At 70.4% G+C, this 57,671-nt stretch carries 36 protein-coding genes, 1 tRNA gene and 1 pseudogene (1 of these 38 cut by a window edge); 17 read left to right on the top strand and 21 right to left on the bottom strand.

The window, feature by feature from the left end; genetic code table 11:
* From BQ9890_RS11050 to BQ9890_RS11025, 6 genes are all read right to left on the bottom strand, one after another.
* Positions 1–64, bottom strand: partial view of a TfoX/Sxy family DNA transformation protein gene (locus BQ9890_RS11050; protein ID WP_230297910.1) — the start only. It extends 203 nt beyond the left edge of the window; only the first 64 of its 267 coding nucleotides appear in the window; it begins with the start codon at positions 62–64; its stop codon lies off the left edge, out of view.
* Positions 48–371 carry a carboxymuconolactone decarboxylase family protein gene (locus tag BQ9890_RS11045; protein WP_075891524.1) on the bottom strand — a complete coding sequence of 108 codons (324 nt, stop codon included), beginning with the start codon at positions 369–371 and terminating at the stop codon, positions 48–50. Before BQ9890_RS11045 ends, BQ9890_RS11050 begins: the two co-directional genes overlap by 17 nt.
* Positions 372–795: 424 nt before the next feature.
* Complete coding sequence (locus BQ9890_RS11040; RefSeq protein WP_075891522.1) at positions 796–4,308, bottom strand: ATP-binding cassette domain-containing protein; 3,513 nt, start codon at positions 4,306–4,308, stop codon at positions 796–798.
* Positions 4,309–4,480: 172 nt separating this feature from the next.
* Positions 4,481–4,855 (bottom strand): PH domain-containing protein, encoded by a 375-nt coding sequence (locus BQ9890_RS11035; RefSeq protein WP_075891520.1) that lies wholly within the window; start codon positions 4,853–4,855, stop codon positions 4,481–4,483.
* 1,490 nt (positions 4,856–6,345) lie between these two features.
* On the bottom strand, positions 6,346–6,903 hold the full coding sequence (locus tag BQ9890_RS15460) for a hypothetical protein (RefSeq protein WP_075891518.1): 558 nt from the start codon (positions 6,901–6,903) through the stop codon (positions 6,346–6,348).
* A gap of 11 nt (positions 6,904–6,914) precedes the next feature.
* Positions 6,915–7,277 carry a hypothetical protein gene (locus BQ9890_RS11025; protein WP_230297909.1) on the bottom strand — a complete coding sequence of 121 codons (363 nt, stop codon included), beginning with the start codon at positions 7,275–7,277 and terminating at the stop codon, positions 6,915–6,917.
* A 484-nt stretch (positions 7,278–7,761) separates the two neighbouring features.
* Between BQ9890_RS11025 and BQ9890_RS11020 the strand changes: the two genes are divergently transcribed.
* Genes BQ9890_RS11020 through BQ9890_RS11005 form a run of 4 tightly spaced genes read left to right on the top strand, consistent with a single transcriptional unit; the run spans position 7,762 to position 24,432 of the window.
* Positions 7,762–10,668 (top strand): DEAD/DEAH box helicase, encoded by a 2,907-nt coding sequence (locus tag BQ9890_RS11020; RefSeq protein ID WP_075891514.1) that lies wholly within the window; start codon positions 7,762–7,764, stop codon positions 10,666–10,668.
* Positions 10,668–15,572, top strand: coding sequence for an Eco57I restriction-modification methylase domain-containing protein (locus tag BQ9890_RS11015; protein WP_075891512.1), 4,905 nt, complete (start codon positions 10,668–10,670; stop codon positions 15,570–15,572). Before BQ9890_RS11020 ends, BQ9890_RS11015 begins: the two co-directional genes overlap by 1 nt.
* On the top strand, positions 15,572–22,129 hold the full coding sequence (locus BQ9890_RS11010; RefSeq protein ID WP_075891510.1) for a DEAD/DEAH box helicase: 6,558 nt from the start codon (positions 15,572–15,574) through the stop codon (positions 22,127–22,129). The genes BQ9890_RS11015 and BQ9890_RS11010 overlap by 1 nt, the downstream gene beginning before the upstream one ends.
* Positions 22,126–24,432 (top strand): UvrD-helicase domain-containing protein, encoded by a 2,307-nt coding sequence (locus BQ9890_RS11005; RefSeq protein WP_075891508.1) that lies wholly within the window; start codon positions 22,126–22,128, stop codon positions 24,430–24,432. Before BQ9890_RS11010 ends, BQ9890_RS11005 begins: the two co-directional genes overlap by 4 nt.
* Positions 24,433–24,629: 197 nt before the next feature.
* On the opposite strand, the gene BQ9890_RS16355 is transcribed toward BQ9890_RS11005, so the two are convergent.
* The 3 genes from BQ9890_RS16355 to BQ9890_RS10990 form a co-directional block, all read right to left on the bottom strand.
* Entirely contained in the window at positions 24,630–27,419 is a 2,790-nt protein-coding gene (locus BQ9890_RS16355) for an HAD-IC family P-type ATPase (protein WP_075891506.1), read from the bottom strand.
* 223 nt (positions 27,420–27,642) lie between these two features.
* A complete protein-coding gene (locus BQ9890_RS10995; RefSeq protein WP_075891504.1) occupies positions 27,643–27,897 on the bottom strand; it encodes a heavy-metal-associated domain-containing protein in 255 nt (84 codons plus the stop codon).
* Positions 27,898–28,020: 123 nt separating this feature from the next.
* Positions 28,021–28,302 carry a metal-sensitive transcriptional regulator gene (locus BQ9890_RS10990; RefSeq protein ID WP_230298026.1) on the bottom strand — a complete coding sequence of 94 codons (282 nt, stop codon included), beginning with the start codon at positions 28,300–28,302 and terminating at the stop codon, positions 28,021–28,023.
* A gap of 268 nt (positions 28,303–28,570) precedes the next feature.
* On the opposite strand from BQ9890_RS10990, the gene BQ9890_RS10985 reads away from it, so the two are divergent.
* Positions 28,571–30,586: a hypothetical protein gene (locus BQ9890_RS10985; RefSeq protein ID WP_075891500.1), complete on the top strand. Its 2,016-nt coding sequence runs from the start codon at positions 28,571–28,573 to the stop codon at positions 30,584–30,586.
* Positions 30,573–31,409, top strand: a complete 837-nt coding sequence (locus BQ9890_RS10980; RefSeq protein ID WP_143226319.1) for a hypothetical protein — start codon at positions 30,573–30,575, stop codon at positions 31,407–31,409. The genes BQ9890_RS10985 and BQ9890_RS10980 overlap by 14 nt, the downstream gene beginning before the upstream one ends.
* A 595-nt stretch (positions 31,410–32,004) precedes the next feature.
* Here the strand turns inward: BQ9890_RS10980 and purB are convergent.
* Positions 32,005–33,465 carry an adenylosuccinate lyase gene (gene purB / locus BQ9890_RS10970; protein WP_075893090.1) on the bottom strand — a complete coding sequence of 487 codons (1,461 nt, stop codon included), beginning with the start codon at positions 33,463–33,465 and terminating at the stop codon, positions 32,005–32,007.
* 249 nt (positions 33,466–33,714) lie between these two features.
* Positions 33,715–34,497: a fructosamine kinase family protein gene (locus BQ9890_RS10965; RefSeq protein WP_075893088.1), complete on the bottom strand. Its 783-nt coding sequence runs from the start codon at positions 34,495–34,497 to the stop codon at positions 33,715–33,717.
* Positions 34,498–34,758: 261 nt separating this feature from the next.
* On the opposite strand from BQ9890_RS10965, the gene BQ9890_RS10960 reads away from it, so the two are divergent.
* Positions 34,759–35,100 (top strand): hypothetical protein, encoded by a 342-nt coding sequence (locus BQ9890_RS10960; protein WP_075891492.1) that lies wholly within the window; start codon positions 34,759–34,761, stop codon positions 35,098–35,100.
* A gap of 903 nt (positions 35,101–36,003) precedes the next feature.
* Here BQ9890_RS10960 and BQ9890_RS10950 read toward each other — a convergent pair.
* On the bottom strand, positions 36,004–36,786 hold the full coding sequence (locus tag BQ9890_RS10950; protein WP_075893088.1) for a fructosamine kinase family protein: 783 nt from the start codon (positions 36,784–36,786) through the stop codon (positions 36,004–36,006).
* A 261-nt stretch (positions 36,787–37,047) separates the two neighbouring features.
* Here BQ9890_RS10950 and BQ9890_RS10945 point away from each other — a divergent pair, with 261 nt between their 5' ends.
* Together BQ9890_RS10945 and BQ9890_RS10940 are read left to right on the top strand one after the other, a co-directional pair.
* A complete protein-coding gene (locus BQ9890_RS10945; RefSeq protein ID WP_075891492.1) occupies positions 37,048–37,389 on the top strand; it encodes a hypothetical protein in 342 nt (113 codons plus the stop codon).
* Entirely contained in the window at positions 37,389–39,257 is a 1,869-nt protein-coding gene (locus tag BQ9890_RS10940) for an alpha/beta hydrolase family protein (protein WP_075891490.1), read from the top strand. The genes BQ9890_RS10945 and BQ9890_RS10940 overlap by 1 nt, the downstream gene beginning before the upstream one ends.
* A gap of 164 nt (positions 39,258–39,421) precedes the next feature.
* On the opposite strand, the gene BQ9890_RS10935 is transcribed toward BQ9890_RS10940, so the two are convergent.
* Complete coding sequence (locus BQ9890_RS10935) at positions 39,422–39,805, bottom strand: phage holin family protein (RefSeq protein ID WP_075891488.1); 384 nt, start codon at positions 39,803–39,805, stop codon at positions 39,422–39,424.
* 137 nt (positions 39,806–39,942) lie between these two features.
* Here BQ9890_RS10935 and hisC point away from each other — a divergent pair, with 137 nt between their 5' ends.
* The gene (gene hisC / locus BQ9890_RS10930; protein WP_230297908.1) at positions 39,943–41,037 is read left to right on the top strand and encodes a histidinol-phosphate transaminase; all 1,095 of its coding nucleotides are present in this window, start codon (positions 39,943–39,945) and stop codon (positions 41,035–41,037) included.
* Positions 41,038–41,354: 317 nt separating this feature from the next.
* Here the strand turns inward: hisC and BQ9890_RS10925 are convergent, their stop codons facing one another.
* Positions 41,355–42,239 carry a YwiC-like family protein gene (locus tag BQ9890_RS10925; protein WP_078062400.1) on the bottom strand — a complete coding sequence of 295 codons (885 nt, stop codon included), beginning with the start codon at positions 42,237–42,239 and terminating at the stop codon, positions 41,355–41,357.
* A gap of 178 nt (positions 42,240–42,417) precedes the next feature.
* Here BQ9890_RS10925 and rocD point away from each other — a divergent pair, with 178 nt between their 5' ends.
* The 3 genes from rocD (at position 42,418) to BQ9890_RS10910 (ending at position 47,022) form a co-directional block, all read left to right on the top strand.
* Complete coding sequence (rocD, locus tag BQ9890_RS10920) at positions 42,418–43,725, top strand: ornithine--oxo-acid transaminase (protein WP_078062399.1); 1,308 nt, start codon at positions 42,418–42,420, stop codon at positions 43,723–43,725.
* Positions 43,726–43,838: 113 nt separating this feature from the next.
* Positions 43,839–45,053: a glycerate kinase gene (locus BQ9890_RS10915; protein WP_230297907.1), complete on the top strand. Its 1,215-nt coding sequence runs from the start codon at positions 43,839–43,841 to the stop codon at positions 45,051–45,053.
* A 115-nt stretch (positions 45,054–45,168) separates the two neighbouring features.
* Positions 45,169–47,022, top strand: a complete 1,854-nt coding sequence (locus BQ9890_RS10910) for a potassium transporter Kup (protein WP_075893080.1) — start codon at positions 45,169–45,171, stop codon at positions 47,020–47,022.
* A 112-nt stretch (positions 47,023–47,134) separates the two neighbouring features.
* Here BQ9890_RS10910 and BQ9890_RS10905 read toward each other — a convergent pair.
* The 3 genes from BQ9890_RS10905 to BQ9890_RS10895 form a co-directional block, all read right to left on the bottom strand.
* Positions 47,135–47,208, bottom strand: a tRNA-Pro gene (locus BQ9890_RS10905).
* Positions 47,209–47,619: 411 nt separating this feature from the next.
* Positions 47,620–48,747 carry a metallophosphoesterase gene (locus tag BQ9890_RS10900; protein WP_230297906.1) on the bottom strand — a complete coding sequence of 376 codons (1,128 nt, stop codon included), beginning with the start codon at positions 48,745–48,747 and terminating at the stop codon, positions 47,620–47,622.
* 35 nt (positions 48,748–48,782) lie between these two features.
* Positions 48,783–50,990, bottom strand: a complete 2,208-nt coding sequence (locus BQ9890_RS10895; RefSeq protein WP_075891484.1) for a transglycosylase domain-containing protein — start codon at positions 50,988–50,990, stop codon at positions 48,783–48,785.
* 157 nt (positions 50,991–51,147) lie between these two features.
* Between BQ9890_RS10895 and BQ9890_RS10890 the strand changes: the two genes are divergently transcribed.
* Together BQ9890_RS10890 and BQ9890_RS15455 are read left to right on the top strand one after the other, a co-directional pair.
* Positions 51,148–51,483, top strand: coding sequence for a WhiB family transcriptional regulator (locus BQ9890_RS10890; protein WP_075891482.1), 336 nt, complete (start codon positions 51,148–51,150; stop codon positions 51,481–51,483).
* Between the two features lie 64 nt (positions 51,484–51,547).
* Positions 51,548–51,706: a Sp36 family protein gene (locus BQ9890_RS15455; RefSeq protein WP_075891480.1), complete on the top strand. Its 159-nt coding sequence runs from the start codon at positions 51,548–51,550 to the stop codon at positions 51,704–51,706.
* A gap of 173 nt (positions 51,707–51,879) precedes the next feature.
* Here BQ9890_RS15455 and BQ9890_RS10880 read toward each other — a convergent pair whose 3' ends face one another.
* Complete coding sequence (locus BQ9890_RS10880) at positions 51,880–52,563, bottom strand: Crp/Fnr family transcriptional regulator (RefSeq protein WP_075891478.1); 684 nt, start codon at positions 52,561–52,563, stop codon at positions 51,880–51,882.
* Positions 52,564–52,708: 145 nt separating this feature from the next.
* Here BQ9890_RS10880 and nth point away from each other — a divergent pair, with 145 nt between their 5' ends.
* On the top strand, positions 52,709–53,353 hold the full coding sequence (nth, locus tag BQ9890_RS10875) for an endonuclease III (RefSeq protein ID WP_075891476.1): 645 nt from the start codon (positions 52,709–52,711) through the stop codon (positions 53,351–53,353).
* Positions 53,354–53,468: 115 nt separating this feature from the next.
* Here nth and BQ9890_RS10870 read toward each other — a convergent pair whose 3' ends face one another.
* From BQ9890_RS10870 to BQ9890_RS14910, 3 genes are all read right to left on the bottom strand, one after another.
* Complete coding sequence (locus BQ9890_RS10870) at positions 53,469–54,326, bottom strand: alpha/beta fold hydrolase (protein WP_230297905.1); 858 nt, start codon at positions 54,324–54,326, stop codon at positions 53,469–53,471.
* 71 nt (positions 54,327–54,397) lie between these two features.
* Complete coding sequence (locus BQ9890_RS10865; protein ID WP_075891472.1) at positions 54,398–56,092, bottom strand: hypothetical protein; 1,695 nt, start codon at positions 56,090–56,092, stop codon at positions 54,398–54,400.
* 70 nt (positions 56,093–56,162) lie between these two features.
* Entirely contained in the window at positions 56,163–57,179 is a 1,017-nt protein-coding gene (locus BQ9890_RS14910; RefSeq protein WP_143226318.1) for a hypothetical protein, read from the bottom strand.
* A 185-nt stretch (positions 57,180–57,364) separates the two neighbouring features.
* Here BQ9890_RS14910 and BQ9890_RS15945 point away from each other — a divergent pair.
* Positions 57,365–57,671, top strand: a pseudogene (locus tag BQ9890_RS15945) (hypothetical protein); the annotation flags it as partial.

The raw sequence follows: 57,671 nt of genomic DNA, 5'->3' as shown, positions 1-57,671 counted from the left end.
CGACCGCGACCAGCTGGCTCGCGGTCACAGCGCCGATCTCCGGCAGGTCAGTGAGGCTGCTCAACGTCTGCCTCCAGGGCTGCGCAGACGGAGGCAAATCCATCGAGGACTCCCAGACCGACTGCTTGCATCCCCACCAACGCGGCGGATCGGATCTCGTCGTCAGAGGCACCGGCCTGTCTTGCCAGGCCGACGTGGAACTCCAGACCTCCGGACATTCCGGCTGCGCAGAGCACAGCCACATAGGCAAGGTGGTTCGTCTTGGAATCCAGCGCCGACTCGATGGCCTTGGCCCTGACGAATGCCATGTGCGCTTCGGCTGTCTGGGGAAACCGCTGACTGAACTGCATGAACCCGGCACTGACCTTCATCGTGTGTCCCTGTGTTCGCGGTGGATGGATCACGGGCACGCAGTTGTCGGCCAACGCGTGCGACGGCCGAAGTGTTCCCCTCGGTCACTGCCCTCAGGGTATGCCTCAGTTGCGCGTGGTCGGAGCGGTCGATACGAGGAGCGCTGTCGGGTGCCCACGGTGTTGACCCCGCAGGTGATCTCTGGTTGGTGGAAGGCCCGAGGACCGGCTGCGTGGGTACGGACCTCACGCCTCTGAGGACGGACTTCGTGCCCGGAACAGGACGGACTTCGTGCCCGGAACAGGACGGACTTCGTGCCCGGAACAGGACGGACTTCGAGCCCGGAACAGGACGGACTTCGTGCCCGGAACAGAGCGGACTTCGTGCCCGGAACAGAGCGGACTTCGTGCCCGGAACAGAGCGGACTTCGCCGAGGCGGGAGGGTCACTCGCTGCGGAGGGCTTCGACGGGGTCACTGCGTGAGGCCGCCGAGGAGGGGAGGAGGCCGGCGAGGAACGTCAGACCCATGGAGATCCCCACGAGGGCGACACCGGCCACCCACGGCAATTGGGCGACATTGGCGATGTGGTACCTCGCATCGACGACGGCATTGGCGGGGATGGTGAGCAGGAGGGTGACACCGATCCCCATGAGACCGGCCACCAGCCCCACGATGACCGTCTCCGCGTTGAACACCCGTCGGATGTCCCGCTTGCTGGCCCCGATCGAGCGGAGGATCCCGATCTCCTTCTTGCGCTCCAGCACCGAGATGTAGGTGATGACGCCGATCATGATCGAGGAGACCACCAGGGAGATCGCCACGAACGCGGTCAGCACATAGGTCACGACATCGATGATGGTGGTCACCGATGACATCAGCGTCCCGACGATGTCGGTGTACGTGATGGCCTTGTCCTCCTGACCCGCGGCCTCCATGTCGGCGTTGTAGGTGTCGAGGATGTCGATGATGGCACCCTTGGACTCGAAGTCCTTGGGGTAGAGGGCGATCGCGAAGGGCTTGTCGGGGTCGGCGTGGCCGAGCGTGGCGAGGTTGCCCTCCAGGGACGCCTGGCGTGAGGAGATCAGGGAGACGAGCAACTCGGAGAGTTCCTCCTGGTCCATGTCGAAGCGGAACGCCCCGCGCAGTGCGTCCTCGTCGATCCCCATCGCACCCGACATGTTCTCGGCGATGCGGGTGGCCGCAGAGGTCATCGCGGACCCCAGTTGCGCCTGCAGGGTCCCCTGGAGCCGTGAGGACATCTGGTCCACCTGCGCTCCCAGTTGCTGGCGCAGCTGGGAGCCGATCTGGGTGGACAGCTGTGTCGAGAGCTGAGTCATGTAGGCCTGCGTGGCGCGCTGCATGTAGTCCTGCATGGCGGCGGTGAGCTGAGCCTGCAGCTGGTCGCCCGAGGCTGCGACCTGCTCCTGGATCGCCTGTCCCAGACGGGCGAGCACCTGGTCACTGAGCTCCTGGCCGGCGCCCTCGAGTGCCGAGGTCAGTTCCTCGATCGCCTGCCGGTTCTGCTCCTGGATGTCCCGGCCGGCGGGGGAGTCCAGGAACTCCTGGAAGGCGGCGCGCGGGTCCGCGGCGCAGTCGATGCCCGAGTCGGGTTCCGCCACACCCTGCGCGCAGTACTCGGCGAACCCCCGGGCGAGGTTCGCGGCCAACTCCTGTGCCTGCTCGCTGGTCACCTGCTCGCCCAGGTCCCCCAGGACGGCGTCGTAGTCCACCCCGGCGAGGACCTCCCCGAGGTCGATCCCGGAGAGCAGGTCCTCGACGTCCACGCCCGCGGCCACCTGCCCCAGGTCGAGCTCCGGCAATTGCGTGGCGTCGATGCTGATGTGGGACAGGTCCAGCCCCGACAGGTCCACGCCGGCCAGGTCCCCGGCCCCCACCAGCCCGCTGAGGTCGAGCCCGGAGAGGTCCAGGGCGGAGGCATCGAGGGCGAGGGCGGACCCGTCGAAGGTGAAGGCCCTCGCCAGGGCCTCCTGGTCCACGGTGATGAGGGAGCCCAGGTCGACGTCCTCGCCCGATCCCGCCCCCGTCCCCGCGTTCTCCTCCGCGAACGTCCGGCCCGTGAAGACGTCCACCGATGGATGTGCGAGCTGGTCCCGCACGATCCCACTGCGGGAAGCACGCTCACTGATGCGCTCGGTCAGTGCGGGTGTGTAGTAGATGCCCGGTTGCAGCGCTGCGGCCCGGACCTCGGGCTTCTGGCGCACGATCCCGGAGATGCGCAGGGGCTCGCCGTCCTCGACGAGGCTCCGGAGGTGGTCCTGGTTCCCGCTCCTGTCCATCCACACGTCGTAGGTGTCGTCGTGGACGTAGTAGTCGGTGGCGTCGACCACCCTGAAGGTCGTGTCCAGGATCTGTCGGGCCGTGAGGGTGCCGGAGGCGACCGGGGTCGACACGTCCTTGCCCTCCGCCACCTCGGCGACCATCCGGTCCAGCTCGGAGGCGTCGCGCAGCCCCATCGCGTAGAGCATGAAGTCCGAGATCCCGCCGTCGGGCAGGAGCACCACCAGGGTCTCGTCAGCACTGTCGGGCCAGTGCCCGGCGACGACGTCGTACTGACCCTCGACCAGCGATCGGTCGCTCATGAGCTGGTGGAAGACGCTGGTGCTCATGTAGGAGGAGAGCAGCGAGCTCTGGGACCCGGCGGAACCGAGACCCAGGGGCGCGAAGGTGGCGTCCGGGTTCACCTGTCGCACTCCGGAGGAGGTGTCGGACTGGAAGATCTGGGGCGTGACGTCGTAGGTGTACTCGATCGAGTTCGCGAACTCCTCGATGCCCCCGCCGTCACCGTCGAGGAACCGCTTGAGGGAGGCGAGGTCATTGGTCCCCACTCCGGCGAACATCGTGCCGATCGTGGACACCTCGGGGATCTCCCCGGCCCCGGAGGAGGGCTGGTCGCCCTCGTCCCCGTCGGCCGGACCGCCCGCGTCGCCCTCGTCCCCGTTGCCGTCCTCCCCGCCACCCCCGCTCCCCGCGGATCCCGCCAGGAGGGAGGTCATGTCCAGGCCCTGGCTCTGGATCGTCAGGGGGTAGACGCTGAGGGTCTCCTCCTCCACGCTCTTGATGTAGCCGTTGACGCCGTTGGCCAGGGAGAGAATCGTCGCGATGCCGATGATCCCGATGCTGCCCGCGAAGGCCGTCATGAGCGTGCGGCCCCGCTTCGTCATGAGATTGCGGAACGACAGGGACAGCGCGGTGGGGAAGGACATGGACGTGCGGCGCACAGGCTTCGCGTCCCTCGCGTCCCCGGCCCCGGCCGTGGGGTCGAAGGGACGCGTGTCGTCGACGACCTCACCGTCCCGCAGGGTGACGGTGCGGGTCGCGTACTGCTCGGCGAGCTCGGGGTTGTGGGTGACCATGACGACCAGGCGGTCGCGGGCGATCCCCGAGAGCAGGTCCATGACCTGCACGCTCGTCGTCGAGTCCAGCGCGCCCGTGGGCTCGTCGGCCAGCACGATCTCGGGATCGTTGATGAGGGCACGGGCGATGGCCACGCGCTGCATCTGCCCACCCGAGAGCTGGCTGGGCAGCTTGTGGACGTGCTCCCCCAGGCCCACGTCCTCCAAGGCCCGGGTGGCGCGCTCGCGGCGTTCCGCACGCCCCACCCCGGAGAGGGTGAGGGCCAGCTCCACATTGGCCAGCACACTCTGGTGGGGGATGAGGTTGTAGCTCTGGAAGACGAAGCCGATGCGGTTGTTGCGGTAGGTGTCCCAGTCCCCGTCCCGGAACTGCCTGGTCGAGACACCGTCGATGACCAGGTCACCGGCGTCGTAGTGGTCGAGCCCGCCGACGACGTTGAGCAGGGTGGTCTTGCCCGAACCGGAGGGCCCCAGGACCGCGACGAACTCGCAGTCGCGGAAGGAGATCGACACGTCGTCCAGCGCCACCTGCGTGAAGTCCGCGACCGTGTAGGACTTGCGGACGTTGCGGAGCTGGAGCATGCGGGCGCCTTCCGGGGTAGGGAATAGGTACAGGGTACGGGGCGGCGCGGCGGGGGCCGGGGCGTCCCGTAGGCGGCCGTGCCCCCGTCGGGGAGGTCACCCCGGTCGACGAGGGCGGCGCCCCTGCCGTTGCTGGGCGACGATCCTGGATCCGAGAGGTGCTGTCAGTCACTCACAGGCAGTAGTCGGCCAGGAGCCTCCCGAGCCCGCGGATGTCGACGCCGCGGTTGAACTCCAGGCGCACCTTGCCCAAGCCGCTGAACCACAGGTCCAGCTCAGAGTCCAGGTCGAACGAACCGGCCGTCTCGGTGGAGAACGCCTGGACGCGCTTGTAGGGCAATGAGGTGTAGTCCTTCTTCTTACCGGTCATGCCTTGGACGTTGAGGGCGATGATCCGCTTGCTCGTGAATGTCACGGAGTCACGAATGCCCTTGAATGCGAGCAGGATCTGTTCACCTTGGCCCAAGACGTCGGCGAGCTCGTCCTGCGCTGCCCGCGGATCCCATGGCCCGAGCTTGGCGTAACTGGCGTTCGTGAAGTCGATCATCCGTCGATACCTTCCTCCGAGTCCGGTGGCGCCCCGCGCCCATGGTACGGAGCAGCGTGGGCACCGTGGTTCATACTCATCAACCAAGGTGAGGGTCTTGCGTGCCTTGTCTGGTGGGGTCGAGGGCACCCTTTTGAGGAGGCCCGGCCCAGCCGACCTGGGTTTCCTGGTCGATGACCGCGTCGGGCACGGAGTCGCCCCCAGGAGCGTGACACCAGGTCGGTGTTCCGCAGGTGGCGTCCTGCGTCGCGCCAGTTCTGGACGATCTGGCGTTCGGCAGCGTCCAGATCGCTCCGTGCCACCGTCTGGGACTGGACGGCCACAATGTCAGGGTGGTGGCTCGCGAGGGCGTCCCCGTCTTGCGGGAACCCGGATGGGCGCATGGGATGGGGCGCCGCGGGGACATGAACTGTCGCCGCCCCGGGTTGTACCTGGAGTCGTTCGGAGTTGCTTCTCGGCGTCGAAGCAACTCCTCCGGCGATGTCGGCCCGGTCTTGGAGTTGACCCCGTGCGTTGGCCAGCGCACCCGCTTGTGCGGTTCAGTGCTCCGCGAGCTCGGTGAGATCGAGGATGCCCTCGTTCACGATGATGTCCTGCCAGGTGGACTTGTCTGTGTCCCTGGAGCGGTGATGACGTCGTCCAGGCTCAATGGCGTATGGCTCGCGCGCCGCAGGCACGCGAGACGAACAGGGTCGGAATCGCCCCGGGCTGCGCGTCAGCAGCCGGGTCTTCCTCGGGTTGTGGAGGCATGAAAGCGTGTTCGGAGCTGTTCAGACTCATGACGTCTCCTCCACGGCCGGACGCTGAGCTGGGAAGTTGCTCCGTGAACTCGCTCTGGGCGGACGAACCGACCAGAACCGATTGAGCTGCGGGCGATGTGTCCGCAGCGATATTGACCATCGCTTCGGGTGTGCCGAGAAGGGGTGCGTACCTTCCTGAGTGCGGGGCGCCACCATCGGGCTCGGGCGCCAAGACCGGAGTACGAGGCCCACTGTCCGGGTTCGGAGAACCCGAGCGCGACCTCGAGGATCAGAGTGTCACCATCGACAGCCCCGCCGCCGCGACCTCCAGCCCCGGAGTGTCGTCCGGTCAAGCCCTCAACTCTTGCCCGCCCGTGCCCGGTGTTGGCGGTCGTGAGACCGTCAGGCACCGAATGCCGTTCGTGCATCGCGGCCAACTCGCTGAGGCAGCCGACGATGGGTCGCGTTGACCACTCCTCTCCCGGCCGTTCGAGGATCCAGGTGCGAACCGGAGTCGAAGAGGGAGGGCGCGGGGAGAGTGGGTCGCGGGTGCGGTCCGGTTCCTCGCGGAGGGTACTGACAAGCTCTGTTGAACTACCGAGGGGGACTGACGGGTAGCCCCGGTCAGACGTCGTCGAAGTATTGACGGGTAGGCGCACCCGATGCGACAATGGAGGCGCTTACAGCGTTGAGCTGTACAGAAGTGAGCCCGGCAGCCATCCGGAGGTTGGTGAGCCGGGCTTCGCGCTGTCACAGCGATGTCACGGAAGTAACGAGACCGGCGTCGGAGATCCGTCTGCGCCAATCGCCGCCCTTGGCGTATGCCCACGCAACGACGTCCGGGATCCACAGTAGAGGCTCTTCAGTTGGGTTCTTCCAGTCGTAGGTGAACTCCGCGGCGAGACTGCGGTCACGCTGTTGGGTGAGAAGAAACTGTCGCTCCCATCGTTGGAGAGATTCGTCGCGCTCGATGGTCAACGAGGCTGCGTGGTGGAGCTCGCAGCCATCCAGGACTTGTTTGAGACAAGCGGCCCGTGCCTCAAGTTCGGAAGAATATGAAGCTATCCCAACGATATGGCAACTGATCTCGAGCTTTGAGAGTCCGCTGATGATCTTCTTGCGGCTCGAGTCACCCTCGGCCTTCATGTGGATCCTACGTGCTCCGCTGTGCTTGAGTGCTCGAACGGCACGACGCGTCATTTCGAGATCGTTCGGAACGATGACCGATGCGACGAGGAGATACGAATGTCGCTTGGACTCGTCAATGAATGCGTGTCCTCCCGTCGGCCAGTCACTTCCCTTCTGCATGCTGAGTCGTCCTAGCTCTCGTTGGAGTCGGACTTACGGCCCCTGTTTGATGAAACGGGGGTTCCGGGATCGTTCAGATCGATGATGAGGAGCCCGTCCTCGAGTCGGGGTACCCATCGGTGAGCCTTCGAGGTGTCGAGTTTGATGAACTTGGTGAACATCGTCCCCGCAACAATGACGGGTCCGTGATTTGAGGATCTCTTCGACGAGGACATGCGTCGCGCAGGGTAGGCGTTGGGAGTGTCGATGGGTACTGCCTTCAACCCGATGAGTCGGCGTTCAGAGTCCCAGAGGAACTGGATCGCCTCGGGAGTCCCGATGAGGTTCTGGGCTGCGTCGTTCAGGGAGAACAGCCCCCTCTTCTGGATGGTCACGCTCGGCACTGAGGGAAGCGGTGCGCTCCCCTTTTGAAACAGCTCGAATGCCACGGCTGTACTCCCAATCTTGTCGTTTAGGGCTCCGTTCGAGAGTAGCACGGGGATGTTGAGATGACTATGAAAAACTTTGAGTGTGTCGCCAAGTGATCGAGTGTCCTGGGGACGGTGCGAAAATCGTTCGAATCCCTCGTGTGTTGGACAGGTCGAACTCGTCGAAGGGCGTGTCAAGGTCTTGGAGGCCCGCTGGGCTCAGTCGGTGTGCCATCCATCTCCCGGCACTGGTCCGATCCTGCACGGGCAATCGGTCTTCTGGCCGATCAAGCGACGTTTGCCCTTAATGGGCACGCTCCCGTCTACGATGAATCTCGGTACCCTCCCAGCGTGCCAGCCGCACCGCACCGCCTCGGTCGGGCCAAGTACGCCGAACACACACTGGTGCCGCCACGAGGACATCATCAAGGGAGAATGTGCATTGTCGGACATGAGCCCCCAGGCCCAGACCTTCGCTCCCGGCGAGCGCATCATGGTCCGCGACGAGCAATGGTTGGTCCGCACGGTTTCTCCGGCGTCCCGACACGATTCCGCCCAGGGCTTCCAGCTCGACGTCGTCGGCATCTCGCCCCTGGTCCGCGACCGGGACGCGACGTTCTTCACGGCGATCGACCGAGTCCGCCGGTTCGACCCCGCCGACGTCCGTCTGGTCCCCGACGCCTCTTCCCACTACCTCACCTCGCGCCTGTGGCTGGACTCCGTCATCCGTCGCTCCGCGGTCCCCCTCAATGACACGCGCATCGCGGCTGGCCATCGCGGTCTCTTCGACAAGCTCGACTACCAGCTCCGCCCCGCACAGAAGGCCCTGGAGAACCTGCGTCCCCGCATCCTCATCGGGGACGCCGTGGGACTGGGCAAGACGCTGGAGATCGGGATAATCCTGTCCGAGCTCATCGCCCGTGGCCGTGGCGAGCGCATCCTCGTCGTCACTCCGCGCGCCGTCCTCAAGCAGTTCCAGACCGAGCTGTGGACCCGCTTCGGCATTCCCTTGGTCCGCCTGGACTCCCAGGGCATCCAACGCGTCCAGCGCGAGCTGCCAGCCGGGCGCAACCCGTTCTCCTACTACAAGCGGGTCATCGTCTCCATCGACACCCTGAAGAATCCTCACCGGTACCGGACCTACCTCGAGAAGCACCACTGGGACGCGGTCGTCATCGACGAGTGCCACAACCTCATCAACCGCGGCACCCAGAACAACCAGCTCGCCCGCACACTGGCGCGGAACTCCGATGCCCTGGTCCTGTCCTCCGCCACACCCCACAACGGCAACCCGGAGTCGTTCGCCGAGCTGGTCGGGCTCCTGGACCCGACCGCCATCGCGGACAACAGGCACTACAGCGCCAGCGACATCGAGCACCTCTACGTCCGCCGCCACCGAGGCAGTCCCGAGGTCGCCGCCCAGATCGGGGACCGCTGGCGCGAGCGCGCCCAGCCGCAGGTCCGTCCCGTCACCCCCACCCCTGCCGAAAGCGCCGTCCTGGAGGAACTCGACGCGACGTGGCTCCACCCGGCATCCGGCGTCGCGCCCGTGACCGGCAACGGCCGGACCCTGTTCCCGTGGACCCTGTTCAAGGGTTTCCTGTCCTCACCCGCCGCCCTCCTCGCGACGATCGGGAACCGCCGTCGCGTCCTGTCCGGGAGTTCGTCAACCATTGACGAGGGCGACGCTGCCGCAGTTCGCGGGTCGGGTGCGGAGCTGGAGGCACTGGGTCACCTGGAGGACCTCACGCGGCAGGTGGGGACCCCGGCGAAGCTCCGTGCCCTGGTCGACCTGGTGACGGAGATGGGAATCGGACCGCGTTCTCCCGAACGCGTCGTCGTGTTCTCCGAACGTGTCGACACCCTGAACTTCCTGAAGAAGTCCCTGCCCGAACTGCTCGGTCTGCCCGATGGTGCGATCGGTCTGCTCCATGCCCAGCAGAGCGACGACGCGATCCAGGAGACGGTGGAGTCCTTCGGGCAGAAGGGTTCGCCGTTGCGCGTCCTGCTCGCTTCCGACATGGCCTCGGAGGGCTTGAACCTCCACAAGGAGTGCCACCTCCTCATCCACTACGACATTCCCTGGTCGTTCATCCGCATCCAGCAACGCAACGGCCGCATCGATCGCTACGGCCAGCTCCGGACCCCGACCATCCACGCCCTGGCCCTGGCGGACGAGGAGCACACCAGCGAGGTCCGCGTGGTCACTGCCCTGCTCAACAAGGAGCACGAGGCCAACAAGGCGTTGGGCGATGCCGGTGTCCTCATGGACGTCGGCCAGACGCAGTACAGCCCCGACGTGGAGGAGAAGGACATCACCCAGGCCTTGGCCCGGGGCCAGCAGGTCGAGGACGTCACCCAGACGCCGGAGCAGGCGCTCAATGACCAGTTCCTGGCCGCGCTGTTCGGTGAGGACACCAGCGTCGACATCGAGGCGCCGGTGCCGTTGCGCGAACGGCATCTCCTCTTCCCCGACCAGGACGACTTCCTCGCTGCGATCATCGACGCCCTGCCGGAGGGCACGCGCCGGTCGATGCACGTCGAGCGCGAACCCGACCGCGACCTCGTGTCCTTCGAACCCCCCGCGGACCTGGAGATCCGCCTGCGGCAACTTCCCCGTGAGTTGGTGCGGGGGGAGGACTCGGTCATCGGGCGCATCCAGTTGACCGGGTCGAAGTCGTTGGCGGAGGACCGCCTGCGCTCCGCCCAGCAGTCCACGAACCCGTGGCCCGACACGCAGTACCTCACCGCCGTCCACCCCGTCATCGCGTGGGCCGGGGACCGGGGAATGTCACTGCTGGATCGGCAGACAGTCCCCGTCATGGCGGGAACTGTCGAGGCGCCGGTCTTCCTCACACAGGCCACGTGGGCCAACGATGCCGGACAGGTCGTCATCGCCCAGTCGGGGGCCGTCGAGGGCGTGCTGGATCCCGACGGACATCTGCGCGAGGACGGCTCCGACACGGCCGTCCTCGACCTGGTGCATGTCCTGGCCGATGCGCACCTGGATGCGAACAGCGTCAATGACGGACGCGTCGGAGACTGGAGCGTGGAGGCACTGGCGCGCGGCGTCGAGCCTGCGCTTGCGGCCACCCGCAAAGAGCTCACACGTCGGCGCGACGAGTTCGAGGGTGATCTGCTCGAGCGCATCCAGAGCGACCAGGAGCGGCTGTACACCTGGCGCCAGCGATCCCTGGACCTGCTCGGGCAGATGCCTGCGAGTGGTCATCGGTCCAAGCGGGAACAGAGGGTGGCCCAGGAGTCCATGCGCCTGGAGCGACTCATCCAGTCATCGGCGGCATCCGGGGAACCCCATGTCCGACTGCTCGGGGTCATCGTCCCCGGAAGGAGCCTGTGATGGGCGACGAAATCCGCAACGACACCGAGTTCCTCTCCGCCCACTGGCTGGAGGAGGGGTTCCCCACCCGCCGCAGCGCCCTGTACAAGGAATGGCAAGCAGCCCACAAGGAGGGGCGTTTCGACCCCTTGCACGCGGTCGCCTCGACCATCAATGACTACCTGGCGGCCCTGGGCAGCGACCGGGATGACCACGGGACCACCCACGCGCACCGCGCACTGGTGACGGCGCTCGGCCTGGCGCCCACCGACCGGGCAGACCTCACGATCGAGCGCGATCAGGATCTCGCCCTGCTCCAGGGTGACCGGGACATGGAAGTCCCGGCGCTGCTGGGCGTGAGCGGCCCATCAGGAACAGCGCTCATCGTCCTGGACGCCCGTCCGGTCGACACCGTGGAGGACCTGCTGTCCGACGGTGCCCGGCTCGTGGAGCCCGTCCGGGTCGCCGATCAGAGTGGCGTGATGCGGGACGTCCCGGAGGTGGCGAAAGCACTGTCGGAGATCCTGGTCGCCGAGGACGCGCCGCGCTACGTCGTCGTCCTGGCCGGTCGGTGGGTGTTGCTGACCGACGCGGAACGCTGGAGCGAGGGCCGGTACCTGGGAGTGGACCTGCTGGCGGTGTTCGAACGCCGCGAGTTGACGTCTGTCGGTGGGCTGGCCACGCTGTGCGCACTGGTCGGTGCCGATGTCCTGCTGCCGGGCGACGACGGCTCGATCGGCATGGACGAGCTGACGAAGGACTCGACGTCCCACGCCGTCGGGGTCTCCGACGACCTGCGCGACGGTCTGCGCCAGTCCATCGAGATCCTGGCGGGCGACGTCGTGCGGACGGCAGGGGAGCGTCACCTGGACCTGACGGATCCGGATCTTCCCCAGCGTCTGGCGCGCGAGTCCCTCCGGTTCCTCTACCGCATCCTCTTCCTGCTCTACGCCGAGGCACGTCCCGAGCTGGGTATCGTCCCGGTGGGAGCTCCCGAGTACGCCGCGGGATACGGGCTGGACCGCCTGCGCGACCTCATCGGACAACCGCTGACGACGGACGAGGAACGCCACGGAGCGCACCTGCACGACTCCTTGGACATCCTGTTCCGCATGGTCGCCGGCGACCTGCCGTCCGTCGACGTCATGCCGGTCGAGGACCTGCGCGCGGACCTGTTCGACCGCCGCCGGACGACGCTCATCGACGGTGATCCCACGGATCCCGACCCGGTCCGGCTGGGCAACGCCGCCCTGCAGCAGGTGCTGACGCTGCTCCTGCTGTCGAAGCCGAAGAGAGGCAAGCGCCGCGGGTACATCTCGTACGCGAACCTCGGCATCAACCAGCTCGGCGCCGTCTATGAGGGCCTGATGTCCTACACCGGCATCCTCACCACCGAACCGATGGTGGAGGTCGCCAAGAAGGGCGACCCTTCGAAGGGCTCGTGGCTGGTACCCACGCGGGAGATCGCGAACTACCGTGACGAGGACCTGGTGCGGTGGTCCGACCCCGTGACGGGGGAGGAGAAGGTCCGCAGCTACGGGGCGGGGGAGTTCGCCTTCCGCCTGTCGGGCCGTGACCGGGAACGTTCTGCGTCCTTCTACACGCCTGAGGTCCTCACCCACTGCGTCGTCGAGCATTCACTGGCCGAACTGCTGAACGACGGGACCAGCGCCCAGGACATCCTGGAGTTCCGCGTCTGCGAGCCCGCCCTGGGGTCGGGTGCATTCGCGAACGAGGCCGTCAACCAGTTGGCGGAGGCCTACCTGGAGCGTCGCCAGGACGAGTTGGACCAGCGGATCCCCGCCGACGAGTTGCCTGAGGAACGCCGCCGGGTCAAGGCCTGGATCGCATTGCACCGGGTCCACGGTGTCGACCTCAACGACACGGCCGTGGAGCTGGCCGAGGTGTCGATGTGGCTGAACGTCATGCAGCCGAAGCTCGCTGCCCCCTGGTTCGGCCTGCACCTCAAGCGGGGCAACTCCCTGATCGGAGCCCGTCGGGCCACCTATGACCTGTCGGCCCTGAGGAGGTCGAAGTCCAAGTGGTGGAAGACGCCGCCCGAGGATCACGGGCTGGCCGACCTGCCTCTCGGAGGTCTCGAGAAGGGCGACATCCACCACTTCCTGCTGCCCAGTGACACGTGGGGAGCCGTGGCCGGGGCGAAGCAGGCGAAGGAGCTGGCTCCCGACCAGGTCGCCACCATGAAGACCTGGAAGCGGGGGATGCTCCGGCAGCCGACTGCCACGCAGCTCAAGACATTGGCATCGTTGGCGCGACGGGTCGAGCGCCTGTGGGAGATCGCTGCCAAGCGTCTGGAGATCAGTGAGACTGAGGCCTCGCGTGACATCGACGTGTGGGGGCGCGCAGCTGAACCCACTCACTCGACCGTGACGCGCGAGCAGATCGAGAGCGCGCTGGCGGATCCGGACTCGATGTACCAGCGCCTGCGGCTGGTCATGGACGCATGGTGTGCGTTGAGCTTTTGGCCGTTGGACCAGGTTGACCTCTTGCCGACCTGGGAGGAGTGGCTGGCGACATGCACGGACCTGCTCGGGATCGAGGTCAAGGACAAGGGGCTCAACGAGGACTTCCTGACATTGGGGAACGACTTCGATGAACTTGGGGAGATTGAGAAGTTCGAGCGGTCGTTCCACCGGATGCCGACGATGTTCGAGGTCCAGGGTGCACACCAGTGGCTGAGCGTCGTCCAGGAGATCGCCGCTCGCGAGGGCTTCTTCCACTGGGAGCTCGACTTCGCCCAGGTGTTCCAACGCGGGGGTTTCGACCTGCAGGTGGGGAACCCGCCGTGGGTAAGGCCTGACTGGAAGGATGATGCCACCCTCGCCGAGAGTGATCCATGGTTCATGCTGGAGGACCGGATCTCGGTGGAAACGTTCCGGAACAGACGCGCAGAAGTGCTTGAGGATCCGGCAGTGCGCAAGCGGTACTTGATGGATCTGACGTCAGGGATGGGAACCGTCGCCGTCCTGAGTGACTCCGCCGAGCACGCGATTCTCAAGGGACTGCGGACCAATCTCTACGTGAACTTCATGGAGCGGACCTGGCGGTCTATGTCTCCCACGGGCATCGTCGGGCTGATCCATCCTGAGGGACACTTCTTGGACCCGAAGGGCGGTGTGCTGCGGGAGAACACGTATCGGAGGTTGCGGCGGCATTGGCAGTTTGACAATCAATTGGGGCTCTTCCTAGAGATTGGTGGGACGAGAGTTTTCGGCGTCAATGTTTATGGAACTCCGCACCAACCTCAATTCATCCAAGCCGCGGGAATTCATATTCCACAAACGATAGACGACTCGATTTCAATGGAAAACGAAGGCGCGGTCCCGGCAATCAAGGATGGAGAGGGAAATTGGGACACGCGCCCGCACCCGTCGCGGATTCTGAGAGTCGATGTGGCGGTTCTAAAGACGTGGTCACTACTGTTCGATCCGCCGAGAACGCAAGCGGTCCAAGCGCGAATGGTGCGTCCATACTTGAGTGAGCATCAGCGGATTCTCGAACAGTTTGCCCTTTCGAAAGTCCAGTTCGGAGAACTCGAGGTGCAGGTCTCGGCGGGATGGAACGAGAAGACTTCCAAAGAATCTGGCTACATCGTCCAAGATAAGTGCGAGCCAGCTTCATGGTTCGACGTGATCTTGAAGGGTCCGAACTTCTGGCTTGCGACACCGTTGTTTCAGACGGCGGGACCAAGTGGCTTCGGGAAGGATGACTACATTCGATGGAATCTTGAAACTCTTCCTTCTGAGTCGATTCCTCGCACGAACTACAGACGAGCTTGTGGTCGTGCACGCTATGACGCGGGAATGGATCAGTGGGGCGGGCGGCCAAGCTGGGACTATTGGCGTGTGGCGGTTCGGAGTATGTGCGATGCCAACATGGAGCGCACCCTGATTCCGGCCCTGATCCCACGAGGTGCAGCACATGTCCATGCGCGAAAATCTCCTGACGGAGATTTTCGGAACGCCCCAACCGGCAGTCCGGATCCATTGGCGACTGTCCTCACGTGCGGGTTGTGGTCGTCCCTCCCTTATGACTTTCTCACGAAGGTCTCGGGACAGACGCACGTCCATCCCGAGTTCATCCAGAAACTCCCCAGCCCAACAAAGCACCCAGCCTGGCCCTATCTGCTCCTGCGCACGTTGCGCCTCAACTGCCTGACCCGGGACTACGAGGACCTCTGGAACTCCCTTGCCCCTCTGACCGTCGTCGACGACGCATGGACTCCCGCGTTCTCCGCCTGGCCACAGCTCACCGTGCCGACGGGCGAGTGGACATGGGACACCCCGCTGCGCTCCGACTTCGAGCGGCGGGCGGCCCTGGTCGAGACCGATGCCCTGGGCGCGATCATGCTGGGGCTGACCGCCGAGCAACTGTGCCTGATCTACCGCGTCCAGTTCGGGGTCCTGCGCAAGTACGAGCACAACATGTGGTTCGACTGCGCGGGTCACCAGATCGCGAAGGACCACCAGGCCCATGGTGTCCACCAGGAGAAGACTGACTTCCCGAGCCTCATGGACTACGTGGCCGCCATGGAGGACGCGGGGCTCGATGCGCAGCGCGACCAGCCGAGCGACGCGATCCGCACGGACGTCAGGTTCTCAGCGTTCCTCGAGCACTATGAGGCGCCGTTCCACAAGGCCGACCGCGAACGCGAGATGATGCTGGCCCACGAGGAGTTCACACGGCGGCTCCAAGCCGTCGGGCTGCTCCGGGCCGACGGTTCCGAGGCTCCGGGGGCCGAGGACGTCGACGCCCAGGCGGTTCTGGAAGGCCGCCTGACGTTCGTGCCGACGCCGGGCACTCCCTGTGAGTACTCGGGGCCGACCACGGCCGCCGCGGACGCCCAGGGAGCCCCTGACGGGTCCGGAGCCGGTACCTCCACGACCACAGGGGGGCGTGTGTGATGACCCAGCCCACGGAGCCGCCCTCGTCAGAGTTCGTCCCGACGACGCTGTCCATGCCGACACTGCCGTTCACCCCGACCCTGCCCAGCCTGCTGGCGGAGGAGGTCCAGGACGCCCTCACGGAGTACCTGACGACCACCTACGCGCTGGGGGACCAGGACACACGGGAGCAGCTCGGCCGCTTCCTGCGCGACCCGGAGACGGGGATCTTCCGCGGGCCCTACTACCGGCTGCGTCTGCCGTTCCGAGCGGCTCCCGCGGAATGGCGGAACCCGCTGGGCTGGCTGCCCGACGGATTCGTGCCCCACGCCCACCAGGCGGCGGCCTTCGAGCGGCTGACCTCACTCGGACACGAACCTCAGCCCACCCTGGTCACCACGGGCACCGGGTCCGGCAAGACCGAGTCGTTCCTGCTGCCCCTGCTGGACCACGCGCGGCGCGCCGCGGCCGAAGGAGCTCCCGGGATCACGGCGCTGGTCATGTACCCGATGAACGCACTGGTCACCGACCAGGCGCGACGCATTGCCCAGTACGTCGCATCCAGCCCCGAACTGTCGGACATCCGCGTCGGGCTCTACATCGGTGGCAATGGTCGCAACCGCGCCATGAGCGCGGACCACGTCATCGATCACAGGGAGGAGCTCCGGTCCCACCCACCGCAGATCCTGCTGACGAACTACAAGATGCTGGACCTGCTGCTGCTGGACCCACGCCACCGCGGGCTGTGGGCGGGCGCGGCGGAGTCCCTGCAGTACCTGGTCCTCGACGAGTTCCACACCTACGACGGCGCGCAGGGCAGCGACGTCGCCATGCTGCTGCGGCGTCTCGGGCTGGCGCTCGGGATCGCGGAGGAGGGGCGCCCCCTGGGACGCATCACGCCGGTGGCGACGTCCGCCACCCTCGGCGACGCCGGGGACACCGCGCCGATGCGGGAGCTCGCGCGGACCGTGTTCGGGTGCGACTTCCCGCCGGACTGCGTGATCACGGAGAGGCGACGGACACCGGAGGAGTTCCTGCCCCCCGACGACGAGGGCTCGCACGACCTCGTCCCACCCCGGCCGGAGGCGCTGGCCGACCTGCCGGCCCCGGAGTCAGAGGTGCCCGAGTCCTGGGTGCCGCTGGTCCAGTGCGTGTTCGGTGGGCGGGCCCCGGAGGCGATGACCGACGGTCGCCCCGATCCGGTTCTCGTTGGCCGCCTGCTCGCCAAGCACCCGATGACGCGTCTGCTCCTGGAAGCCATCGGCACGCACCCCGCGGCCCCGGACACCGTCCTGCGGACACTCCAGGTGCGCACCCTCAACCTGTTCCCCTGGTACTCGGACGATCCGGCGGCTCAGGCACGCAACATCCAAGCCCTGGACCGCCTGCTCGCGCTGTACTCGTTCGCACGTGTCCAGACCCCGCGGGGCCTGCGCTCCTTCCTGGAGGTCCAGGTCCAGCTGTGGGTCCGCGACGTCTCGCACCTGCTGCGCGCTGTCGATGAGTCCCCGCAGTTCAGCTGGGAGGTCGGGGCGGCCCGGGAGCCGGAGACGCACTTCCTGCCTGCGGCGTACTGCCGGGCCTGCGGGGCCTCGGGATGGATGTCGATGGTCCAGGAGGCCTCCGACTCGCTGGAGGCCGGTGCAGGGGAGATCTGGAGGTCCGCGCTGGATCCGCGTGGACGCTCGCGCATCCGCGTGCTCATGACGGGTGGGGAGACCTCGGACTGCCGGTACCTGGACGCCGACACCCTGGAGTTGTTCGGCCCCTCCACGCCCGCCCGGGAACGCGAGGAGAAGCACCTCGTCCGGGTGCACGTGCCCGTGACCGGTGACGACGCGAAGCGGGAGACCTGCCCGGCCTGTGGGTCCCGGGACTCCGTGCGGTTCGTCGGGACCTCCGCCGCGACGCTGCTGTCCGTGTGCCTCACCCAGGAGTTCGGATCCACCCACCTGCCCCGGGGCGAGAAGAAGACCCTGGTGTTCACCGACTCCGTCCAGGACGCCGCGCACCGCGCTGCCTTCATCGAGGCGCGTGCCTTCACGTTCAACCTGCGCGGGGCGCTGGTCAGGAAGCTCGGGGAGCTGGGCGGGGCCGCGACACTGACGGACCTGGCGGACTCCCTGGGCCGTGGCGAGGCCGACAAGGGCCGCCTGCCCGATGAGGACCTCTACCTGGTGACGCCCCCGGACTTCATCCGGCGACGCAACTGGGACGGGGAGTGGCTGGCGAGGGACCGTGGCGGGTCCCGGCACAAGAAGCTGGCCGAACGCCTGGTCCAGGAAGCCCACCTCGAAGCCGGGCTCAACTCCCGGATCGGCCGGACCCTGCTGATGACGGGCACGTGGTCCCTGGACCTCGACGTCGACGTCCGGGAACTGGCCGAGGAGATGGCCGAGGCCCACCGGAACTCCCAGGGCTTCCTCCCGGACTCGAACACCGGGGAACGGACCGGGACCCGGGCCTATGCCGTGTGGATCTACGGGGTGCTCTCCCACCTGCGCGAGGCCGGCGGCATCTCCCACGGCTACCTCACGCGGCTGCGGCAGGGAAACCTGGCCCGCTGGCACGTGGGCGGTGGTGCCCGCGGGACGGACATGCGCCGCTTCGGGCCCGGCCGACCCGCCCCCGGATTCCTCTCCGCCGGACGCGTGGCCCAGGACGGGGGACGTGAGACCGACGAGATCCCGCTGAGCGGGACCGCGCGCACGTGGCTGGGGGACTGGACCCGGAAGTGCCTGGCGGACACGGGCGCGGGCGTGGGACGCCTGCTGGGCGATCTGGCGGAGGCATGCACCCGTCGGGGGCTCCTGGACCGCGTCTCGATGCGCAACGGCGGCGTCAACTTCGGACTGCTGCCCGACCGGATCGTCGTGTCCCTGGAGGAACCCGTCCGGCTGGCGTGTTCGGACTGTGATCACGTCGAGATCGCGGCACCGGGACGCGTCGCGCTGTGGGAGGGGGCCCCGTGCCCGCGGATGCGGTGCGAGGGAACCCTGTCCATCGCCACGGAGGCGCGACCGGAAGGCAGGTTCTACCGCCAGCTCTACCGGCAGGGGATTCGCCGGATCATCGCCCGGGAGCACACGGCCCTGCTGGAACGCGAGGAGCGGGAGGACCTGGAACGCTCCTTCATCCAGCACACCTCGCCCGTCGACCCGAACGTGCTGGCCTGCACGCCCACTCTGGAGCTGGGCGTCGACATCGGTGACCTGTCCACCGTCGCACTGGCATCGCTCCCGCGGACGTCGGCGAACTACCTCCAGCGCGTGGGCCGCGCCGGGCGCTCCGACGGCAACGCCTTCGTCCTGACCGCAGTGCACGTGAGGCCCTCCACAGAACAACGTTTCGAGAACCCGCTGGACCTCATCGACGGACCGGTCCGCCCACCCGCCGCCTATCTGCGAGCCACCGAGCTGGTGCGCCGCCAGTTCCTGGCCAGTGTCCTGGACCGCGCCTCCCGTACCGGGGAGCTCGGCACCGCGCCCGGCCTGTACCCGGAGCTCATGCGCCAGGGACTGGAGGAGGGAACCTGGATGAGGCGGCTCGTCGACCTGGTGCGGGCCGACGGGCCCGCCCTCGTCGACGGGTTCCTGTCCGCGTTCCCGCCCGAGGCGCGCGACTCCCGCGCATCCCTGCTCACGTACGCGAGCGACGAGCTGGAGGGACAGTGCCAGGACCTCATCGACCGGTGGCAGGCGAAGCGTCGGACGCTGCGTGCGCGCATCGACGAGGTCTCCCGGACCGTGAAGGACCTGGAGGATCGCGGGCACCTGGACGACTCGGAGAAGAACGACCTGGACCGGTGCCGGGGAGAGGTCCGTGGGCTCGTCCTGCAGAGCGAGAGGCACAACGGGACCAGTCGCAGCCAGGACCCCGAGGAGCTGTTCACCTCGATGGCACGGGAGGGACTGCTCCCGACCTACAACCTGGTCGATGACGGGACCGACCTGGAGGCCCACCTGTGGTGGCGGGCGGAGGACGACTCGACGACGGCAAAACCGGAGGCCCTCGATCTCACCTACTCACGCCCGGCGGAGACCGCGCTCACCGAGCTGGCCCCCGGATCCTGGTTCTACGCCGGTGGGCGCCGGCTCCAGGTCGATGCCGTCGAACGCGGCATCATCGGGGACGACGCCCCGACGATGCGCGCCATCTGCCCGGAGTGCGGGTGGCTGGGCGACCTCACGGATGCCTGCCCCCACTGCGGGTCCGTCGGCGTGGCCGAGGTCGGCCAACACGCCGTCACGATGCCACTGAAGGCGGTGAGCTCCCAGGCGAACCTGGACGACACCACGATCTCCGACCAGCAGGACGAACGCGTTCGGACCCGCTACCTCACCGCCACCTCCGTCGTGGCAGAGGATGTGACCCGCGCCTGGCGATCGACCCGCACGACGTTCGGGGCGGAGATGCTCGCTCGGGCGACGATCCGCCGGTACAACCTGGGGAGGCCGGCGTCCGGGGGGCGGCGCGTGAGGATCGCGGGTGCGGAGTACTCGGCCCCCGGGTTCGAGGTCTGCGCCGGATGCGGGGTCGTGCGCGAGCGGGAGGAGGCCGAGGACCGCGTCCGTCACCGCGGGTACTGCCCCTCGCGCAGGGGGGTGGAGACCGACTACGACACGATGTACTTCACCCATGCCCTGCAGACCCAGGCCGTGCGGATCCTCCTGCCTGAGTTGGCCGCCGTCGACGAAGGGGAGCGGATCGCCTTCCAGGCCGCCCTGCAGTTGGGCGTGCGGGAGGACTTCGGCGGGGACCCGCACCACCTGACGGTCCACTCGACGGTGGAGAGCCGTGAGGAGGGGCCACGCGCCTACCTGGTGCTGGCCGACACCGTGCCCGGCGGCACCGGCTACCTGGACCGGTACGCCGATCCGGCCGCCCTGCGCGAGATCCTGGAGAAGGCCCGCACGGTCCTGGAGAACTGCACCTGCAACGAGACCGGACAGGACGGGTGCCACCACTGCGTGCTCGGGGTCGTCGGGGACGCCGACCTGGGCTCCGCCTCCCGGGACCGCAGCCTGTCGGCCATCGAGGCCCTGCTGGACGACTGGGAGACGGAGGACATCGACTCCCTGGAGGACATCGACATCGAGCAGCACCCGGAGTCCGTCCTGGAGGCGCACTTCATGGACTACCTCCAGCAGTGGACGGAGGCGCACCGCGGTCGGTTCACCCGGGCGCGGGGAGCCGGAGGGTTCCGCAACGGGCATCTCACGATCGAGGTCGACGGGAAGGTGCGCAAGTGGGACGTCCGCGCCCAAGGACACGCGGGGTCGGGTTCACTGCGGACGGTGCCGGACTACCGGCTGTCCCGCCCGGACGTCCCGGGTTCGCCCACGATCGAGGTCTACCTGGACGGCCAGCGGTACCACGCGGACATCGGTGACACGAACCGGACGGCTGACGATGCGCGCAAGCGTGCCGGTCTCAGGGCCGATCGCAAACTCGTGTGGTCCCTGAGCTGGGACGACGTCGACTCGGCGCTCACGCGGTTGACGAACCCTGCCAAGGCCGAGGACGGCGTCTGGCTACCGGCGACGACCCGCGCGAAGGTCGCGGCCGCCCTCCCCGACGACGCCGGCAAGGTGAGCGCCCTCGCGGGCGGCTCCCTGGAACTCCTGACGACGATCCTCGCGGACCCGGACTCCTCGTTCTGGGGACGCAGTGCCCTGGCACTGGCGAAGGTCCTCATGATGACGGGCAGGGGCACGAATGCCGTGCGCCCGGTCCCTGTCGCCCACTCCCGCGTCCAGGCGATGGTCGATGCGATGGTGAGGGAGACGCTGGGGTTCGATGCCGTCCCCGTCCCGCGTGGAACGGTCGCGGACTCGATGGTCGCCCCGACACAGGGGCCGACCGGGCTGCCCGTGTGGGTGCTCTCCGGGGTGGTGCCCGCGGAGATCGACGAGCACCTGGGGATCCTCACCGTGCTGGATGACCGGGACGGGGTGAGCGGGGGCGAGCACCACCTGGCCCAGTGGCAGGACTGGCTGCGCCTGTCGAACATCCTCCAGATGCTGGTCGTCACCCCGGACGGAGGCGGGCACACCGGACGCTACTTCGGGGCGTGGACCGCGGAGAGTCTGGCGGACTTCGAGAGCCAGGACCTGCCGCTCACCCACCTGGGTGAGCAACCGGTGGTCGCGCTTGCCGGCGTGGGACACCCCGGACGTGAGGACGCCGTGGAGCCGGTGCCCGCGCCCGCCCCGTTCCCTGCGCAGCCTGCGAAGGCGGCGCCCGGCGGAGCCGGGCCGTCCTCGTCGATGGTGGGACCCGACCCTGCATGGGACGAGGCGCTGGAGTTGTGCGTGCCCGTCATGAGGCCCTTCCTCGAGGACCTCCGGGCGGCCGGTCTGCCCGCACCGGTCGTCGGCGAGGAACTGGAGTCGGGGGAGACCTTCTTCCCCATCGAGGCACAGTGGGACGTGGGCGGAGTCCTGGTCGCGCTCAGTCCTGAACCGGACACGCAGCGGGACGAGGCCCTCGTGGCCGCGGGATTCACCGTCCTGGACCTCGGGATGGGCGTGGAGCGCGCGATCGCTGCGCTCCAGCAGGAAGGAGCTGGGCAATGACTCGGTCGATCGTCATGTCGAAGCAGTTCGCCGACGAGACGGCGAAGATGGACGGGACCCTCAAGCAGAGGGTGCTCACCTTCATGGGGAAGTTCCAGCGAGGCGTCGACGGAGGACTGGACCTCAAGCAGCCGAAGGGCGCGCGGAGCAGGTCGGTGTTCACTGCCCGCGTCAACGACAACTACCGGGCGGTCCTGGCCGATGTCGGGGGTGACGCATGGGCGCTCATCAGCGTGCGTCCCCACGACGACGCGTACACGTTCGCCGGGACGCTGCGGATCGAGGTCAACCCCAGGACCGGCGGGTTCGACATCATCGACGAGAGGGCTCTGGCCAAGGCGCGGGCGCTGGCAGTGGGGACGGTGCGGGTGGCCGGGACCTCGGGCGCTCCCGTCGGGACGCCCCCGGCACGCGGGACCGACGAGGGCGACTCCTGGGCCGGGTCGCGCGGGTCCCGCCCGGATCCGGGAGCGGAGGGGGCGGCCGAGTCCGAGGTGGTGGAGCTGGACGAGGACGAGCTCCTGTCCGTCGGGCTGGACCCGGCGACGGCGCATTCGCTGGCCGGGTCGGCCAACCGGAGACAGGCCGAGGACGTGGCGGAGAACCTGCCGACGGCGCAGGGCGCGGCGCTGCTCGACGTGCTCGCGGGACGCTCGATCGCCGAGATCCAGGCGGACTACATGGCGCCGGAACCCGTGGACACCCATGACGTCCAGGCAGCGCTCAAGCGACCGGTGTCGCAGATGACCTTCGTCGACATGGAGGACGCGCAGGCTGTCCAGGCGGCGATGAGCGGCAGCCTTGAGGCGTGGCGGGTGTGGCTGCATCCTGCCCAGCGGGCGTTGGTCGATCACGGGCCCTGGAAGGGATCCTTCCGCGTGACGGGCGGTGCCGGGACGGGCAAGACGGTGACGGCGGTGCACCGCGCCGTCCACCTGGCCCGGCAACCGGGTCTGGTGCGGACGCCGGGGGCGCGGTTCGCGCCGGTCGTGTTCGTGACGTTCACACGGAACCTGGCCACGGCGATCGAGTCGCAGGTACGCGCCGTCATCCGGTCCGGCGATGTCACCGGGGACGAGGCGGCGAAGAAGGAGCAGGACCGCGTCGCGCACAACATCGAGGTGATCAACACCGACGCGTTGGCGCGACGGATCGCGGACCTGGACCCGGCGCTGGCGGAACTGGTGGGGAAGGGGCGGCCGGCGACGGCCACCGAGCTGGGGCGTGCGTGCGCGGACGCCGTGATCGGCACGTCGGTGGAGCCGGGGTTCCTGGCCGAGGAGTGGGAGCAGGTGGTTCTCGGGGGAGGTCTCACCTCCCGGGACCAGTACCTGGTCGTCCCACGGTCGGGACGGGGGCGGCGCCTGTCGCGCGCCCAGCGCGTCGAGGTCTGGAGGTGCGTGGAGCGGTTGACCACCGAGCTGTCCGTGATGAACCGGTACACGTGGGAGCAGTTGCGGGACCTGGTGGCGCGGGCGTTGGAGGCCGATGAGCGGGAGGGCGGTGCGGCGTCGGCGGTGGGGTCGGCGTCAGGGCTGCGGGCGCGAACCGGGGTGCGCCACCTGGTCGTCGACGAGGCACAGGACCTCACGGCGTCGCACTGGCGGATGCTGCGGGCGTTGGTGCCTGCCGGGCCCGACGATTTGTTCATCGCGGGGGATGCCCACCAGCGGATCTATGGTCGGCCGGTGCCGCTGTCCCGGTTCGGGATCGAAACGCGGGGGCGTTCGCGGCGGCTGACGGTGAACTACCGGACGTCGCGGGAGATCCTGCGGTGGTCGCTCGGAGTGGCTGACGCCGGGGCCGATGACCTGGATGAGGAGATCGACCCGTTGACCGGGGAGCGTTCGGTGTTCTCGGGACCGGCGGTGGATGTCAACGGAGAGGGGACGTTCGCGGACCTGGGCGCCGATCCTGATGGGGCGATGGTGCAGTGGATCCGTGCACTGTTCGACGAGGTGGATGACATGGGTGAGCGCAAGTACTGGCCGCGCGACATCGCCGTCGTCCGCCGGGACAACCGCGGCGTGGCGGACACGGTCGGAGTGCTCTCGGACGCCGGCATCGATGCTGTCGAGGTGAAGGGCAACACCGACGAGGAACGCCTGGACGACGCAGTGCGTGTGATGACGATGTACCGGGCGAAGGGTCTGGAGTACAAGGCGGTCGTCATCCGGGACGGGGATCAGCTGCCGCCCGAGGGGGAGGCCGCGGTCGACACGGAGAAGCGGAAGTTGCGGAACCTGTTCTACGTGGCGGGGACCAGGGCGCGGGAGAGACTACTGACAGTCGGGAGACGTTGAGGACCTGCTCATCGGTCCGCCGGTCCGAGTTCCTTCACGGTTCGGCGCGGACGTGACTGTGCCGGCCCTTGTCGGGGTCGTCGTGCTCGTGCGATGTCGCTGCACCGAAGCGTGGGTGCCCACCGAGAGGTGGGTACGCGGCCATGTCTCGGTGGGAGAACCACATCTCGACGGGAGTCGCCCACCGCCCTCGCGCTTCAGGACGCCCGGCGCAGGCGCAGGGAGTTGACCACCACGAACACCGAGGAGAAGGCCATGGCGGCGGCCGCGATCATCGGGTTGAGCAGCCCGGCCACCGCCAGCGGGATCATCGCCACGTTGTAGGCGAAGGCCCAGAACAGGTTCTGCTTGATGACCCGCAGGGTGCGCCGCGAGACGCGGATGGCGGTCGCGGCAGCGGTCGGCTCGGAGTTGACCAGCGTGATGTCGGCGACCTGGATCGCCACGTCGGTGCCGGACCCCATCGCGATGCCGAGTCCCCGCACACCGGCCTGGGCGAGCGCCGCCGCGTCGTTGACACCGTCCCCGACCATGGCGACGACACGGCCCTGCTCCTGCAGGTCGCGGACCACGTCACGCTTCTGGTCGGGCATGACCTGGGCGATGACCCGGGAGATGCCGACCTCGTCGGCGACGTGGCGTGCGGAGGCCTCGTTGTCACCGGTCAGGAGCACCGGCTCGATGCCGAGGTCGCGCAGTTGGGCGACCGCCTCGACCGAGGTCGGCTTGAGGGTGTCGCGCACGACGAGGACGGCCCGGACGCTGCCACCGCTGATCCGGGCGGGCAGCACCCGGGCGGAGGTCGGGCCGGTCACGGTGGCGCCGTCCTCCGGGGCGTCGGGGGAGGTGCCCGCCCCGTCCGGGGAGGCGGCGGAGCGCCCGCGCACGGTGGCGTGGTACCCGGCGTCGTCGACGACCTTCTCCAGCTCGGCGTCGGAGTAGTCACGGTCCAGGGTGATCGCGGCGGACTCCGTGGCGAGGTTGACGGCTGCCGTCACGCCGGGCAGCTTCTGCAGCTTGCGCTCCACCCGGCGCACGCAGGAGGCGCAGGTCATGCCCTGGACGTCCATGTCGACGTGGACGAGGGCGGGTCCGTCCGTCCGCGCGTCGGTGGCAGCTGCGTCGGTCCCGCCTCCGGCGGACCCGGCGGGGAGTGGCCCTGTGGGTGCGGCACCGCTGTGAACGGCGTCGGCGCCCGCCGACGGTCGGGTGGTCCCGAGGGCGTCCTGCCAGTCCGGAACGGTCGCGAGGAGGACCACCGAGGCACCGGTGTCCTGGGCGTCGTCGACGGCCGAGGCGAGGTCGGCAGGCGCCTCGATGCCGAGGTCGTGCAGCCACGTCGGTCGTCCCACGAGGACGAGGTCACTCGTCCCGCCCGCGCCCGGGACCAGGGCGGAGACACCGAGGCCGGGGTGGTTGGTGAATGCCGTGGTCGCCTCGGGCGTCAGGCCCGCTGCGGTGGCGCCGGCGACGACGGCACGGGCCAGGGGGTGCTCGGAGCCGGACTCGGCCCCGGCGGCGAGGGCGAGTGCCCGGGCGGCCGGTTCGGCGGGCGACACCGCGCCGCCCTCGTCCGGCACGCTGAGCGACACCGCGCCGCCCTCGTGCGTGTCGGTCGACGCCTGGCCCGCGTGCCCACCGTCCCTCGCGGCGCCGCCCTCGTGCGTGGCGACGGGTGCGCCGGCGGGTGCGCTGGTGGGCACGGCGTCGGACGCCCATGTGGTCCCGCCCGGCAGAACGACGGACTCCAGGCTCATGCGGCCGGTGGTGATGGTGCCCGTCTTGTCGAGGACCATCGTGTCGATGGTGCGGGTCTGCTCGAGGATCTCGGCGGACTTGATGACGATGCCCAGCTGCGAGGCGCGGCCGGACCCGACCAGCAGCGCGGTGGGTGTGGCCAGTCCCAGCGCGCAGGGGCAGGCGACCACCAGCACGGCGACGGCCGCGGTGAAGGCGGCCTGCACCGAGCCTCCCGCCAGGAGCCAGCCCGCCAGGGTCACCAGGGAGATCGCGATGACGACGGGGACGAAGACGGAGGAGATCCGGTCCGCCAGGCGCTGGACGGGGGCCTTGCCGGCCTGTGCCTCGGTGACCATGCGCCCGATCTGGGCCAGGGTGGTCTCGGAGCCGACGCGGGTCGCGCGCACCACGAGCGCGCCCCAGGTGTTGACCGTCGCCCCGGTGACGTCGTCACCCGCGGAGACGTCCACGGGCACGGACTCACCGGTGAGCAGGGAGGTGTCCAGGGCGGAGGAGCCCTCCACGACGCGGCCGTCGGTGGCGACCTTCTCACCGGGACGCACCAGGAACAGGTCCCCCACGGCGAGGTCCGCGGCGGGGATGCGCTCCTCGTGACGGGTGCCGTCGGCCTCGGTGCGCAGCCGGGTGGCCTCCTTGGCACCGAGCTCCAGCAGGGAGCGCAGGGCGTCACCGGCGCGGTAGCGGGTGCGTGCCTCCGCCCAGCGGCCGATGAGGAGGAAGAGGGTGATGACGCAGGCACCCTCGAAGTAGATCTCGGCGTGGTGGCCCGACGCCCGGGGGAGCAGGGACATCTGCATGCGCATGCCCAGCATGCCCGCACCACCGAAGAGCAGGGCCCACCAGCTCCACAGGGTGGAGGCGATGACACCCAGGCTGACCAGGGTGTCCATGGTGGTGGAACCGTGGCGTCCCGCGCGCCAGGCGGCGGAGTGGAAGGGCCAGGCCCCCCAGGTGACCACCGGCAGGGACAGGAGGGCCGCCACCCACTGCCACCCGGTGAACTGCCAGGCGGGGACCATGGAGACGGCCACGACGACCACGGTGGGCGGGGCGCAGACGATCACGCGGCGGCGCAGGGCCTGGGCATGACGGCGGGCGCCCTCCCCGATGTGGGGGGTGGTGGTCGCGGTGGTGTGGTCCGCGGCTGGTGCGGGGTGGGTGTCGGATGCGCTGGCGCTCGCCGGGTGGGTGTCGGCCGGGAGCTGCTGGGTGAGGGGATTCGTCATGACGCCTTCTGGGGGCGTGGGTGTCCGGGGCGGCATCCTCTGGGGTGCGCCCGGGAGCACGGGGTGGTGGTCGTGTGGCGCCGTGGCGCGCAGGTGCGCGCGCGACCGCGCCCCGGCCGGTTTCAGGGGTGCGTCAGCGGGGGTGGACGTGTCCCGGTGGGGACACGCGTGCGCCCGCGTGCGGTGGTCGGACGGGGGAGCCGGTGCGGAGCGGCGGTCGGGCTCAGAAGTCCCGGGCGACCCCGACCAGCTCGAACCCGGCCTCGTCCACGGCCTTCTTCAGCAGGGTGTCGTCCACGCCGGTGTCGGTGACGACGGTGACCTTCGAGGTGCCCCCCGACTTGAGGATCACGTCGATGTTCTTCACACCGGGGACCTCGCGGAGTTCCTCGGTGACGGATGCGACGCAGTGGGAGCAGGTCATCCCGTTGACGGAGAGCTCGACGGTGCGGTCGATGGGGTGCTCAGTGGTGGCCATGGTGTCTTCCTCCTGGTGGCCCGGGGGCCGTGGGTGGGGTGTGGGGTCGGGTGCGGGCGCTGCCCGCAGGATGGGAACGGTGGCGGGCGGTGCGCTCGCGGACGGGTGTGCGGGTTGTCGGCCTCAGGACTTCACGAGGCGGGCGATGGCGCGGGTGGCCTCCTCGACCTTCTCGCGCCCCTCCTCGTCGGACCGTTTGGCCGCGTGCACCACGCAGTGGTTCATGTGGTCCTGGAGCAGACCCAGGGCCACGGAGTCGAGCGCGCTCTGGACCGCGGAGATCTGGGTGAGGACATCGATGCAGTAGGAGTCCTCGGAGACCATGCGCTGGACACCGCGGACCTGTCCCTCGATGCGCCGCAGGCGCGTGAGGTACTGCTCCGTCGAGCTCGAGTACCCAGGCATCATGACCCTCCTCCGTGACCGGTGTTCCGACCATACCCCTATGGGGTATCGCGGTCAACAGGTGGATCCCGGCCGTGGCCGTACGAGGGCGACGCCGCCTCGGTGTCCGGCGGGCTCCGACCGGGGGTGCACCGACGGGGGTGCACCGGGGGCCCGGGCCGCCGGGAGGACGCGCTGTGGTTACGCTGGACACCGGGTCCGGCACGGGTGCCCGGGTGCCGGCAGGGACAGCGGTCCCCGGGACCGGCGGGCAGGAAGGAGGGGGTGCATGCCAGGGTCGAGGCCGTCGTTCTACCCCTCACGACGTGTGCCCCAGGCCTTCCCGCCCTCGTACCTCTACACGCGCCTGGCGCCCCTCGTCCCCGCGCTCGCGGCCAATGCCGTCCTGGCCGGCGTGGTGGAGCTGGGTGTCCTGCCCGCCCGGATGCGTGCGGCCCTGCGCACGCGGGTCGAGGAGGACGGGGCCGAGATCCTCGAGCGCTCCCAGCGCATGTTCTTCGACGCACCCGGTCTGGACACCCTGCTGGTGCGTTCCGTGGCGGCGTCGGCCCGGAAGGTCACCAGCATCGGACGCGCCTACCTACGCGCCCGGATCCGCCTGCACGCCGACCGGGACGGTCGTGCGGCCACCATGCTCCCCCTGGTCCCGCGCCGGGGCTACGACTCCCTGATGACCTCGATGCTGGCGGTGGGAACCGCCCTGGGGCAGTTCCGCGGCGGCGAGGTCCATGCGCGGGCCTTCTTCGACTCCGGTGTGCCCGCACCCGACGGGCCGCACCTGCCCCTCCCCGAGGGGCACCCCACCCCGGCCGTGCGCCGTTTCGAAGCCCCCACCTCCCTGGGTGACATGGCCGCCGACATCGACGACCTCTACTGGGTCATGGCCTACGGGCAGGCGGTGAAGATCACGCGGGTCGGCCACGGCGAGGCACGGCGCTGGTTGGTCTCCCTGCCCGGGACCGACCACATGACCGGGCCCTCCACCCCGAACCCGGCCGACACGGAGACGAACATCCGTGAGGTCCTCAACGTGCCCTCCGCGATGCGCATCGGCACCGTCCAGGCACTCCACGCCGCCATGCGTGCCGACGGGGTCCCGAAGGACCGGTGGAGTCGGGAACCGGTCCTCATCTGCGGCCACTCCCAGGGGGGGATGGTGGCGACCGCCCTGGCGGCCGGCGACCCGGGGACGGTGGGCGTGGACGTGACGGCGGTCCTGTCGCTGGGGACGCCGAGTCGCCGACTGCGGATCCGTCCCGACGTCACCATGCTCGCCGTCGCCCACGACCAGGACGTCGTCCCCTCCATCGACGGCACGCCCCAGAGGGCCCCGGACCAGAGGGTCACCATCGGACGGCGCCTGGTGCGCCCTCGTCGGGGACCCCTCTACTACGCGCACTCCTCGGCCACCTACACCGAGACCGTCCGCCAGGCCGAGCGCAAGGCGACGGTGGCCCCGTGGGGGCGGGCAGCCGAGACCGTCGCGAAGCTGCGCGAGTTCCTGCCGCGTGAGGGCGAACCCGTGCGCGTCCTGATCTTCGACGTCTGGCAGGACCTGTTGGAGCCGACCACGCGCGACACCTGGAACACCTACGTCGAGATCGACCGACCCGACTGGGAACCGGTCGACTACGCCGAGGAGTGGGAGCCCAATCCGCTGCTCACGTTGCCCGAGATCACGCTGCTCGACCTCAACCAGGTCCTGCCCGATCTCTCCCAGGTCGTGCCCAACGGCACCGAGGCCATCGACAGGTTGCGTGGGGAGTGGCGCGCGGAGCTCGCCGAGCTCCCGGATCTCTCCGTCCTCCAGGAGCGCGCGAACGAGCGGGCCGAGGAGGTCGGGCGGTCCCTGGCCTCGGCGGCGGAGGAGCTGCGCGGCGTGGTCGACTCCGTCCTGCGCCGCAACGGTGACGGAGGTGGGGCCGGTGGGCGCGACAGGGGCACCGCCGGGGACGCAGCCGCCCACCCGGCGCCCACCGGCGGTCCGGGGGAGACTGGTCCCCAGGACGGGACCGGCGTGACGGGTGTGTCCGGTGCCCCCGGTGCGGCGGGTGGAGCGGCAGGGGCCCGCGCGGCGGACGTGGGACCGACGGATGGCCACGCGGTGGGTGACGTCGCGGTGGACCGCGGTGGAGTGGATGGTGCCGCGGTGGACGAGGGGGCGGCGGACGAGCACGCCGGGCACCGGGATCCGGCGGACCGCATGCCGGGAGAGCAGGACCACGGACGGGACGGTGGCGGCGACGTCGCCGCGGATGAGGGGAGTGGCGATGGCGAGCACTGACGATTGGGCGAGAGGGCTGCGGGCCGTGTTCGGATCGGGGCGCGGTTCCGTCCCGGTGAACAAGGGGTCGCGGGGCGCCTCCAGGCGACTGCCGCAGATCGACAACCCGGTGCTCATCGGGGTCGCGGGTCTGGGCGCGTTGGGCGCAGGACTGGCCCTGCGCTCCCTGAGGCCCACGCACCGCGCCGGGCGCTCCGAGCGGATCCGGATGCTCGTCTCCGACGCCGTGCAGCAGGGGGTGGAGATCCACGGTCCGGAGGCGGAGCCCGCCTCGGTGGACGTCCAGGTCCACGAGGCCTTCGGCAAACCGCCACTGGTCAGCATCGACGTGCGGATGGAGAGGACCCCGGACCAGGAGGCGGCGCAGGACCTCCTCGACCGGGCAGCGCGTGCGGCATGGGACAACCCCGAGTTGGCCCCGGTCGCGGTGCGCGCCCGTGTGCTGCTCGTCGGGCAGGGGGGCTCCGCGGGCCCCGATCGGGAGAACGTGGTTCCCGCAGATGCCGGTGCCGGTGCCGGTGCCGGCGTGGACGGCGACCGGGACGTGCACGCGGGGGAGGACACGACACGGCGCGTGGAGCGCGACGACGAGGCCCTTCCAGGCGCGGACGGTGGCTCGGTCAGCGACACACGTGCCGACAACGCGGAGATCTCCCGTGCGCGCAGGAACCGACTCGTACTGCCCGTGCGCAGGGATCGTGACCCGTCAGCGAAGGTGCTGGTGGACATGACGTCACTGGGTTGCGAGGACGAGACCGCGCGCCCGGCAGACCTCTACGCCCGCTACGGCTCCCCCGCCTCCGACCCGAACTGGCGTCCCTGACCTGCTCCGTCGTCCCGCGTCGCCTGCGCGCACCGGCACCGGAGGGCTCGGCTGCCGGAGTTCGTGGCCCTGGACCGGGTCCTGGTGGTGCTGGTCGAGGTCCTGATGCCGATCCTCGTCCCGGTCCCGGTCCCGGTCCCGGTCCCGGTCCCGGTCCCGTTCCTGCTCCTCGTCCAGGAGTCGGCGGTGTCGGTGGCAGGAGGTTCCCGCAGTACCCCTCGGAGGGGTCAGCGCTCGTGGTGTCACCGCAAGGTGTGCAGGAATGCACCCAGTTTCCCTGTCGGATCCATGCACCCCGGATCAGGGTCTGGGTGTCGACGCAGGTCAGAGCCGAGCAGCGTCGCGTGGACCGTCCGTCTGGGGTTCCCGCGTCGGGAAACTGGGTGCATTTCTGCACACGGAACCGGGCAAGCGCGATCCTGACGGCCGACGACGGCACGCAGACAGGTCAGCGGGATCGGCCACTTCGACCTCCGGACCGGCCGGCACCACCGCAAGTGCCCCGGTCGCGGGACCGGCGCGTACGGGAGGCCAGCCCTGCGCACGGCACAGCAGTGGCCATGTCGGGCGCGTGCATCCCGGCCCGCCCCGGTCCTCAGTCCAGGAAGTCCACCACGCGGTCCGCCAGGCCCGTGTAGCTCGCGGGGGTGAGAGCCAGCAGGCGTTCCTCCACGTCGGCGGGCAGTCCGAGGTCCGCGATGAAGGCCCGCATGTCCTCCCCCGACACGGTGTGCCCGCGGGTGAGCTCCTTGAGGCGCTCATAGGGGTTCGCCATGCCGGTCGCCCCCGCGATGGAGGCCGCGCGCATGGCCTGCTGCACGGCCTCACCCAGCACCGCCCAGTTCGCGTCCAGGTCCGCGGCCATGCGGGCCTCGTCCATGTCGACGCCCGCCAGCCCGCGCGAGAGGTTGTCGATGGCCAGCAGCGAGTGCCCCAGGGCCACCCCGATGTTGCGCTGGGTGGTGGAGTCGGTGAGGTCGCGCTGCATGCGTGAGGTCACCAGGGTCGCTGCCAGGGAGTCCAGCAGCGCGGAGGAGACCTCCAGGTTCGCCTCCGCGTTCTCGAAGCGGATCGGGTTGACCTTGTGGGGCATCGTGGAGGACCCGGTCGAGCCCTGGGCCGCGAGGTTCTGGTGGAAGTACCCCATGGAGATGTAGGTCCAGCAGTCGGTGGCCAGGTTGTGGGCGATGCGGTTGAAGCGCGCGATGTCCCCGTAGAGCTCCGACTGCCAGTCGTGGGACTCGATCTGGGTGGTGATCGGGTTCCACACGAGCCCCAGGGACTCCACGAACTCCCGCGTCACCTCCGGCCAGTCGGCCCCGGGCACGGAGACGACATGGGCGGCCCAGGTGCCGGTGGCACCGTTGACCTTGCCCAGGTACTCGGTGCCCGCCACGCGCGCCAACTGGCGGCGCAGCCGGTGGACGAAGACCGCCAGCTCCTTGCCCATGGTCACCGGGGTGGCGGGCTGGCCGTGGGTGTGGGCGAGCATGGGGACCTTCGCCCCCGCCCTGGCCATGTCGGCCAGGTGGTCGACCAGCGCGTCGGCCGCAGGCAGCCACACCTGCTCCACGGCGGCCTTCACGGTGAGGGCGTAGGAGAGGTTGTTGATGTCCTCCGATGTGCAGAAGATGTGGACGACCTCGTGCACCTGCGGCAGGACCGTGTCGGGGCCCAGCGCATCGGGGGCGGCGTCCAGGTACTCCTTGAGCAGGTACTCCACGGCCTTGACGTCGTGGCGCGTGCGGGCCTCGATGCCCGCCAGGCGCTCGATGTCGGCGTCGCCGAACTCCACGGGGATGCGGCGCAGGTACGTGCGATCCGCCTCGGACAGGCTCGGGGCACCCGGCAGCACGCGGTGGTCCAGGAGGTGGATGAGCCATTCGACCTCGACGTGGACACGTGCGCGGTTCAGCGCGGCCTCGGAGAGGAAGTCCGCCAGGTGCGCGACGACGGGGCGGTAGCGACCGTCGAGGGGGGACAGTGGCTCGCCCCGGGCCGCCAGGTCCGTGTAGCCGTCAGCGGTGGAGAAGAGGCCCGACCAGTCTTCGCTCATGGCGTCCATTGTTCCAGAAGGCCCCACCCGCGGGGCCCGGCGTCCGCTCCCCTGCACGCTCCCCTGCACGCTCCCCTGTGCGCCGTCCGGCCGGCGTCCGGTCCGACCTGCCTGTTCCCGGTCCGACCCGTTCGCGTCCGGTCCGGCCGGCGTGCGTCCACCCGGTGCCACCCCTCGACGCGGGCACCCGGCCGACGAGGGCGGCCCCGCCCTCGTGCGCTCTCCCGGTCCTGCGGGGTGCGGGCGCGTTCAGGCCCACTGGCGTGCGATGGCGAGCGTCTCGGGGACGTAGCCGCGCCCGAAGAGCTGGCAGTGGACCATGAGCATGTGGAGCTGGTGCAACCCGATGCGCTCCCGCCAGCCGTCCGCCAGGGGGGACTCCTCGTCGTAGGCCGCCCAGATGCGTTCCAGCTGCGGGGCGCCGAAGACGGCCAGGGCGGCGAGGTCCTCCTCGGCGTGCCCGCCCTGGGCCGCCGGGTCGATGAGGGTGGCGCCGTCGCGGGTCCACAGGACGTTGCCGTTCCACAGGTCCCCGTGGGTGCGCGCGGCCCCGTGCCCGGAGGCACGCACGAGGGCGGGTTGTTCGTGGTCGAACTCCCCGGAGGAGAGCCGCTCGCAGAGCCGGTCGAGCACCTGCCGGTCGGAGGCGGTGAAGGCCGGGGCATCCAGGTAGGGGGCCAGGCGGAACCGGGCGTAGAAGTCGCCCCAGGAGGTGCTCGACTCCTCGGGGGTGGCGGGGAGGGGCAGGTGGGCCAGACCCATCCACCCCTGCCCGGCGTTGTGGGGCGGGGGTGCTCCCAGGTGTGTGGCACCGGAGGCATGGGTGTGGGCCAGGGCGCGACCGAAGTCCTCGGCGGCGGCCGGGGTCGGCCGGACCTCAACCAGGCGGGGTTCCTCCAGCCAGTCCGCGCCGTGGTCGAGCACGGGGACGACGGGAGCCGCCGTGGACGGGGTGTCGGCGAGCCAGGCGAGGCCCGCCACCTCGTAGAGGATGCGACCGCGGCGGTGGTCGGACTTGCGGAAGGTGTCCATGTCCCCACCGTAGGTACGCACACGCCTGCGCACCATCCGCACCGGGCGGTTCTCCACAGGGAGGGCGACCCGGTCACACCTGCGCACCGGGCGGGCAGTGGTCGCGCGGGTTCTCCACAGGCGCCCCGGTCCGGGCGGACCTGTCCACAGGAACGGGGCGGCCCCTTGGGAGGCTGTTGGTCACCGGACCTAGCGTCGGCCGCGAGGGCGCGGCCTGTGGGTTGGTGGCGGTGTCGCGGGGTGTGTGGAGGAGGGGACGGCATGGCGTGGGAGAGGGACTGGGACCCCGGGGACCTGGTGCGCGCGGACATCGACTTCGCCGGTCGCGGCGCGGTCCAGTGGTGGGGTCCGTGGGCACCGCACGGTGCGGAGGGGTCGGCAGGTGGTGCCCTGGCACGGATGTCGCGCATCTCGGAGGGCATCGCGGGCGTGGACCTGTCGGGTTGGGAGGGACCCGCCTCGCGTGCGGCCGGGGAGGCGTGGGTGGGCGTGCAGGAGCGGGCAGGGCTCGTGGAGGAGCAGCTCGCTGCTGCCGCGCTGGCCACGCGCGCCCTGGACGAGGCCGTGCGCGAGGCGCTCCTGCACGCCGCCGGGGGAGCCTGATGGCCGCCGACCCCTCATTCGGGGACCGGGTCCTCGTCACCTCCTCCGCCACCCGTGTCGACACCGGGGCCCTGGTGTCAGCGGCCCTCGGTCTGCGTCTGGCTGCCGGCGAGGTGCCCGGCGTGCTGGCCATGCTCGATGCGGCCGCCGACCGCTGCCGCAGCCACCTCGGGCTGGCACCGGTGGAGGCCAGCGCGGCGCTCACGGTGCTCGACGGTGCCAGGGCGGGCGCCCTCGAACTGGGTGAGCGTCTGGAGTCCCTGGCCGAGTCCCTCTCCTTCGCGGCCCTCGTCTACCTGGGGGCGGAGGGGCGCGCCGCCGCATTCCATGACGCCTGGGTGCTGCTCACCCCCGGTGCGGACCACTCCTGGGCGACGGGCCCGGGTTCGGTGCACTCCCGTGGGGTGGTGCGCGGCGTGCTTCCGGGACTGCTCGACGCACACGTGCCGGACCAACTCCTGGACTGGACGCTCGCCCCGACCCTCCCCTTCCTGCTCGGGGGTGGCCTGGCCGCGTTCGCACAGGTGCGGGGCATGGGCGACAACGGGGCCGGGACCGGCGCAGCGGGAGGGGGTGGGGACCCGACGGGGGGCATGCGCCTGCAGTTGGACCTCCGGGCCGCGTCCGAACTCCTCGCGGANAGTCTTCGCTCATGGCGTCCATTGTTCCAGAAGGCCCCACCCGCGGGGCCCGGCGTCCGCTCCCCTGCACGCTCCCCTGCACGCTCCCCTGTGCGCCGTCCGGCCGGCGTCCGGTCCGACCTGCCTGTTCCCGGTCCGACCCGTTCGCGTCCGGTCCGGCCGGCGTGCGTCCACCCGGTGCCACCCCTCGACGCGGGCACCCGGCCGACGAGGGCGGCCCCGCCCTCGTGCGCTCTCCCGGTCCTGCGGGGTGCGGGCGCGTTCAGGCCCACTGGCGTGCGATGGCGAGCGTCTCGGGGACGTAGCCGCGCCCGAAGAGCTGGCAGTGGACCATGAGCATGTGGAGCTGGTGCAACCCGATGCGCTCCCGCCAGCCGTCCGCCAGGGGGGACTCCTCGTCGTAGGCCGCCCAGATGCGTTCCAGCTGCGGGGCGCCGAAGACGGCCAGGGCGGCGAGGTCCTCCTCGGCGTGCCCGCCCTGGGCCGCCGGGTCGATGAGGGTGGCGCCGTCGCGGGTCCACAGGACGTTGCCGTTCCACAGGTCCCCGTGGGTGCGCGCGGCCCCGTGCCCGGAGGCACGCACGAGGGCGGGTTGTTCGTGGTCGAACTCCCCGGAGGAGAGCCGCTCGCAGAGCCGGTCGAGCACCTGCCGGTCGGAGGCGGTGAAGGCCGGGGCATCCAGGTAGGGGGCCAGGCGGAACCGGGCGTAGAAGTCGCCCCAGGAGGTGCTCGACTCCTCGGGGGTGGCGGGGAGGGGCAGGTGGGCCAGACCCATCCACCCCTGCCCGGCGTTGTGGGGCGGGGGTGCTCCCAGGTGTGTGGCACCGGAGGCATGGGTGTGGGCCAGGGCGCGACCGAAGTCCTCGGCGGCGGCCGGGGTCGGCCGGACCTCAACCAGGCGGGGTTCCTCCAGCCAGTCCGCGCCGTGGTCGAGCACGGGGACGACGGGAGCCGCCGTGGACGGGGTGTCGGCGAGCCAGGCGAGGCCCGCCACCTCGTAGAGGATGCGACCGCGGCGGTGGTCGGACTTGCGGAAGGTGTCCATGTCCCCACCGTAGGTACGCACACGCCTGCGCACCATCCGCACCGGGCGGTTCTCCACAGGGAGGGCGACCCGGTCACACCTGCGCACCGGGCGGGCAGTGGTCGCGCGGGTTCTCCACAGGCGCCCCGGTCCGGGCGGACCTGTCCACAGGAACGGGGCGGCCCCTTGGGAGGCTGTTGGTCACCGGACCTAGCGTCGGCCGCGAGGGCGCGGCCTGTGGGTTGGTGGCGGTGTCGCGGGGTGTGTGGAGGAGGGGACGGCATGGCGTGGGAGAGGGACTGGGACCCCGGGGACCTGGTGCGCGCGGACATCGACTTCGCCGGTCGCGGCGCGGTCCAGTGGTGGGGTCCGTGGGCACCGCACGGTGCGGAGGGGTCGGCAGGTGGTGCCCTGGCACGGATGTCGCGCATCTCGGAGGGCATCGCGGGCGTGGACCTGTCGGGTTGGGAGGGACCCGCCTCGCGTGCGGCCGGGGAGGCGTGGGTGGGCGTGCAGGAGCGGGCAGGGCTCGTGGAGGAGCAGCTCGCTGCTGCCGCGCTGGCCACGCGCGCCCTGGACGAGGCCGTGCGCGAGGCGCTCCTGCACGCCGCCGGGGGAGCCTGATGGCCGCCGACCCCTCATTCGGGGACCGGGTCCTCGTCACCTCCTCCGCCACCCGTGTCGACACCGGGGCCCTGGTGTCAGCGGCCCTCGGTCTGCGTCTGGCTGCCGGCGAGGTGCCCGGCGTGCTGGCCATGCTCGATGCGGCCGCCGACCGCTGCCGCAGCCACCTCGGGCTGGCACCGGTGGAGGCCAGCGCGGCGCTCACGGTGCTCGACGGTGCCAGGGCGGGCGCCCTCGAACTGGGTGAGCGTCTGGAGTCCCTGGCCGAGTCCCTCTCCTTCGCGGCCCTCGTCTACCTGGGGGCGGAGGGGCGCGCCGCCGCATTCCATGACGCCTGGGTGCTGCTCACCCCCGGTGCGGACCACTCCTGGGCGACGGGCCCGGGTTCGGTGCACTCCCGTGGGGTGGTGCGCGGCGTGCTTCCGGGACTGCTCGACGCACACGTGCCGGACCAACTCCTGGACTGGACGCTCGCCCCGACCCTCCCCTTCCTGCTCGGGGGTGGCCTGGCCGCGTTCGCACAGGTGCGGGGCATGGGCGACAACGGGGCCGGGACCGGCGCAGCGGGAGGGGGTGGGGACCCGACGGGGGGCATGCGCCTGCAGTTGGACCTCCGGGCCGCGTCCGAACTCCTCGCGGACCACACCCTGACCACGCGTCCGGCTCCGGGTGGAGGGGTCGGGGGGAGTGGACCGGTCGTGCCCTCGTGGTGGGGGACACCGGACGGCGCCACGGCGGAGGCCGCCTCACTGGCCGCGTCCTGGGGGTTGGGCCTGGGGCGCATCGGAGCGGCCTCGACGCGGGGGGTGCAGGTGACCTCCGCGGTGCCCGTGGACACCCTGGACGTCCGGACCGGGCAACCGGTGGGGGTGCGCGCCCGGCACGACGTGGTGGACTCCGATGCGGCGGCGCGGAGGTTCGGGCTGAACCTCACACCGCTCAACCTCGGCATCGTCGGGTTGCCCTCCCTGGTCGGTTCGACCCTGGGGGCGGTCCCGGTCAGACAGGGGGGACCGGCAGTGGCTGTCGCGCCAGCGGGCGCGCCACCGCACCGGGTGCCCACCCCACGCATGCCCTCCCAGGTGCTCGCCCGGGTCAGCGGGCTCAGGAGTGCCCGGGACGCCGGTCAGGTCGAGATCCTGCGCCACAGCACCCCCGGCGCGGGGGGAGCGGAACGGAGGTCGTGGAGCGTCGTCATCCGGGGTACGCAGGTGTGGGGAGTGGGCGGGGCCAACCCGCAGGACATGCTCTCCAACCTCCAGGCGGTGGCGGGGGAGGAGTCCGACCAGTCCCGTGCGGTTCTGGCCGCCATGGAGCGAGCGGGGATCGCCGCGGGGGAACCGGTCGAACTGGTGGGGCACTCCCAGGGAGGGGCGATCGCGGCCCAGCTGGCCTCCGACCCGGAGGTGTCGGCCCGCTACCGGGTCGCCTCCGTCCTCACCGCCGGGGCACCGACCGGGGGTGCGGAGACGGGCCTGGAGGTGGGCATGCTCAACCTGGAGAACACCCGCGACCCGGTCCCCGGACTGGACGGCGCGGCGAACCGGGACCTCGGTGCGTCCAGGACCGTCCACTTCGACGGCGGTCTGCTCGGAGCCCGGGCGGACGAGGGCGGCGTGGCCGGTCCCCACGACCTGGCGACCTATCGCACGGCCCTGGAGTGGTTGGAGACCGAGACCGGGGCGTCAGCCGGTGCCGGAGGACCGGGAGCTGCGGGGAATGGATCAGGGTCCGGGCGAGCGGGAACCGGCGGGCTGGGCGAGGTCCGGCAGTGGGTCAGCGATCGGGAGGAGGCCCTCGGGCTGGGTGCGGACACCCGTACCACGGCGTTCACCTTCGACTCCAGGCGTCTGCCTGCCCGACCCTGACGGGTGCGTGGTGCGGCACGCCAGCCACGTTCCTGCCGACCCTGCCCTTGCCAGACCCTGACGGGTGCGGGGCGCGGGGTGCGGGGTGCGGGGTGCGGGCGACGCCTGCCCGGACGTGCCCGGAGCGGGGGCCGTGTGTCCGGAGGAGTGACGCGCGCCGGGAGTCAGTGGTTGTCGGGGTTCCCGAGCACACCGACGACGACGGCGGAGATGATGGCGGTGATCGTGCCGCCTGCCAGGGCCGCCCAGAAGCCGCCCGCATGGAACGGGAGGGAGAAGGACTCAGCGAGCCAGCCCGTGAGCAGGAAGACGAGTGCATTCGTCACCAGCGCGAACAGCCCGAAGGTCAGGACGTACAGCGGGAAGGCGACCACGCGCACCACCGGCCGGACGATCGAGTTCACCAGCGTGAACACCAGGGCGATGCAGGCCAGGAGCAGGAGTGTCTCCTGCGTGGTGGTGCCCTGGTCGAAGGTGATCTCCTTGATCAGGAGCGTGGACACCCAGATACCGAGCATGTTGCCGAGAAGGCGGAGCAGGAAGCGCATGGCCCCATTCTCCCCGGATCGCCGTCCTGGTGCCACGGGTGGGACGGGCGCCCTCGTCGTGCCGGACGCCAGGGCTGGGCACGCCCGATGCGTGGGCCGCATGGAGTCGCACGACGGAGGTGGGGTAGGACTGGGGCATGAGCGAAGCGAGCGATGAGGCACCCCGCAACCCGCGCATGCGCATCCCCCTGCGCCCCGAGGTCGGGGCCCTGCCCCGCTACGCCCCGGGGCGTTCCGCGCCCGGTGCCGTGAAGCTCTCCTCCAACGAGAGCCCGGAGCCGCCCTCGCAGGCGGTCATCGATGCCGCCGCCCGCGCCCTCGTCGATGCCAACCGGTACCCGGACTTCGGGGCGACGGCGCTCACGGCCGCGCTGGCCGGGCACCTCGGCGTGGGGGAGGACCAGGTCGTCGTCGGGGACGGCTCCTCGGCGGTCCTCCTGGCGGCGCTGTCGGTCGTCTGCCGCCCGGGTGCCGAGGTGGTCCACGCCTGGCGCAGCTTCGAGTCCTACCCGATCGCTGCCCCCAGCGTCGGTGCGCGCTCGGTCCCCGTCCCCCTGACACCGGAGGGTCGCCACGACCTGGATGCCCTCGCGGCGGCCGTCGGCCCCGAGACCGCCGCCGTCATCCTGTGCACGCCCAACAACCCCACCGGACCGGCGCTCACCCTGGCGCAGGTGCGCGACTTCGTGGAGAGGGTGCCGCAGGAGGTCCTGGTCCTGGTCGACGAGGCCTACATCGAGCTGGCCACCGAACCCGGTGTCTCCACCGCCGTGGCATTGATCGGGCAGTTCCCCAACGTGCTGGTGCTGCGCACCTTCTCCAAGGTGTACGCGCTGGCGGGTCTGCGCGTCGGGTACGGGATCGGCCACCCGGACCTGGTCGGCGCGATCCGGGCAGTGTCCGTCCCCTTCGGGGTCTCCTCCGTCGCCCAGGCGGCTGCGCTGGCTGCGCTCTCGGACCGGGACACGACCCGCGAGCGCATTGCACGCACGGTCGCCGAACGTGAGCGTGTGCGCGCCGAGCTGCTGGAGCTGGGCTACGAGGTCCCCGTCAGCCAGTCGAACTTCGTGTGGATCCCCGCCTCCCAGTCCGAGCCGGGCCTGGTCGCGGAGTGTGCCCGGGCCGGGATCATCGTGCGTCCCTTCGCGGAAGGGGTGCGGGTGAGCATCGGGACGCGCGGGCAGGACGACCGGTTCCTGGAGGTCGCCCGGGCCCACGCCGCCAAGATGTGAGCACGGACGACCACCCCGCCTCACCCTCGGCGAAGTCCGCTCTGTTCCACCCTCGAGGTCCGCTCACTTCGGGCACTGAGGTCCGCTCTGCCGCTCCTGCGCTGCCACAGGACCCGTGGGGCGGGTGTGCCGAAAGGTGCCTGCTGCCAGGGCATGTCTCGGCCCGTGGGCCCGGTTCGGGCCAGCGGGCTCCAGCGACTCTGCAGGGCGGACTTCGACCCTCGAACAGAGCGGACTTCGACCCTCGAACAGAGCGGACTTCGGCATCACGGGTTGGCAGCAGGGGTCGGCACGAGCTTCGCGACCTGACGCTGGGGTCAGGAGGGCAGCAGCAGGGAGACGGCCACGAGCACGCAGACCACCATCTCCGTGAGTCCGATCGACTTCGGCGTCCACGGGCCGCGACGCGACTGGTCCAGCGGGATGACCAGGGCACGCACCACCAGCACACCCCACACCGCCACGACCCACCAGGAGACCCCTCCCACGCCGGCCGCCGCCGCCACCCCGACCAGCGTCAGCACGTGCCACGACAGCGAGGCGATGACCCATGCGGGGTTGCCCCTGCCTCGGATCAGCGCGCGCACATGGGGGACGGTGCCCAGGAAGTAGGCCGCCAGGACGGCGGTGACGATCCACGCATGTCCCCAGCCGGAGTCCGGCACGGTCGCCGCCCCGTCCCACCAGGGCCACCAACCCCTCTCCAGCGGTCCTGCTGCGTGCAGCGTCCCCCACCCCAGGTCGTGGGCGACGGCGCAGGTCAGGGACGAGGCCAGGACCGTGGAGATCCGTGAGGCCATGGAGCGGGTCCGCCGACGCAGTGCCTCCACGAGGGCGACCACCACCAGCGGGGCGAACACCGGTGCCCACCCCAACAGCGCGGGCCGGAGCACCAGCAGGGCCACGCCGGACGCCGCCGCGCACCCACCCCAGGTGAGCAGGGCCGAGGTGTAGCGGGCGCGCCGCGGGGAGGCGATCCACAACGTCCCCACGTGGAAGAGCAGGAAACCCGCGACCCAGGCCAGGAGCAGCAGGAGGTGCGCCCATTGCGGCCGGGAGTCCAGTGCCCCGACCACGATCGGCAGGGTGGCCATGGGCCAGGCCCCGTGCTGGTCGGGTACCCACCCCCGTGCGGTCAGGCGGCGCAAGCGGGTCCCCCGTCGGGCGGGCCTGCGGGAGAGGTGCGTGTCGCTGGCCGGCATGGGCCCATCCTAGGGAGGCGCGGGTCCGCCCCATCGCGACGGGACGTCATCTCGGGACCCCGTGGGGCGCTGGCCTGCGAGGGGCACCGGTGCGACCGTCGCGTGCCGGTCCCCTGCGGGCGGTCCTCGTGGACGCCACTGGGCGCGGCGGAGCCCACCACTGGATACCCTCAGTGACATGGCACACGGATCAGGAGCACCGGGGTCGCCCTCGTCGGCGCACATCCCGGACGGACACACCACGCCCACGCATGACACCCCGGCCCCCACCCGCACGGGGGCGGCGATCGAGGAGGACCGGCGCTGGCTGGCCCACACCTACCACCCCCTGCCGGTCGTCATCGCCCGGGCGAAGGGCGCGTGGGTGGAGGACGTGGAGGGCCGGCGCTACCTGGACTGCCTGGCCGGGTACTCCGCGCTCAACTTCGGCCACTCCAACGAACGGCTCCTGGGCGCCGCGCGCGAGCAACTGACGCGGGTGACCATGACCTCGCGCGCCTTCCACAACGACCGTCTCGGCCCCTTCGCGCACGCACTGTCCGACCTGTGCGGGGGCGGCACGGTCCTGCCGATGAACAGCGGCGCCGAGGCCGTGGAGTCCGCCATCAAGGTGGCCCGGGCCTGGGGGTACCGCGTCAAGGGCGTCACGCCGGAGCGGGCGAACATCATCGTCATGGACCACTCCTTCCACGGGCGCACCACGACGATCATCTCCTTCTCCGACGACCCGGACGCCCACGATGATTTCGGCCCCTACACGCCGGGCTTCAGACGCGCGCGATTCGGGGATGCGGACTCGGTGGAGGACCTCATCGACCAGGACACCGTCGCCGTCCTCGTCGAACCGGTCCAGGGGGAGGCGGGCGTGGTCGTGCCCCCCGAGGACTTCCTGCCACGCCTGCGTGAACTCTGCGACCGCCACGACGTCCTCCTGGTGGCGGACGAGGTCCAGTCCGGCCTGGGCCGCACGGGCACCACCTTCGGCTGCGACCTGTGGGGGGTCCGGCCCGACCTGCGGGCCCTCGGCAAGGCGCTGGGCGGGGGGATCCTGCCGCTCTCCGCCGTCGTCGGGCGGGAGGACGTCATCGGGGTGCTGGCGCCGGGCCAGCACGGGTCGACCTTCGGGGGCAACCCGCTCGCCGCAGCCATCGGGAGCGAGGTCGTCGCGATCCTCAGCGAAGGCACCCTGCAGAAGCGGGCGCGCGACCTCGGACAGGTGCTGCGCTCGCGGCTGGAACCACTGGTGGGCCGCGGCATCACCGGCTTCACCCAGGTCGGCCTGTGGAGCGGAATCACCCTCGAGGAGCGTCTGGGGACGGGTCGCGACCTGGGTGAGCACATGATGGAGCGCGGAGTCCTGGTCAAGGACACCCACGGTTCCACGATCCGCCTCTCGCCACCCCTCACGGTGAGCGAGTCCGAGGTGATCTTCGCCTGCGATGCGCTGGCGAGAGCCGTGGAGGAGCTGGCAGGGGAGGACCGATGACGGAGATGGGGACGAGGACGTCCGCAGGTGAGCCGTCGCAGACAGCGTCGCGCCCCACGCGCGCATCCCACCCGCTGCCTGACACCGCGTCCCGCCTCCCGCAGGCACGTACCGTGGTCCTGGCTCCCGACTCCTTCAAGGAGTCCCTGTCGGCCGCCGAGGCCTGCGCCTCGCTGGAGGCGGGAGTACTGGCCGCATGGCCGCGCGCCCGCTGCCTGCGACGTCCCATGGCCGATGGTGGGGAGGGCACGGTGGAAGCCGTCGTGGGCGCGGGCGCGGCTGAGCTGGTCGAGGTCGTGGCCCACGATGCCCTCATGCGGGTGCGCCGGGCCCACGTCGCCTGGGACGCGCGCACCCGCACCGCGGTGGTCGAGGCCGCCCAGGGCCCGGGCTTGGAGCACGTGGCCCCGGAGGATCGCGACATCTGGGGCGCCACCTCGGCAGGCGTCGGAGAGATGGTCCTGGCCGCACTGGACCTGGGTGCGCATCGCATCGTCATCGGGCTGGGTGGCAGCGCCACCAACGACGGGGGCTCGGGGATGCTCGCTGCGCTGGGGGTGCGCTTTCGTGGTGCTGAGGCTCACGAGGGCGACGCCGTGGTCCCCGTCGGTCCGCGAGACCTGGTGGGGGTGGAGGGGATGGAGCTCTCGGGCCTGGATCCCCGGCTCCGGGAGGTCGAGATCATCGCCGCCACGGATGTGACGAACCCACTGCTGGGACCCCACGGGGCGAGCGAGGTCTTCGGGGCACAGAAGGGCGCATCCCCTGAGGACGTGGTCCTGTTGGAGGAGGTGCTCTCCCACCTGGCTGACATGGGGGAACGGGCCTGTGGGCGGGATCTGCGGGGGGCAGCGGGTGCGGGTGCCGCGGGAGGCCTGGGGTGGGCGTGCCTGCAGTTCCTGGGTGCCCGGATGCGTCCCGGTGTCGAGGTGGTGGCCGACCTGGTGGATCTGAGCGGTGCGGTGCGTGGGGCCGCCCTCGTCCTCACAGGGGAGGGCTCGGTGGACGCCCAGACGCTGGGGGGCAAGACCCCGATGGGGGTCGCCCGGGTGGCGGCGCAGGCGGATGTGCCCGTGGTGGTCCTCGCAGGGCGCGTCGGTGCCGGGGCGGAGGACCTGCTGGATGTGGGTGTGGCGGCCGTGGTGCCCATCGTCCGGGAGGCGGGGGACCTGGGGGAGGTGCTGGCCGCTGGGGGCGGGAACCTCACTGCGGCTGCGGAGATGGTGTGCCGACTCATCGATCTCGGTGCGGGGACAGGAGACGCAGCGGGAACAGCGGGAACAGCGGGAACAGCGAGGGCAGTGGGAACAGCGGGTACAGCGCAGTAGACGCCGGACGCCCCACTTCGCGGGGGCTACCGGAGTGGGGCCCGTGGTGGCATACTTCTCTCCCGTGTCCAGTCACAGTGGTGGTGGAACCCCGGTGGTCCGGGCCGGTCAGCGCATGCGTCCTGCGATGGCTCTGGCCGCACTCGGAGTCGTCTTCGGGGACATCGGCACCAGCCCCCTCTACGCTCTCCAGGCGGCCTTCTCCCTGGAGCACGGTGCCGCGCGCCCCTCACCCGCCGATGTCGTGGGGATCGTGTCGATGATCCTTTGGGCCCTGGTCCTCGTCGTCAGCGTCAAGTACGTGGGGCTGGTGATGCGCGCCGACAACGACGGGGAGGGCGGCATCATCGCCCTGGCCTCCCTGGCACGGCGAGCCTTTCCCCGGGACTCCCGTCGCTCCTGGTGGGTGCTGGTGGCGGGCATGGTCGGGGCTGCCCTGTTCTACGGGGACGGTGTCATCACCCCAGCCATCTCCGTCCTCTCCGCGGTCGAGGGGGTGCGCGTCGTGGCCCCCACGATCACGGACTCCGTGCCGCTGATCGCGGCCGTCGTGGTGGCCGTCCTCTTCCTGGTCCAGAGCCGGGGGACGGCGCGCATCGGACGCGCCTTCGGGCCGGTGATGGGGCTGTGGTTCCTCACCTTGGCCGCCCTGGGATTGCCCCATGTATGGGCGCGCCCCGAGGTGCTCACGGCCCTGTTGCCCACGACTGCCGCCTCCTACATCCTCACCCACCCCGCCACCGCATTCCTGGTCCTGGGTGCAGTGGTGCTGGCGGTGACGGGTGCGGAGGCGCTGTACGCCGACATGGGGCACTTCGGTGCGAGCGCCATCCGCACGTCCTGGGCTGCGGTGGTCCTGCCCAGTCTGGTGCTGGTCTACCTGGGCCAGGCCGCCCTGCTGCTGGGCAATCCGCAGGCTGTCAGCGATCCCTTCTTCCTGCTGGCCCCCGGCTGGGCGCGCATCCCCCTGGTCGTCATGGCCACCGCGGCGACCGTGATCGCCTCCCAGGCCGTCATCACCGGCGCCTTCTCCATGACCCAGCAGGCGATCCGCACGGGCCTGCTTCCCCGCATGCTCATCCGCCACACCTCCGAGGCTGCCCGGGGACAGATCTACGTGCCCGTTGTCAATGCGCTGCTCTTCGGCGGCGTACTGGTGCTGATCTTCAGCTTCCGCAGCTCGGAACGGCTTTCCGCCGCATACGGGCTGGCCGTGACGGGAACCTTCCTGGTGACCACGACCCTGCTGGTGGTGGTGGCGCGTCACGTGTGGCGCTGGCCCGCCTGGTGGGCGCATGCGGTGCTGGTGGCGATCGGGGTTCCCGAACTCGTGCTCCTGGGCGCCAACACACTCAAGCTTCTCTCCGGGGGCTGGCTGCCGGTGTTGCTGGCTGCGGTGGTCCTGGTCGTGATGACCACGTGGTGGCACGGGCGTCGCGAGGTCGTGCGCCGCAGGCGCTCCTTGGCCGGGGAACTCGCACCCTTCCTGGACAGCCCCGAGGTGGCCCACGCCGGTCGCCCCGCGCACACAGCCGTCTTCCTGCATGCCCACCCGAACCTGACACCCCTGGCACTGCGGGAGAACGTGTTGGTCAACTCCGTGCTCCACCGGCACACGGTGCTGGTCAGCGTGCTGCCCGTCCCGGTGCCCCATGTCGCCGCCGGGCAGCGTGTGGCGGTGGAGGAGATTCAGGGTCCCACTGGCCTGAGCCAGGTCCTCATCCGTCAGGGCTTCATGGACTCCGTGGACGTCCCCAGCGCTCTGCGCCAGGTGCTCTCGGACCAGGAGTGCTCCCACGCGACATTCTTCGTCTCCGATGTGACCGTGGTGGACGGCGGTGGGTCGACGATGGCGGCCTGGCGACGCAAGCTCTTCATCAGACTGTCCCAGTGGGCCAGTGATCCCTCCGACTGGTTCCACCTCCCGCCCCGCCGCACGGTGGTCGTGGGCACACAGATCGACCTGTGAGTTGGGGGGCGCGCAACCGGCCAGCTGCAGACGCGGAGAAGCGGCACTGACCCACGAAAAGACCCTGGGTCGCGACGGTCCGTGGACTGCATCGCGACCCAGGGCAGAAACGTCGGGGTGGCGGGATTTGAACCCACGGCCTCTTCGTCCCGAACGAAGCGCGCTACCAAGCTGCGCCACACCCCGTGTGTGACCGCTCAAGTATAGCGACGGGCGGGAGGGCCGCCAAAACGTCCGGTGCGGCGGCAGTGCAGGATCCGTCACAGCGACCGTCGCCAGACACACCCGCCGAACGGTGGGGTTCCTACCGAACGGTGGGGGTATACCGCCTCCCCTCGGTGAGAAGTCCACCGTTCGGCGGGGATGCTGGGCGGAGACCCGGAGACGCAACTCTCGGAGCGTGTCCCGGGGCAGACCTGAGGAGTGCGTCGAGGACCTGCGGAGGCGTGCCACGAGAGGCCCCGGAGGAGTGCTTCGAGCGAGCCTGCAGAGGAGTGCACCGAGGGTCCACGGTGGCGTACCGCCGAGGGCCTGCAGAGGAGTGCTTCGAGGGTCCACGGAGGCGCATCCCGGCGTGGGGTGTGGGACGGTGAGGGGTCAGTCGAGGGGGCACAGGTGCAGGACGGAGACCTCGGGTCTCGTCGCGATGCGCAGGGGGACGAAGGGGGAGGTGCCCAGCCCCGCCGAGACGTGCAGCTGGGTGCTGGTCCTGCCCGTGTACCAGGTGTGCAGCCCCTTGGCGTAGCGCCGGGGCAGGTCGCAGTTGGTGACCAGCGCGCCGTAGAAGGGCAGGCCGAGTTGGCCACCGTGGGTGTGCCCTGCCAGGACCAGGTCCGGTTCCTCCCGGGTGAAGCCGTCGACCACACGCAGGTAGGGCGCATGGGTGACCGCGAGGCGCAGCGCTCGGGGATCCCCCCAGGACACGTCGGGGTCCGGGATCCGGTCGCGGTCCAGATGGGGGTCGTCCACGCCGATGAGACTGACCCTCTGGGCCTCCGTCGGCGTGACGTCCTCGCCCCTGACGGGGATGTCGAGGGTCGCGGCCCGGTTGGACAGGTCGACCCATCCGGCGTCGGTGAAGTCCGAGACGATCTCGTGCCATGGCAGGTCGGGGCGCAGGTGCTGGTCACGGTCCCGCGGTGCACGCGTGGCGTCGTCCTCGTACGCGCCCGCGCCCTTCGGGCCCCGTTTGAGGTCGAAGGAGTCATCGGCCAGACGCGGGTCCCGGCGCAGGTACGCCGTCCAGTTCTTGAAGCGGGGCGAGTAGTAGTCATTGGAACCCAGGACGAACGCACCGGGAAGGTGGAGGAAGGGGGCATAGGCCGCGCGGACCAGGTCCAGCCCGTCGGCGGATCCCAGGTTGTCCCCCGTGGAGACCACCATGTCCACGTCCTCGGTGCGGGCGACCCGAGCCAGGAAGTCCACGAGGAACTCCTGTCCTGGATAGAGGTGCAGGTCCGAGATCTGGAGGATCCGGATCCCGCTCATCCCGGGGGAACCCTGGACCGGGACGTCCACGTGTCGCACGACGGGGAAGTGGCGTTCCAACTGGCCCCACGCGACCACTGCGGCACCGGTCAGTGCAGTTGCACCGATCGCGATGCCCAGGGCCCGACCCCGCGCAATGACGCCACGTGGTGCCAGTGAGGGACGGTCGGCGAGCTCGTCCAGTCTCAGCGGTGACCCGGCGCGGGCCTTCGCCGCGCTGGGCTCAGAGAGTGGCAAGGGCGAGGGCGAGGGACCTGAGTTGGCGCGAACCATCAATTGTCGCCACCTTGGTCCCCGTTGCCGTTGCCGTTGCCGTTGCCGTCCTGCTGGTCCTGGTTCGGGTCCTGCTGGCCGTCATTGCCAGTGGTGGTGTTCGGCGCGGTCGTCGGGGTCGGCGTGGCCACGGGCTGGTTGCCGATGAACACGTCCGGCATGGCCTGTGCCGGCGTGCCCGCCAGGACGGCGTTCATGTAGGGCACCCAGATGTACTCACCGACGGTGGAACCGTAGGGGTACTCGATGAAGTGCCCGGCAACCGAGATGTTGGAGACCGGGCTTGAGGACGCGCGCCCGTTGCCCATCCATGCTGCGGTGGCGAGGGAGGGGGTGAAGCCCACGGTCCAGGTGTTCGAGTTCTTGTCGGTCGTGCCGGTCTTCGCGGCGAAGGGACGCCCACCCTCCAGGGCCACGCCCTGTGACGGGTAGTACTGCGCGGTCGACTTCGCCAGCACGGTCGCCACCTGCTGGGCGACCGTGGCGTCGAGGTTCTGCTTGCACTCCGGGGTGTACTCCTTGAGCACGTTCTCGTCACGGTCGTTGACCTTCGAGAGACCGTGGGGCGTGCACTGGAGACCCTTGTTGGCCAGGGTCGCCGCGACGGAGGCCATCTCCAGGGGGGTGGCCGTCCCGGATCCGATGATGATCGAGGGTTGGGCCTGGATCACCGAGCCATCGGGATTGGTGACCCCCAGGTCGGCCGCGGTCTGGAAGATCCCGCACAGGTCCACCTTGGTCGACATGTTGACGAAGGCCTGGTTGACGGAGAGTCCCGTGGCACGCAGGACGTTCATGGTGCCGTTCTTCGAACCGAGGTCGTTGACCACGTACGGGTTGGGGTTGAAGGCGATCCTCTCCCCGTTGGCGCAGTGGAAGTTGGCCGGGACGTAGCTGCGGTTGTTGCTGCCCACGGTGTCGTAGGCGCCGTGTCCCTCCTTGAACCACTGCATGAGGGTGAAGAGCTTGAAGGTCGACCCGGGTTGGAAGGTTCCCTTCGTCGCGTAGTTGTACATCGTGTCGGTGGCACTGTCCGGACCGTAGTTCGTGTTCTGTGCCATCGAGAGGACGTCTCCGGTGGACGGGTCCACGGAGGTGATCACGTTGTTGAGGCCGTAGGGGTTGTCCACCGGAACGGCCGCCGTGAGCGTGTTGAACGCAGCGTCCTGCTTCGCCTTGTCGATGGTCGTGTGGATCGTGAGGCCACCGGTGTCCAGCAGCCTCTGGCGGTCGGCACGGGTCTCGCCGTAGGTCTTGTCGTTGAGGAACTCATCCAGGACGAAGTCACAGAAGTAGGCCATGTTCCCGGCGCCGGCACACCCCTGGGAGCGCTGGTCCGGCTTGAGCATCGACTCGACGCTCGTCGCGACGATCTCGTCGTACTCCTCGCGCGTGATGACGTCCTCGTCCAGCAGGACACCGGCGACCGTGTCGCGACGGTCCTGCGCGGCCTCCGGGTGGGAGAGGGGGTCGTACTCGACGGGGGACTGGACGAGTCCCGCCAACAGGATCGCCTCGGACATCGTCAGGTCGTTGGCGGACTTCGAGAAGTACAGGCGGGAGGCGGCCTCCACCCCGTAGGTGGTCGGACCAAAGGGAGCGATGTTGAGGTAGCCGGTGAGGATCTGGTCCTTCGACATCTCCGTCTCCAGGGCCATGGCGTACTTCGCCTCGCGCAGCTTGCGTTCGGTGGTCTGCTCGGTGGCGGCCACGACCTGGTCGGGATCCCCCTCCTGCTGGCCCTTCTCCAGGAGCATGTTGCGCACGTACTGCTGGGTGATGGTCGAGGCGCCCTGGGTGCCACCGTCATCCGTGAGGTTGTTGACCAGTGCGCGGGCCATGCCCTCGGGATCGATTCCGTGGTGCTGGTAGAAGCGCTTGTCCTCCACGCCGACGATCGCCTTCTTCATGACGTCGGCGATCTTGTCGGAGGACACCACGATGCGTCGTTTGTCGTAGAAGCGGGCGATGACGTTGCTGGAGGAGTCCAGCATGACCGACTCCTCGGCCGGCTCGACGATCTGGAGGTCGGCGGGGAGGTCGTCGAAGACGGAGGGGACCGTCTTGGCGACCACGCCGGCGGACCCCGCCAGGGGGACCATCAGTCCGGCCCCGAGCACGCCGGTGAGGCCGGCGACCGAGAGGAAGGCCAGCAGCAGGGCGACCAGCTGGACGGGCGTGACCGAGCGGGAGTGGGGCGACGACATGACCCAAGGATACGTGGAGGGTCCCCCATGTGGACCCCCTGCTCCGCTCGTGGGGGAAAGCCGCCGGTCACGGCGTACTCAGGGATTGGAGTTCCCCGCCCACTGTGTGTAGGGTCACAGATGTGGAGGTCACAGGCGACCCGATACGGAGTGGAACATGAGCACAGTCGATGATGACCAGAGCTGGGCGGCACGCGCGCTGTGTGCATCCGCGGAACCGGACGCACTGTTCGTCCAGGGGGCGTCCCAACGCCAGGTGCGGATGCGCTGCATGGCGTGCGAGGTCCGCCTGGAGTGCCTGGCGGACGCCCTGCAGGCGGAGGCGAACTTCGGGGTGTGGGGAGGGCTCACGGAACGTGAGCGGCGCGCCCTGCTGCGCCACTTCCCGGGTGTCGAGGACTGGGGCGAGTGGCTGTCGGAGTCGGACGACCCCCTCGCCCAGGAGCTGCGTTCCCCCCGCGTCCCACGGGTCCTGGCCCACGTGCGTTCCTGAGGGGCAGTCCCGGTGGCGACGGCGGCACCGGTGCGCAGGACCGCGACGCGGATAGGATGACCTCATGACGAAATGGGAGTACTCGACGATTCCGCTGCTCACCCACGCGACCAAGGCGATCCTCGACCAGTGGGGCCAGGACGGTTGGGAACTGGTCCAGGTCATCCCCGGACCCATGGGTTCGGACAACCTGGTGGCCTACCTCAAGCGTCCCGTGGAGTGACCCGGCTCGGGTGACGCGGGTCCACGCCCGCTCCCGCTCCCGAGCAGGCACCCGCACCGGTTGTCGTGCCCTCCGGGGCACAGCCCTCCGGACCGGCCCTCCCGGACCCGGAGACGTCCGGACACGTGCAACCGCCCCCGACCCCCGTGAGGGGTCGGGGGCGGACGTGTGTCTCAGCGGGCGCGGCGCGCCAGGCGGTCGACGTCCAGCAGGGTGACCGCGCGACCCTCCAGGCGGATCCACCCGCGTGACACGAAGTCGGCCAGGGACTTGTTGACGGTCTCGCGGGAGGCGCCGACCAGCTGGGCCAGCTCCTCCTGGGTGAGGTCGTGGGGCACGTGGACGCCCTCGTCGGTGGGGGTGCCGAAGCGGTCGGCCAGGTCCAGCAGCGCCTTGGCCACGCGGCCGGGGACGTCTGAGAAGACCAGGTCGGAGAGGGACTCGTTCGTGCGGCGCAGGCGCTGGGCGAGGGCGCGCAGCATGTGCTTGGCCAGCGTCGGGTTCGAGTCGAGGATCGCCATGAGGTCCTGGTGGTCCAGGTACAGCAGCGTCGCGGGCGACACCGCGGTGGCGGTGGTGGAGCGCGGGCCCGGATCGAAGAGCGTGAGCTCACCGATGATCTCGCCGGGGCCGAGGACGGCCAGCAGGGATTCGCGTCCGTCGCTGGAGGTGTGTCCGAGCTTCACCTTGCCCTCGGTGATGATGTAGAGGCGGTCGCCGAGGTCGCCCTCGTCGAAGAGGGTCTCCCCACGCCGCAACGTCGTGCGTCCCATCTTCGACTGCAGTGCGGACTGCTGGGCCTCGTCGAGGCCGTCGAAGAGGGGTACCTGGCCGATGATGTTGCCGTCAGGGAACATGTCTCTCCAAACTCCGTTTCTGTGTTCAGGTCCGGGTCCGGGGGTCGGTTCCCGACCGGATGACGCCCATTGTGTCCCAGGTGTGACACCCGCCACCACTCCTTGGGGTGAGTGTGCCACACGCCATCACACCTATTATGCCCGCGTGGACCCCTCACCAGCACACTCACGCGCCCCGGAGGTCGTCCGGCGCCTGGCGGCCACCTACCCCGATGCCCACACGAGCCTCGACCACACCTCCGCCTTCGAGCTGCTCGTGGCCACCGTGCTCTCCGCCCAGACCACCGACGCCCGCGTCAACACCGTCACCCCGGGACTGTTCCGCCGCTGGCCGGACCCCCGCTCCCTGGGCGCCGCGGACCCCGCGGAGGTGGAGGCCGTGGTGCGCCCCCTGGGCTTCCAGCACCGGCGCGCAGGGCAGGTGGTCGCCCTCGCACGCGCCCTGGTGGCGGACTTCCACGGGGAGGTGCCCGCCGATGCCCGTTCCCTGGAGTCCCTGCCCGGGGTGGGGCGCAAGACCGCCAATGTCGTGCGCGGGAACTGGTTCGGGGAACCCGCCCTCACCGTCGACACCCACGTGGGTCGTCTGGCCCGCAGGCTCGGGTGGACGAGGGCGAGCGACCCGGCACGGGTGGAACGGGACGTGTGCGCGCTGCTGCCGGGCGTCGACTGGACCCAGCTCTCCCACGAGATGATCTGGCACGGCAGGGCGGTGTGCCACTCCCGCGTGCCTGACTGCGGGCACTGCGTGCTGGCGGACCTGTGTCCCTCCGCGGGCACCGAGTCCTGAGCCAGGGGCGGGGCTGGTTGGCCGGTCGGGCCGACGTGCCGCCCGCCCGGACAGTGCGACAGGCACCGGGACCCGGGCCGGGAACCCGACCGGGACGTCCGGGCCGCGGGGGCGCTCAGTGCTCGCGCGGGGGGACCTGGGCGAGGTGGCGCAGGATCTCGGAGGAGAGCTCCTCGGGGGACTCCTCGGGCGGGAAGTGACCGCAGCCGGGCAGGGAGCGGGCCGAGAAGCGATCCTGGACCCAGCGCGGGTCACCGTGGAAGTCCGCCGGACGCACCGAGGTGTCCTGGGCGCCGCGCACCGACAGCACGGGGACGACGACCGGTGTGGCCAGGGCACGTCGGGCCGCGAGGGACAGGTGGCGGGCCGCCGAGAAGGAGTCGATGGCGGCCGAGGCGGCGAAGGGCCTCGTCAGGGCCGCCTTGTAGGGCCCTGTCCGGGCGAGGAGCTCACTGCGGTTCCCCGGCGCCGCCCACTGCCGGATCACGCCGTCGACCAGTCGCCCGTTCTCCAGGAGACGGACGCGGCGCAACGGGACCTCCAGGCGCAGGTCGAGGAGGCCGCCGCGTGAGAGCACGGAGCGCACGCTGCGCGGGGGACGCCCCAGCGGGTGGGGGGCGGCGACGGTGGTGACGGAGCGCAGCGAGACGGGGTCCTGCGCCCCGATCATCCAGGCGACCGCTCCACCCAGACCCGTTCCCACGACGGAGAACTGGGCGATGCCCATCGCCGAGACCACGGCGGTGACGTCGCGGGCCAACTGGGTGAGGTCCGGGTCGTCGCGTTGCAGGTCGGAGGAACCGAAACCCCTGAGGTCAAGCGCCAGGACACGGTGGCCCGCCCCTGACAGGAGGGGGACCACCTCACGCCACGACCACCAGAAGAAGGGGAAGTCGTGGAGCAGGACGACGGTGTGCTCCGCATCGTCGGGACCGGCGTCCGCCACGTGGAAGGATGCCCCCGCCGCGCTCACGCGGCGGTGGGTCCAGGGGCCCTTGGGCTCCAGGACGGACCGGGGGACGGGAGGACGGTGGGCCACCGTCGTCAGCGCTCTCCGGCGGCCCGGGCGGCTCGCCGCCGCTCACGCCACGTGAGGTGGGCGCCCTGGGGGTTGACGCGCTCGACCTCGGCGCGCAACGCCTCTTCGTCGCGACCGGACCGACGCACCCGGTGGGAGGTCCACCCCAGCAGGAGCAGGGCGATCCCGACGAGCAGCAGGCGTCCCGAGTAGCCGCTGGCCTGGAGGTGGTGGGCCAGGTTCGCACCGAAGGCGTTCCACTGGTCCAACCACTCCATGGCGGGCAGGACGAGACGCGCGCTGGCCCCGGGGGCGACGACCCACGGCAGGCCCAGGACCGTCACCACGATCCCGACCACGTGCGCACCCAGGGAGGAGTGGCGCGCGAGCACGGCGATGAGGACGACGACCAGGACGCCGCCCACCAGCTCGGCCAGGGCAGCGGGGTTGAGGATGCCCGTGGACATGGGGTTGTCGGTGGCCAGGGTCATGCGTGCCCCGGCATCGGCCAGGAGGTACCAGGCCAGTGGCACCAGGAGGAGGGTCAGGAGCAGCGACCAGACGTGGGCCGCGGCACGCGAGGGGACCTCGGGGACGACGGTGGCACCTTCGAAGAGGGCGTCGTCCAGGGAACGTGGGGTGGAGGAGGAGTGCGAGCCGTCCTCCTCCGTCGAGGAACGAGGGCGCCACTGCGCCTCCCCCTGGTCTGCCTCCTCCTCCTGCGGGGCGACGAACGAGCGGCGGTGGACACGGGTCTGGTCCAGGTCGTCGCCGTCACCGACCCCCTCACCGTGGGCGCCCGGTCCGGCAGCTGCGCCCGTCTCGGTCGGCCCCCCCGGTGCGGTCGGTGCGGGAAGGATGCTCGTGCGTTGTGCGGCAGCCGTGCCCGCCGCGGCGGGATCGGACTCGGCGGAGGTGTCGGGGGGGAGTGCGGGCTCCACGCCGCCGGTGGCGCCGTCGCCGTGGGTGTGGTGCTGTGAGCGGTTCCCGAGGACGTCCGGGGGCGTGCCCTCGGGCGCGGTCTCCTCCCCGGGTGCCGACGAGGGCGGGAGCGGGGCGGCGTCGTGGTCGGTCAGCGGGACCGCCGGGATGTGGTGGCTCGTCGTGGTGGTCGTGTCCTCAGGAGCTGTCCCAGGGGCCTCCGGGGACTCATCCGGGAGCGCAGCGGCCGCAGGTTCCTGTGGGGCGACGACCTCGATGGTCTCGGCGACCTCCACGGGGACCGCCGGCTCGACGGTGGTGGGCAGGACGACGGGCTCGTCGCTCGGTGAGGGCTCCGCGGCCCTGGCGGGGGCTTCGTCGACCGGGGTTGTGTCGACGGGGGTTGTGTCGACGGGGGTTGTGTCGGCGGGGGCTGCATCGACCGGGGCCCCCTCCTGCAGGGGTGTCTCCTGCGGGAGGTCGTCGGCCGGGTGCAGGTCGGCCGGGTGCAGGTCATCCGGGCGGACATCCGCCGGATGGTCCCCGGCGGCGTACGGCTCGTGGGCGGCAGGGTCCTGCTCGGGCTCGATGCCGGGGGCGGGGACGCCCTCGTCCACGTGTTCCGCGGCCGAGGGCCCCGTGGCGGTGGGGTCGGTCGTCGTGGGATCGGCGGGATCGGGTGCGTCGACGGGCGTCGCGTCGGGTTCGAAGACGGGCTGGGCGTCGAGGACCAGATCGGCGTCGCTCGGCGGCGCCGTCTCCGGGTCGGGGATACGGGCGTCAGGGTCCTGATCGGTCATTGGTCCTCCTCTTTCCCGCCCAACATAGCGCCCACCGGCCCGATGGGCCCTCAGGAGGCGCGGCTGGCCGTCACTTCGCCGGGGGAGTGGGCTCCTGGTCGTCGTCCCCTCCCACCGGATGCGCACGGCGTGCCCAGTGGACGCCGGGCGAGGTCGTCACCAGCAGCAGGCCGAGTGCCGTGACCACCGGTGCCGCGAGACCGATGGCGGTCGCCGGGGACGGACCGGGAGTGATGACTCGGCCCGTCAGGGACATCCACACCGGCACCCCGAAGAACCCGGGGAGCACCATGAGCAACCAGGCGGGTACCTGGGTCCCCATGACCGACCAGCGTGATCCGAGGGCGACACAACCCAGGAGCGCAGCCGCGGCCAGGGCGGGCAGGATGCGGGGCGTGTGCAGGGCGAGGATGCCGGGCAGTCCGTGGGCGGCGACCTCGGTCGTGTCGGTCGGCGCGGCCAGGACCAGGCAGGTGGCCGCGCCCGCGACCAGCAGCATGGAGGTGGAGGCCACCGCCGTGCGCTCGCCACTGTGGGAGAGCGGGCGGCGCCGTGAGTTGTCGGCCGCCCTCCCGGCCTGCCGCCGTCCCATCAGCATTGCCAGGGTCGAGCCCGCGCAGATGGTCAGCACGGAGAGGGGGTAGAGGCCCCACGACAGGGCCGTCACCAGGTCTGCGCCCGACACGCCGGAGAGCGCGAGCCCGGGCAGTGGGGTCACGCCGAACATCTGGAGGCCTCCCACGACCAGGGCGGCTGCGGTGGTGACGACCATGCCCGCCGGGGAGTCCTCCGAGTTCACCCCGATCAGGACCAGGAGGAGTGCGGCCACGAGGATCCCGACCATCCCCTCCGAGGAGGAGAGGGGTTGGCCCACTGCCGCCGTGGCCTGCAGGTCCGTGACCGCCAGGCCCAGGACCGCCAGGGCGATGGGGGCGAAGAAGGCGGCGAAGACCCCGCAGCGGATGTGCTGGGCGCGTGTGGACACGGTGCGCGGAGTGGGTGCAGGGGTGTGGGCCCGGCCCGAGGGCGCCCCGGGTCCCGTCGACGGGCGGGGAGCCGCCCCGGTCATCGTGCCCGCGAGATCCATGTCCCCAGTATCCATCCCATGGGCGCGGGGAGACGTCCCGGGGAGACGTTCCACCGATGTGGTTGAGCGCCGCGGTGGTGCTGTGGGCACGGCGTCCCGCCTGCCCACCACTCCGTCACTCCCCGGTGCTCCGGCTCGGGCCCCTCCCCGGTGTCCGCGGGATCGCACGCGGATACGCTGGTCGGATGGCAGATCCAGACCCCGGCACCGAACCCGCCCCCCTGCGATTGGAGCGCGCCTGGCGCAGCGACCGGGTGCGTGAGGAGGTCCGGGGCGCGGAGGAGGCCCTGACCCGGCTGCGCTTCCACGAGGGACTGCGGCGGGGGTGGGCGGAGGCGCGGGCGGAGGCCGCCGTACGGGAGGCGGTCGCCCTCGCGAGCCTGGAGGGTGTGCGCACCACCCTCGATGACCTGCGCGCGGTGACCATGCAGGACGCCGCCGGCACGGTGTCCGGACCGGATCCGGGGACCGCCCTCGCGCTGGGGGTGTGGC

It is taken from the genome of Actinomyces provencensis (genome assembly GCF_900155435.1).
Classification (GTDB): Bacteria; Actinomycetota; Actinomycetes; order Actinomycetales; family Actinomycetaceae; genus Pauljensenia; species Pauljensenia provencensis.
This window is presented reverse-complemented; position numbering and strand designations above follow the sequence as displayed.

What these genes read in the sequence shown, in the direction of transcription:
- BQ9890_RS11045 (WP_075891524.1), bottom strand. Translation starts at nt 371, where the DNA reads ATGAAGGTCAGTGCCGGGTTCATGCAGTTCAGTCAGCGGTTTCCCCAG.
- BQ9890_RS11040 (WP_075891522.1), bottom strand. Translation starts at nt 4,308, where the DNA reads ATGCTCCAGCTCCGCAACGTCCGCAAGTCCTACACGGTCGCGGACTTC.
- BQ9890_RS11035 (WP_075891520.1), bottom strand. Translation starts at nt 4,855, where the DNA reads ATGATCGACTTCACGAACGCCAGTTACGCCAAGCTCGGGCCATGGGAT.
- BQ9890_RS15460 (WP_075891518.1), bottom strand. Translation starts at nt 6,903, where the DNA reads ATGCAGAAGGGAAGTGACTGGCCGACGGGAGGACACGCATTCATTGAC.
- BQ9890_RS11020 (WP_075891514.1), top strand. Translation starts at nt 7,762, where the DNA reads ATGAGCCCCCAGGCCCAGACCTTCGCTCCCGGCGAGCGCATCATGGTC.
- BQ9890_RS11015 (WP_075891512.1), top strand. Translation starts at nt 10,668, where the DNA reads ATGGGCGACGAAATCCGCAACGACACCGAGTTCCTCTCCGCCCACTGG.
- BQ9890_RS11010 (WP_075891510.1), top strand. Translation starts at nt 15,572, where the DNA reads ATGACCCAGCCCACGGAGCCGCCCTCGTCAGAGTTCGTCCCGACGACG.
- BQ9890_RS11005 (WP_075891508.1), top strand. Translation starts at nt 22,126, where the DNA reads ATGACTCGGTCGATCGTCATGTCGAAGCAGTTCGCCGACGAGACGGCG.
- BQ9890_RS16355 (WP_075891506.1), bottom strand. Translation starts at nt 27,419, where the DNA reads ATGACGAATCCCCTCACCCAGCAGCTCCCGGCCGACACCCACCCGGCG.
- BQ9890_RS10995 (WP_075891504.1), bottom strand. Translation starts at nt 27,897, where the DNA reads ATGGCCACCACTGAGCACCCCATCGACCGCACCGTCGAGCTCTCCGTC.
- BQ9890_RS10990 (WP_230298026.1), bottom strand. Translation starts at nt 28,302, where the DNA reads ATGCCTGGGTACTCGAGCTCGACGGAGCAGTACCTCACGCGCCTGCGG.
- BQ9890_RS10985 (WP_075891500.1), top strand. Translation starts at nt 28,571, where the DNA reads ATGCCAGGGTCGAGGCCGTCGTTCTACCCCTCACGACGTGTGCCCCAG.
- BQ9890_RS10980 (WP_143226319.1), top strand. Translation starts at nt 30,573, where the DNA reads ATGGCGAGCACTGACGATTGGGCGAGAGGGCTGCGGGCCGTGTTCGGA.
- purB (WP_075893090.1), bottom strand. Translation starts at nt 33,465, where the DNA reads ATGAGCGAAGACTGGTCGGGCCTCTTCTCCACCGCTGACGGCTACACG.
- BQ9890_RS10965 (WP_075893088.1), bottom strand. Translation starts at nt 34,497, where the DNA reads ATGGACACCTTCCGCAAGTCCGACCACCGCCGCGGTCGCATCCTCTAC.
- BQ9890_RS10960 (WP_075891492.1), top strand. Translation starts at nt 34,759, where the DNA reads ATGGCGTGGGAGAGGGACTGGGACCCCGGGGACCTGGTGCGCGCGGAC.
- BQ9890_RS10950 (WP_075893088.1), bottom strand. Translation starts at nt 36,786, where the DNA reads ATGGACACCTTCCGCAAGTCCGACCACCGCCGCGGTCGCATCCTCTAC.
- BQ9890_RS10945 (WP_075891492.1), top strand. Translation starts at nt 37,048, where the DNA reads ATGGCGTGGGAGAGGGACTGGGACCCCGGGGACCTGGTGCGCGCGGAC.
- BQ9890_RS10940 (WP_075891490.1), top strand. Translation starts at nt 37,389, where the DNA reads ATGGCCGCCGACCCCTCATTCGGGGACCGGGTCCTCGTCACCTCCTCC.
- BQ9890_RS10935 (WP_075891488.1), bottom strand. Translation starts at nt 39,805, where the DNA reads ATGCGCTTCCTGCTCCGCCTTCTCGGCAACATGCTCGGTATCTGGGTG.
- hisC (WP_230297908.1), top strand. Translation starts at nt 39,943, where the DNA reads ATGAGCGAAGCGAGCGATGAGGCACCCCGCAACCCGCGCATGCGCATC.
- BQ9890_RS10925 (WP_078062400.1), bottom strand. Translation starts at nt 42,239, where the DNA reads ATGCCGGCCAGCGACACGCACCTCTCCCGCAGGCCCGCCCGACGGGGG.
- rocD (WP_078062399.1), top strand. Translation starts at nt 42,418, where the DNA reads ATGGCACACGGATCAGGAGCACCGGGGTCGCCCTCGTCGGCGCACATC.
- BQ9890_RS10910 (WP_075893080.1), top strand. Translation starts at nt 45,169, where the DNA reads ATGCGTCCTGCGATGGCTCTGGCCGCACTCGGAGTCGTCTTCGGGGAC.
- BQ9890_RS10895 (WP_075891484.1), bottom strand. Translation starts at nt 50,990, where the DNA reads ATGTCGTCGCCCCACTCCCGCTCGGTCACGCCCGTCCAGCTGGTCGCC.
- BQ9890_RS10890 (WP_075891482.1), top strand. Translation starts at nt 51,148, where the DNA reads ATGAGCACAGTCGATGATGACCAGAGCTGGGCGGCACGCGCGCTGTGT.
- BQ9890_RS15455 (WP_075891480.1), top strand. Translation starts at nt 51,548, where the DNA reads ATGACGAAATGGGAGTACTCGACGATTCCGCTGCTCACCCACGCGACC.
- BQ9890_RS10880 (WP_075891478.1), bottom strand. Translation starts at nt 52,563, where the DNA reads ATGTTCCCTGACGGCAACATCATCGGCCAGGTACCCCTCTTCGACGGC.
- BQ9890_RS10865 (WP_075891472.1), bottom strand. Translation starts at nt 56,092, where the DNA reads ATGACCGATCAGGACCCTGACGCCCGTATCCCCGACCCGGAGACGGCG.
- BQ9890_RS14910 (WP_143226318.1), bottom strand. Translation starts at nt 57,179, where the DNA reads ATGGATCTCGCGGGCACGATGACCGGGGCGGCTCCCCGCCCGTCGACG.